Consider the following 57,671-nt stretch of genomic DNA (forward strand, 5'->3'; position numbering starts at 1 on the left):
GTACACCCAGCGGAACAGTTTGGGCTGCTGCATGGCCAAGCCACCGGCGGTTGATTCCTTCAGTTTGCCCTTACTGGTAAAGACCTGCTGATTGAACGCCGCCGAAGCGCTGCGCAGACCGCCCGTAAAGCGATTCAGTTCGTCGCGAGCACCTGCATGAGCCGAGCCTACCGTAAACGACAGAGCCAAGGCCAGCGCGCTTACAGTCGCTACGGTAGCAGGAGGATTCCTTTTCATTGTGCACTCCTAAAGTACGAACAATTCACTGGCATTTAGTGTGCGATAGCGAAACTGAATGAGCGTTGCACCTGCGGGCAATGACTGAAAACCTGTTCAGTCTTTGGGCGGCGGCGGGGCCAGCACCGTGCGATCGCCGTTGTGTTCCGGCGGCGACACGATCCCTGCAGCTTCCATCGCTTCGACGAGATTGGCCGCGCGGTTGTAGCCAATCTTGAGACGACGCTGTACACCCGAGATGGATGCGCGACGCGTTTCAGTCACCACACGCACGGCCTGATCGAACAGCGGATCCTGCTCGGAACCACTGACCGATGGCGCGGCCTCGGGCAAGCCGGTCGCACCAATGGCCGTGCCGTCGCTCAAGGTCTGCATCTCATCGAGCACGCCCTCCACATAGTCCGGCCTACCCTGCGCTTTCAGGAAATCGACGACGCGATGTACTTCCTCGTCGCTGACGAAGGCGCCGTGGACGCGCTCAGGGATCGAGGTGCCGGGCGGTTGATACAGCATATCGCCGTGCCCCAGCAGGTTCTCTGCGCCGGACTGATCCAGAATGGTGCGCGAGTCGATCTTGCTCGAAACCTGAAACGCAATACGCGTCGGGATATTGGCCTTGATCAGACCGGTCACCACATCGACCGAAGGACGTTGTGTTGCCAGGATCAGGTGAATACCCGCCGCACGGGCTTTCTGTGCCAGACGCGCGATGAGTTCTTCGACCTTTTTACCGACAATCATCATCATGTCGGCAAATTCATCGATAAACACGACGATGTACGGCAGCGCTTCGAGTTCGCGCGGTGCCTCGCCCAGTTCGGCATTGGGTTTGAACAACGGATCGAGCAACGGCGTACCGGCATCCGCAGCTTCCTTGACCTTCTTGTTGAAGCCGGCCAGATTGCGGACACCCATCAGTGACATCAGCTTGTAGCGGCGCTCCATTTCAGCTACGCACCAGCGCAGACCGTTGGCCGCCTCCTTCATGTCGGTGACAACCGGTGCCAGCAGATGCGGAATGTCCTGATACACCGACAATTCCAGCATCTTGGGGTCGATCATCAGCATTTTGACGTCTTTAGGCGATGCCTTAAACAGTAAGGACAGCACCATTGCATTGACGGCAACGGATTTACCCGAACCTGTCGTACCGGCCACCAGCAAGTGCGGCATCTTGGCCAGATCGGCCACGGTCGGTCGCCCTGCGATGTCTTTACCCAGCGCCAATGTCAATGGCGATGCGGACTTGTCGTATTCCGAGGAACGCAGCAGCTCCGACAGATAGATCATCTCCCGGGCGGTGTTGGGTGTCTCCAGACCAATCACGGACTTGCCCGGAATCACTTCGACCACGCGTACGGATTTGACGCTGAGTCCGCGCGCAATGTCTTTATCGAGCGAAGAGATTTGCGACGCCCGTATACCCGGAGCCGGCTCAATTTCAAAGCGCGTAATCACCGGCCCCGGAAAGGCGCCAACGACCTGCGCATCAATGCGGAAGTCCTTGAGCTTGAATTCGATCTGGCGCGAGAGTGACTCGAGCGTTGCGGCATCGTAACCGGCAGGTTGCGGCTTGGGATCATCGAGCAAGGCCAATGACGGCAGATCGCCATCACCACCGGCGCGACCGCCCGTGCCACCGACAAACAACGGAATCTGCGTTTCACGCTTAGCACGTTCGCTCTTTTCGACCGGCGCTGCCGGCGGCGGCGCTTCGACCTTGACGGCAGGTCGAGTCACACGACGCTCTTCTTCCTGCTTACGGACCTCAACGCGCTCTTCGCGCAGCGCCTTGGTTTCCTTCCACTCCACGGCCTTGCGGTTACTGCGATCGACAAACTTGCTGAACCACGGCACCAGACTCAGAACCGCACCGCCAATCCTGTCCATGACCTGCGTCCAGGACAGATGGGTCGCTAAGGTCAGCGAGATCATGGCCAAGGCCAACAGGATCAGCGGACCACCGGTTGGCCCGAGGCCGGTCCATGCAGCGCGACCGACAAACTCGCCAATGACACCACCGCTATGGGCCGGAAGATTCGGCGCATCACCAAAACGGACATGCAGCAGACCCGTTGCGGCGATCACGAACGTCACCATACCCAGCAGACGCAAGGCCGGTGCGAAGTCCGCATCGCCATCGCCATCTACATCCCAGGACGACAAAATCACCCAGGTGACTGCCGCCAGCAGGAACGGCAGCACGAACGCCACGTAACCCGACAGCAGCAGCAGGAAATCAGCAACATACGCACCGATCACGCCACAGGCATTGTGAGTTACGCCCTCAACGGCACCGGAGCGCGACCAGCCTACATCCTGCGGCGAATAGGTCAGCAACGACACCAGCAGGAACACAAGAACGGGCACGATGGCCACGATCATCATGTCGCGCGTGAGACGTTGCCGGCGAGGAGAGACGGTGCGTTCGGCTGCGGTGGGCTGCCGACGGTTCTTGTTGATCCGCGCTTGCGCCATATTAAAGCTGCATACCTTGCAGAGCCGGATGGACGAGCTTACCGTCTGCGACGTTGATGCCCTTGACCAGCGCAGCATCCTGACGCCAGTTGCCCGATGCCAACTTGTTTACGTACGGCAAGATGGCCGCACAGATCGCTTGCGACGACGTCTGCGGTACAGCACCCGGCATATTCGTAACGGCGAAGTGCGTCACGCCCTCCTCGACGTAGGTCGGTTCTTTCCACGTCGTGGGACGTGAGGTTTCAAAGCAACCACCTTGGTCGATGGCGATATCAACAACGACAGACCCCGGTTGCATGCCACGCACCATTTCGCGCGTCAGCACGTGCGGCGCCACAGCACCGGTCACCAGTACGGCGCCGATGACCAGGTCGGCCGAAGCGACCTCCTTGGTGACCAGATCGTGATACGGATACAGCGCGGTGACATTGTTACCCAGACGCATCATTTGCGTGGCACGATCCTGACGCATTTCAAACACGACAACGTTGGCGCCACTTGCGGCTGCCAGTTCTGCCGAAGCGCCACCTGCCGCACCGGCACCTAAGATCACGACCTTGCCGCGTTCCGTGCTCGGCAGACCGCCCAGCAGCTTGCCTTTGCCACCCATAGGCTGATGCAGCAAATGAGTGCCAACTTGCACGCCGATCTTGCCGGCAATGACCGACATCGGGGCCAACAGCGGCAGCGAGCCGTCTGCCAGTTCCACGGTTTCAAAGGCCACGGCCGTCAGACCGATATCGAGCAGTCGGCGCGTCAGCTCGGGCAGCGGGGCCAGATGCAGATAGCAGAACAGCAGGTGGTCTTTGCGCAGCAAGGCCAGATCGCCTTCGATCGGTTCCTTGACCTTTACGATCATCTCGCCTTGCTGATACAGCTCGGCAGCATCCTTGGCGATGCGTACACCCAGGCGTTCGTACTCATCGTCGGCAAAACCCGACTTGAGACCTGCACCCGACTGCACCCAGACCTCGTGACCCCGCTTGACCAGATCGCCTGCGGCATCCGGAACCAGGGCAACACGGCCCTCGAGGGTCTTAGTTTCTGAGGGAACGCCGATCCGCATAGGTAGACTCCGTATAAAATAGAGAAATTACTGGGCCGCTCCCGCAATATCGCAGGCGGCCGACCAACTGGAGTCAATTATACCCATGAGCACCGCGCAGCACTCCCGACTCGTTATTCTCGGTTCCGGCCCGGCGGGTTGGACCGCAGCCGTTTATGCCGCACGCGCAAACTTGCGCCCTACCGTGATCACCGGAATGGAAATGGGCGGCCAGCTGATGACCACCACCGATGTGGACAACTGGCCGGGCGATGTCGAGGGCTTGCAAGGCCCTGATCTGATGACGCGCATGCAGGCGCATGCGGAACGCTTCGACACGCAAGTGGTGATCGATCATATCCACGAGGCGGATTTGCGCTCCAAGCCAATCCGTCTCAAGGGCGATGCCGGAGAATACACCTGCGACGCGCTGATTATCGCTACCGGTGCTTCGGCCAAGTACCTGGAACTGCCTTCGGAACAGGCGTTTAAGGGCCGCGGCGTCTCCGCCTGCGCAACTTGCGATGGCTTTTTCTACCGCGGCAAGCCCGTTGCCGTGATCGGTGGCGGCAATACCGCCGTCGAAGAGGCTCTCTACCTGTCCAATATTGCTTCCAAGGTCATCGTCGTGCATCGCCGCGACAAGTTCCGTTCCGAGAAAATCCTGATCGATAAGCTCATGCGCAAAGTCGAGGAAGGCAAGGTCGAAATCATCTGGAATCACGTGGTCGACGAGGTCCTGGGTGACGAGGCCGGCGTCAATCGCCTGCGCCTCAAGGCGTTCGATAGCGATACCACCCGTGAAATCGAGGTCGATGGCATGTTCGTTGCGATCGGTCACTCGCCCAACACGTCCTTGTTCGAAGGCCAGCTGGAAATGAAGAACGGCTATCTCAAGATCCGTTCCGGTCTCGATGGCGGCGCCACGGAAACCTCGATTCCCGGCGTGTTTGCTGCCGGTGACGTGGCCGATCAGGTCTATCGCCAAGCCATTACCTCGGCCGGTTTCGGCTGCATGGCCGCGCTGGACGCCGAAAAGTATCTCGACGCCGAATAAGCCCCGATTCGCTGACGCCACCTCGTGTTGGCCATGCCGTTCCTGATTACAGACATCACGGACACTCCGCCGGTGGGCTCCTTCCCTCCGGCGGACTCGGCGAATGACGAGTTTGGCGGCCTGGTAGCCATTGGCGGCGATTGGCACCCCGAGCGCATTCTCGATGCGTATCGCAGCGGAATTTTTCCCTGGCCGATGCGCGATATGCCGCTTGGCTGGTTCTGCCCGACTGAGCGCATGGTGTTCCGCACCGAGTCGCAGCCCTTAGGAAGGCGCTTTCGCAAATCATTGCAAGCGAGTGACTGGACCGTCACGGCGGACACTCATTTCAGCGAGGTGTTGCGCCATTGCGCGGAGATCGACCGCCCCGGGCAGGACGGCACCTGGATTGAGCCCGAGATGTGTACCTCATATGAAGTGCTGCATACGCAGGGTCACACCCATTCTCTAGAGGTTCACGACGCGCAGGGCCTGCTCATCGGCGGCCTGTTCGGTGTGTTCTCCAATGGTATGTTTTGCGGTGACAGCATGTTCAGCGCGCAGCCGGGGGCCTCCCGTGTGGCCTTCGCCCATTTGCTGCGCTTTTTGCACGAGCAGCAGGTTTCCTGGGTCGATGGCCAGGTTCCCAACGACTATCTGCTCAGTCTTGGCGGCATTCCGATGGCTCGGTCGGATTTCCTGGAGCTGCGCACAGCGGCCGCTACCGAGCATCCTCTGAACGGGCGGAACTGGTCCAAACTCTTTGCTACCCGCACCGCGCAGGCGCTCTGTTCAGCTTAGTGGCGTCCAATAGTGCAGTTTGTGCGATAATATTGGCCGCTCGGACATTTCGTCCGATATCAACGGAATTACATAAGAATATATGGCCAAAGACGACGTGATTGAATTTGAGGGCACCGTGGCGGAAACCCTTCCGAACACGATGTTCCGCGTGACTCTGGAAAACGGTCACGAGATCATCGCGCACATTTCCGGCCGGATGCGTAAGAATTACATCCGCATCCTTACCGGTGACAAGGTGAAAGTCGAAATGACGCCCTACGATCTGTCCAAAGGACGGATTACCTACCGGATGAAATAACTCCGACCGGAGTTACATACCCGAAAAAAAAGGCAGCCGCTTGGCTGCCTTTTTTATGTTTATGCGCCGGACACGGCCTTAGGTTCAGTGCACGGTCTCGGCAACCGAGACCTTTGGCAGCGACTCGCCGGCACTGACGCGCACGTCCAGATTGCCGTCGCGCAGATCCACCTCGACGGAACCGCCCTGCTCCAGTTGTCCGAACAGCAACTCGTCGGCCAGCGGACGCTTGATCTTGTCCTGGATAACGCGCGTCATCGGCCGCGCACCCATCAGCGGATCGAAGCCATTCTGCGCCAACCACTCACGCGCAGCCGGCGTCACCGTCAGCGACACGTGCTTGTCCTGCAGCTGCGCCTCGAGCTCGAACAGGAACTTGTCGACTACTGACAGGATGTGCTGCATGCCCAGCGCCTGGAACTGCACCACGGCATCCAGGCGGTTGCGGAATTCCGGCGAGAAGGACTTGCGCAACACTTCCATCGCATCGGTGCTGTGGTCCTGATGGGTAAAGCCGATCGAACGACGCGCAGCCTGAGCTGCACCGGCGTTGGTGGTCATGACGACGATCACGTTCTTGAAATTGGCTTCGCGCCCGTTGGTGTCCGTCAGGACACCGCGATCCATCACCTGCAGCAGCACGTTGAAGATGTCCGGATGGGCCTTCTCGATCTCATCGAGCAGCAGCACGCAATGCGGCGTCTTGGTGATCTTTTCCGTCAGCAAACCACCCTGATCAAATCCGACATAACCCGGCGGCGCACCGATCAGACGCGATACCGAATGCGGTTCCATGTACTCGGACATATCAAAGCGCACCAGCTCGATACCCAACTGCAGTGCCAGCTGGCGGGTCACCTCGGTCTTGCCGACACCCGTGGGACCCGCAAACAGGAACGATCCGATCGGCTTGTCCGGATTACCAAGACCGCTGCGTGAAAGGCGAATAGCCGAGGTCAGCGAGGAAATCGCCTCGTCCTGACCGAAGATCACCATCTTGAGGTTGCGTTCCAGATTACGCAGCACATCCTTGTCGTTGGTATTGACCTGCTTGGCCGGAATCCGCGCCATCTTGGCAATGATGGTCTCGATTTCCTCAGCGTCAATGATCGGCTTGCGTTGCGACTCCGGCAGGACACGTTGCCGCGCACCGGCCTCATCGAGCACATCAATGGCCTTATCCGGCAGCAGACGATCGGTAATGTGCTTGACGCTCAGATCCACAGCCGAGGTGATGGCCTCATCGGTATACGTGACGCTGTGGTGCGCCTCATACTTGGATTTCAGCCCTTGCAGGATTTCAATGGATTCGGCAATGGTCGGCTCCACTACATCAATCTTCTGGAAGCGTCGTGCCAGCGCCCGATCCTTTTCGAAGATACCGCGATACTCCTGGAACGTGGTCGAACCGATGCAGCGCAGCTCACCCGACGACAACGCGGGCTTGATCAGATTGCCGACATCCATCGTACCGCCTGCGGCCGAACCCGCACCAATGATGGTGTGGATTTCGTCGATGAACAGAATGGCATGCGGAATTTCACGCAATTTGCGCAGCACGGCCTTCAGACGCTTCTCGAAATCACCGCGGAACTTGGTACCGGCAATCAATGCCCCAAGATCCAGCGCATAGATCGTGGCCTCGGACAGGACCTCGGGCACTTCGCCATCGACGATGCGCTTGGCCAGGCCTTCTGCAATGGCCGTCTTACCGACGCCGGCCTCGCCCACCAGCAGCGGGTTGTTCTTGCGTCGGCGGCACAGGATCTGGATGGTGCGTTCAATTTCTTCGGCACGACCGACTAGCGGATCAATCTTGCCTGCAGCCGCTGCCGCATTGAGGTTGTTCGTATACGCCTTGAGCGGATCCTTAGAGTCCGCGTCACCCGAGGTCTGACTCGAGGCCGGATCGTCGCCACTCTCGGACATTTCATCGCCATCGGACTCCGCATCGGACTCGCGACCGATACCATGTGCGATGTAGTTGACCAGCGACAGGCGATCGATCCCCTGCTGCTGCAGATAGTAGACCGCCAAAGAATCTTTCTCGCCGAAAATGGCGACTAACACGTCTGCGCCGTTCGCCTCGGACTTGCCGGAACTTTGCAGATGATAGACCGCACGCTGCAGCACGCGCTGAAAACCCAGAGTCGGTTGTGTTTCGCGGGTACTGTCGTCGGGCAGCAAGCCGACCGCCGTTTCCAGTGCGGAATCCAGGTTTGCGCGCAAGGGGCTCATGTCCGCACCCAGGGCATGCAGCGCAGCGGCCGCCGACGGATTATCGAGCAGCGCGAGCATCAGGTGCTCGATGGTCATGTATTCATGACGCTCGGAAATCGCGCGCTGGTAGGCTTGATTGATGGAGAGTTCGAGATCGCGGTCAAACATGGGGAGTCCCCTTGGCAAAGCATCTGACTACCAATGTGGGGCCAGCCCGCAGGCAATGCAATCCCCGACAGATGCCGTTACACCGACGTTTAGTTCCGCTCCGGCGAACCGGAATGAGTCGAACTCAGGCTTGTTCCATCGTGCACATCAGCGGATGCTGATTGGCGCGGGCGTATTCATTGACCGTGGCCACCTTGGCCTCGGCAATTTCGCGGGTGAACAGGCCACAGACGCCGCGTCCACGGGTATGGACATGCAGCATCACCTGTGTGGCCCGCTCGGCATCCATATTGAAAAACTGGCGCAATACCTCGACCACAAAATCCATTGGCGTGTAGTCATCGTTCAGTAGCAGCACGGTGTAGAGCGGCGGACGCGCCAGGCCCGGCCGGTCAGTAACGACCGCCGTGTCGTGCGAATGATCGGGGCTAGAAGGAATCGGCATCGGCAATAGTATATTCGACCCGCCGCGCCCGACTCGTTAAGGCCCGTTCCTGCGTTTACAATGGAGCTTTCCCGCCTCACCGGAGTGCGCATTGACCTACCGAGATGGCCGATTCTGGCAACCTGACGTGACCGTGGCGACCATTGTCGAGCGCGACGGGCGCTTTCTGCTGGTCGAGGAAACATCGCAAGGCCGTCTGGTGCTCAATCAGCCGGCAGGTCACCTGGAGCCCAATGAATCGCTGCTGCAGGCGGCAGTGCGCGAAACACTCGAGGAAAGCGCCTGGACTGTGGAACTCACCGGCTTCTTAGGCGCATTTCAGTGGCGCGCGCCGGATGCTGCCGAAGGCGGATCCGGTCGCCACTATCTGCGGTTCGCCTTTATCGCAAATGCGCTTCAGCACGAGCCGGAGCGCCCGCTCGATGCCGGCATCGAACGCACCGTGTGGCTCACACGCGAAGAGATCGAAGCATCGCAGGATCGCCTTCGTTCGCCGCTCGTGCTCCATGTACTGCAGCAGTATTGGGATGGCAACCATTTCCCGCTCTCGCTGGTTGGCCAACTCGATCAATGACCATGAGTAACATTGATACCATCGTTGGCTTGTCCGGCGGCGTCGATTCGTCCGTAGCTGCCATCCGCCTGCTTGAACAGGGCGAGCGGATCGCCGGCCTGTTTATGCAGAACTGGGAGGATGACGGCTCCGGCGAGTGTCGCGCCGAGGACGATCGCCGGGACGCGGTGGCCGTCGCTGCCAAGCTCGGAATTCCGATCCACTTTCGCAATTTTGCCGGCGAATACTGGAGCGGCGTATTCGAACATTTTCTTGCCGAATACGCACGCGGTCGTACACCGAATCCCGACATCCTGTGTAACCGCGAGATCAAGTTCAAGCATTTCCTTGATGCGGCGTTAGATCTGGGTGCCTCCCGTATCGCCACCGGTCACTATGCACGCGTCCGTGAGCGCAATGGTCGCTTCGAGCTCCTGCGTGCAGTTGATGACTCGAAAGACCAGAGTTATTTTCTGCATCAGCTCGGTCAGACGGCACTGTCGGCAACGGTGTTTCCGCTCGGTGATCTGCACAAGACGCAAGTGCGTGCAATGGCAACACAGGCCGGACTGGTGACGGCGGATAAAAAAGATTCAACCGGCATCTGCTTTATCGGCGAGCGCGATTTCCGCACCTTTCTCGCGCAATATCTGCCGGTGCGCGAAGGCGAAATGCGTACCCCGGACGGCACTCGCATCGGTACGCATCAAGGCGTGTTTTTCTATACGCTTGGCCAGCGCGAAGGCCTGCATATTGGTGGCGTGCGTGGCTATGCGCAAGCGCCATGGTTTGTGATCGGCAAAGACGTGCCCACGAACACGCTGATAGTGGATCAGTTGCTGACGACGCCCTATCTTGATTCGCATCGCACCCGTACTGAGCTCGCACATTGGATTGCGGGTAAGCCACCGGCGAGCGCATTCCGTTGCCAGGCGCAAACGCGCTACCGCCAACAGCCCGATGCATGCGCCGTCACCGTTCGTGATGACGGCACGCTCGATGTGCGGTTCGATAACCCGCAGCGCGCAGTGACGCCGGGACAGTCTCTGGTCCTTTATGACGGCGAGATTTGCCTAGGTGGCGCCGTGATTGAATCCACCGATGCACAATGGCCGATGCAATGGCCCCATGCACCCCAACCGGAACCCCTGACATGATCTCCCCCGACGACTCCATGCGCGGCCGCGTCATCGCTTTAGCGGCCGTATTTCAAGCCGTCGAACAGGTGCGCCGTCTGGCAGAGAATGGCACCTACGACGAAGCATCCACCCGCCCCATGATTCAATCGGTACTGCGTGTTGATGCGCCCGACGCAATCTCCATTTACGGCAACAGGCACGCCCTGTCCGCGGGTCTTGCGCAGTTGCGCAGCATGCTGACTTCGCGTTGGAGCACAGAAAATCCCATCGGCAAGATGGCCTTCTCCATATTGCAGCTCGAACGCAACCTGGCCAAGAACCCGGCGTTGCTGGACAATCTGCGCAAACGCATCGACTCCGCGCAGATCTTGAGCAATGCACCGATGCACGAGCTGATGGCCGAGCTCGGTAAGGCCTATGCCGACATCATCTCGGGTCAGAAACCCTCAGTCATCGTAACCGGCAATCCGCAGTATCTCGATCGCCGTGAGATCGTGACCGAGATTCGTGCGCTATTGCTGGCGGCGCTGCGCGGTGCCGTGTTGTGGCGCCAAATGGGCGGCAACATGCTCGACTGCCTGATCCGCCGTAAAGCCATGCTGCGGGCGATGGATTCGCTCTGAGATTTTTACGCGTCAGACTTGTCGAAGGCCGCTTTGAGTGCAAGATATGCGGCCGTTTGTGCCTCGGTCACCGGCTGCGGTGCGACCACTTCGAGTTCGACAATCTGATCGCCATCGGCAAACTTGCCGCTGCTCGGTGCCGGCAGACCGCGTCCTTTCAGACGTAGTTTCTTGCCTGCCTCGGAACCCGGCGGCACGGTGATACTGACGGTGCCCCCGAGCGTCGGCACTTGCAGGCGACAACCCAAAGCGGCATCCCATGGTGCAATCTCCTGCACGAACAGCACGTTGCGACCGTCGACCTCGAACTTGGGGTGCGCGGCGTAGTCAATTTCTACCAGCAGGTCGCCCTGCCCTTGGCCCTGACCTTTCAGTCGAATCGACTGACCGACGCCAATGCCCTTAGGAATCCTGAGATCCAGCACTTTTTCGCCAATCTGCACGCGCGTGGTTGCACCTTGGTAGACCTGCTCCAACGTCACCGCCATCTTGACGCGCGAAGGCGGCCTGGGCCCTTGACCGGTACGGGCGCCACTGAAACCACCGCTGCCCGCTCCGCGACGACGACCGAACAGGCCTTCGAACAAATCACTGAAGTCATCACCGCTTCCGGGACCACCGCGGCCGGCAAAGATCTCTTCGAAATCGACGCCACCGAACCCGCCGAAGCCGTCGGCACCACCGGGACCGCCCGGACCGCCAAAGCCGCCGGGATTGACTTCGTCGCCGGGACGATAGCCACGTGATCGTAACTGATCATAGGCGCGCCGCTTGTCGGGATCGCGCAGCGCCTCGTAGGCCTCGTTGATATCCTTGAAGCGCTCCTCGGCATCGGGTTCCTTGCTGACATCCGGATGGTACTTGCGCGCGAGGCGACGGAACGCTGTTTTTAGCTCGGTTTCACCGGCGGTCGGCTCGACACCGAGAATCTGGTAGTAGTCCTTGAATTGCATGGAATTCGATTTGTAATGCGATCAGGGAATAGAATACTCGTTTCCACGTTAAGGAGCGGCAACATGTCCATTCAACCCGGCGATAAGCTTCCCGAGATCGCCCTTCAGGAATTGCAAAATGGCGCTGTGCGTTCCGTTTCCATCGCTGAGGCATTCGGCGGCAAGGATGTGGTGCTGTTCGCGGTACCCGGCGCTTTTACCCCGACTTGTTCCGAGGCGCATCTACCGGGCTTTATTGAGGCCATGCCTGCCTTCCGTGATCTGGGCGTCGAAGTAATCGGCATCTCGGTCAACGACGCCTTTGTTATGGGCGCGTGGGGTCAGCAACAGGGAGCTCCCGAAGACCTGCGCCTGTTGGCTGACGGCAATGGCGAGTTCAGCAAGGCCATCGGCCTGTCACTGGATGCCAGCGCTTACGGCATGGGCCTGCGGAGCAAGCGTTTTGCGTTGTACGCCGAGAACGGTGTGGTCCGCTGGGTCGAAGAAGAAGCACCCGGTGAATTCCGTGTATCCTCGGCCGAACACGTGCTGGAGCGCCTTCGTTCCGAAGGCTAAACCGACAACTTGCGGCGGCTTCGGCTCGCCAAGCGGCAATAAAAAAACCGGCCAACTAAGGCCGGTTTTTTCATGACAACGTTCCGAATTATTCCTCGGCAACCGGTTCGCTTGCCGGCTCGGACTCATCCAGGCTCGCATCGAGTGTTTCGACGGCTTGCAGCGTTTCACCCGGCTGCAGTCGAATCAGCGTGACGCCTTGGGTGTTCCGTCCGACCTGACTGATATCAGCCGCCGGAGTGCGCACCAAGGTGCCGCCATCGGAGATCAGCAGTACATCGTGCTGATCACTCAATTGCACCGCACCCACCAGCGCACCGTTACGGTCCGTGGTCTTTAGGGCGATAACGCCCTGCGTACCGCGCCCCTTGCGTGGGAACTCACTCAGATCGGTGCGCTTACCGAAACCCTTGGCGCTGGCAGTGAGAATGTCGCCCTCGCCCTGTACCACGATCAGACTGCAGACAACCTCACCTGCGGCCAGTTTCATGCCGCGAACGCCACCGGCCGTACGGCCCATCGAGCGCACGGAAGTCTCATCGAAGCGAACCGCCTTGCCGTTGCTGGCAAACAGCATGATGTCGCGTTCGCCATCGGTCAGGGCGACATCGACCAGCGCATCGTCCTCATCCAAGTGGATGGCAATCTTGCCGCGCGAAAGCTGGAAAGCGAAATCTGTTAGTGGTGTCTTCTTGACCGTGCCCTTGCGGGTTGCAAAGAAGACGTAGCGTCCTTCTTCGTATTCGCGAATTGGCACGACGGCCTGGACTTGCTCATCGGCATCGAGCTGAATCCAGTTCACGATCGGACGGCCGAGCGCATTGGGACCGGCCTCGGGCAGTTTATGCACCGGCAGCCAGAACACCTTGCCCTTGCTGGTGAAGGTCATCAGCGTGTCATGGGTATTGACCAGCCACAGCTGCGAAATCGAATCCTCGTCCTTGGTGCTGGCGGCGTTGCGACCGCGACCACCGCGACGCTGCGAGCGATACACGCCCGGCGACTGACGTTTGACGTAACCCGCTTGCGAGAAGGTCACGACCACGTCTTCGGGCGTGATCAGATCCAGAATATCCAGATCTTCCTCGGATTCGCGAATTTCGGAGCGACGGGCATCGCCATATTCGTCACCGACATTAATCAGCTCTTCGCGAATGACGCGCAGCAGCTCGACCGGATCGGTCAGGATCAGAATCAGCTTTTGGATTTCGATCAGGAGCTGACGGTATTCATCGGTCAGCTTGTCCTGTTCCAGACCGGTCAGGCGATGCAGGCGCATCTCCAGAATGGCCTGGGCCTGCTCCGCCGAAAGGCGGTACTGCGAGCCGTCAACCAGACCGAACTCGGCGGCCAAATCATCGGGACGTGATGCCTTGGCATCGTTACCTGCGGCATCGAGCATGGCACTGACCACGCCGGCATCCCAGGTGCGGGCCAACATGCGTTCCTTGGCCTCAGCCGGATTCGCCGACGTCTTGATCAATTCGATCATTTCGTCAATGTTGGCCAGAGCGACCGTCAAGCCTTCGAGAATGTGAGCGCGTTGGCGGGCCTTGCGCAGATCGTGCACGGTGCGACGGGTCACCACCTCACGGCGGTGGCGCAGGAAGATCTGCAGCAACTGCTTGAGGTTGAGCGTCTGCGGGCGTCCATCGACAATGGCAACCATGTTGATGCCGAACGTCGATTCCATTTGCGTCTGCTGATACAGATTGTTCAGCACGACCTCGGCGGATTCGCCTTTCTTGACCTCGATGTAAATGCGCATGCCGTCCTTATCGGACTCATCGCGCAGCTCACTGATGCCCTCGATCTTGCGCTCTTTGACCAGCTCCGCAATGCGCTCAATCAGACGCGCCTTGTTGACCTGATACGGAATCTCGGTAACGGCGATGGCCTCGCGGCCGTTGTCGGCGACCTCAATCTCGGCGCGAGCACGCATGCGTACACGACCGCGACCGGTGCGGTAACCGGCCAGAATGCCTGCCGTACCGTTAATGATGCCGCCGGTTGGGAAATCCGGACCCGGGATGAATTCCATCAGGCTATCAATGGAGAGTTCCGGATCGTCAATCAGCGCCACGCAGGCGTTGATGGTTTCGCGCATATTGTGCGGCGGGATGTTGGTGGCCATACCCACTGCAATGCCGCTGGACCCATTGACCAGCAGGTTCGGGAACCGCGTCGGCATGACCGTGGGTTCCAGTTCCTTTTCATCGTAGTTGGGCTGGAAATCGACAGTTTCCTTGTCGATGTCGGCCATCATCTCGTGCGCGAGGCGCGACATGCGTGCCTCGGTGTAGCGCATGGCGGCCGCGGGGTCGCCGTCGACCGAACCGAAGTTACCTTGACCATCAACCAGCATGTAGCGCAGCGAGAACGGCTGCGCCATCCGGACGACCGTGTCATACACCGCGGTATCACCGTGCGGATGGTATTTACCGATCACGTCACCGACGATACGCGCCGATTTGTAGTACGGCTTATTGGAATGGGCGCCCAGCTCATGCATGGCATACAGGGCGCGGCGGTGCACGGGCTTTAGACCGTCTCGAGCATCCGGGAGCGCGCGTCCGATGATCACGCTCATGGCGTAATCGAGATAGCTGCGACGCATCTCGTCTTCGAGGTTAATGGGGATGATTTCCCGTGCGGTTTCGGTCATTGAAATCCCGTTATTTCCAGGCTCTGTACGAACCTGAAATTATAGCAGACCAAGCCCTTAAACGCCCTCTTTTTATCTGCCCCAACTCGAAGAAAATCCCTTATTTTTTCGGGGAAACGGCGATTTCAGACATCCTGCGGGAACAGTTCGCGCATGGTCGCGACGGAGGGGGCATGAACAACCCCTTTTTCAGTCACAATGGCCGTGATCAGCTCGGCCGGCGTGACATCAAAAACAGGGTTCCAGGCGGCCACGCCCTCAGCCGCTGTGCGTACCGAGCCGACGGACAGCAATTCGGTCGGCAGACGTTCCTCGATCTCGATTGCGTCCCCGTTCGGCGTGTTCATGTCTACCGTAGAGGCCGGTGCCACCACCATGAAGCCGATGCCGTGATGCTTTGCCGCAATGGCCAGGGAATACGTGCCGATCTTGTTGGCGGTATCGCCATTGGCACAGATGCGGTCCGCACCCGCGACCACCCAGTCCACCCCACCCGTCTTCATGAGGTGAGCGGCTGCGGAGTCGGCGATGAGAGTCGGGTTCAGACCATCCTGCGCAAGCTCCCACACGGTAAGACGCGCGCCCTGCAACCAGGGCCGGGTCTCGCCGGCATAGACCTTATCAATGCGGCCCATCGCGCAACCGGCGCGGATTACGCCCAGGGCTGTACCAAAACCGGCTGTCGCCAGAGAGCCCGTATTGCAGTGCGTAAGTACGCGGGTGCCCGGCTGCATCATTTGAGCGCCGAGTACGCCCATGCGGCGATTGGCGAGAAGATCGTCTTTGGCGATCCGATCGGCCATGGCAACAAGCTGTTCACGCCAGTCGGCGCCCGCACCATGCAACGTATCCCCCATGCGGTTCAGTGCCCATGCCAGATTGACCGCGGTGGGGCGCGCATCATGCAGGCGCTGCATGGCCGGCTCCAAGGCCTTTAACGCTGAGTCGCCATTAGCGGCCTCGACAGCATTAGCGGCCAACACCACTCCATAGGCGGCCGAGATCCCGATTGCCGGGGCGCCACGAACTACAAGCTCAGTAATGGCATGTGCGACCGCATCGGAATCGGTGCAGACTACCTGCTCCTCCCGGAACGGCAATACACGCTGATCCAGCAAATGCAACGCCTGGCCATCCCAACGGATGGGGCGGACGCGATCGTAGAGTTCAAAATCAATGGCGGTCTGGTTATCCATGACCACCATTGTATCAAGCCCTCATCGGGGCATTCGAGCGCGTGCTATGACCTAGCGCGAGCGGATTGCGAATTCCGCGCGGCAACCGTTGTTGACCCAGACACCATCGCGTTCAACACCCCAAGTGCGATTCTGGACGCAGGGGCTGCTGGAGACCTGACGCTGCAGCTGCACACCACCACGGGTATCGACCTGGCAGAAACGCTCGCGGCCGTTATCGGACTCACAGCGGAATGTCTGTTGGCCGTAGCCAACATTGCCTTGATCGTTGCGATCACCTCGGCGCCAGCCATTGTTACGACCTGCCTGCACCACGAAATCCGCGCGACAACCGCGATCCACCCAGATCATGCCGTCCCGACTCAGGCCATAGCTATAACCCTCGGTACAACGCGCCTTTGAAAACTGGCGCACCATCTGGATGCGAGTGCCGCGAACATTCGGCCGGCAGATATTCCGGCGACCGTCTTTGGAATCACAGCGCAGGCGCTGCTCATTCTGGCCGTAACCGTAACGCGCATCGTTGCCGTAGTACTGTGCTTGTGCCTGCCCGACCGGAGCCAAGCTGCCCAAGGCCAAGACCGAGCCGAACATAACGACCGAGAGTTTGTTGGTGGAAGTCATCTTGAGTCTCCGGTTGGTTTGCAGATCTAACTTCGCATTCGAATGCACGCCTTGCAAGTGGCATCCGCGTACCCGTTCAACGGCGGTTTGCTATGTACTCAGTTGCCGTTTAACTGTTCGCGAAATCGTAGGCCAGCACATCGGCAATTCGATCAGTTTGCAGCATGACCATCAGCAAGCGGTCGACACCCATTGCCACGCCGCAACAGTCAGGCATTTCCGGCAACGCCGTCAGTAAGCGCGTATCCATTTCGATGGCCACCTGACCGCGCTCGGCACGTCGCTGCAGATCGGCTGTAAAACGACGTCCCTGTTCCAGTGGATCCGTTAGCTCGTGGTAGCCGTTGGCCACTTCGTAACTGCCCCAATACAGTTCAAACCGCTCTGCCCTGCCGTCAGTGACTCGGGCCAATGCGGCTTGCGAGGCGGGGAACCCGTGCACGGCCAACATCCGATCGGCATGCATCGCCGGCTGCAGGCAGTGTGTCATCAGCAAGTCCAGCCAATCGTCCTTGCTCAGTCCCTCTGGGGCAATGTCGATTCCGTTCTGCTGCGCGATGGACTGCAACCGGGCGATACCGATGGTGTCGACATCGATCCCGAAGTGGGACTGATAAAGTTCGTCAAAACTCACAACGTCCAGGGCGATTGCATTGTTGTGCGCGACGGCGCGGATCAGATCGGCACACTCTTCGATCAGTTTGCTTAACGTCCAACCCACGCGGTACCACTCGAGCATCGTGAATTCGGGATTGTGGCGGCCGCCGCTCTCGCCGTCACGAAACACGCGCCCCAGTTCGTACACATCGCCGACACCCTCAGCGAGCAGTCGCTTCAGCGGAAACTCCGGCGACGTGCGCATCCAGCGCCATTTGCTGCCGCCATGAACCGAACCATGAAACGAAGTGACAAACGACTCGATATTGGGCTCGGTGTTACCGGCCTGCGAGAGAATCGGCGTCTCCACTTCGAGTGCGCCATGCGCTGCAAAATACGCACGAATGTCCGCATTCAGCGCGGCTCGGGCACGAAGAGCGTTGAGGCGCTGCGGGCTAACCTTACTACTCATCCAATTCCTTTAGCAGTCGCGCCTCGTCCCAGACTTCGATACCCAGCGCCAACGCCTTGTCGAGTTTGGAGCCGGCCGCTTCGCCGGCGATCACTACATCCGTGCGCGCAGAGACGCTTCCTGCGACCTTGGCGCCCAGCAATTCCAGTGCCTGCTTTGCCGCATCACGGGTCAGGGACTGCAATGTGCCGGTCAGCACCATGGTCTTGCCTGCATATCGCAAGTTGTCAGCACTGTCATTGGCGGGTGCCGCCTGCAGCAGTTCGGCGCGAAATGCGATGACGTGTTGCAGAAGGCTTGAATTTCGCGCATCGGTCATCCAGTCGCGCAAGGACTGCAACGTGTCGGTCGGCAAAGCACTGCCCTCAAATCCGCCGAGCGCTGCCGCCGCAAATGCGTGCGGATCCGGATATTCGTCGGCCAGTTGTTTGGCGCGTAGTGCGGTGAGTTTAGGAATTTCAAGTTGGACCAGCAGATCTGCCCAATTCAAGCGCGCGCGCCATTCGGCGGGCACTTCAGTTCGTTCCAGCGGAGTCACGCCGGCATCGAGCAAGGCCTGCATCTGTTCGCGATTACCTGGCTGCTCCATGAAATGCACGATCGCACGGGCAACCTCGCCGCCAATGTCCGGGATCGCTTTCAGAATCGGCCACGGCGCGCGTTGTACGCGATCCAGGGTGCCGAGCTGGCGAGCGAGCACCTTACCGGTGCTTTCGCCGACATGCCGAATCCCGAGCCCGAACAGCAGACGCTCCAGGGCGGGACTGCGACTTTGATCAATGGCCTGCAGTATGTTTTCAGCCCATTTGCTTGAAGGCTTGCCGCTGCGTGCAGTGAGAGCCGCTGCGGTTTCATCTGTGCGTCCGGCGGCATCTTCGGCCGCTTTCATAGCGAGCAAATCATTCAAGGTCAGACGATACAAATCCGCCACATGCGAGACGATTCCGTGACGCACCAGGGCTTCGACGACGCGGTCACCCAGACCTTCGATATCCATGGCCCGCCGCGATGCAAAGTGAATCAGCGACTCCACGCGCTGTGCCGGACACACCCACTCGCCCGAACAACGCCACGCGGCCTCACCCTCTTCGCGCACGAGCTCCGAGTTACATGCAGGACAGTTCGAAGGCATTTGCCACGGAGCCTGACGTTCACCATCCTCCGGTGCGACGGCTTTGACGATCTCGGGAATCACATCGCCGGCACGGCGCACAATCACCCGATCGCCGACGCGCACATCGAGACGGCGAATCTGATCCTCGTTATGCAAGGTCACGTTGCTGACCGTTACACCGCCGACGAACACCGGGTCCAACCGCGCTACCGGCGTCACGATTCCGGTACGGCCGATCTGCACATCAATGGCAAGCAGCGTCGTGCCGCGCTCCTGCGCCGGGAATTTGTGAGCAATAGCCCAGCGCGGTGCCCGCGCGACAAAACCCATCTCCTGCTGATCGCGCAGCCGATCGAGCTTGTATACCGCGCCGTCAATATCGAACGGCAAACGATCACGCTCCGCACCGAGCTGTCGGAAATACTCGAGAAGTCCGCTGACACCACGCGTGGTGCGGGCCCAGTCCGTTACGCTGAAGCCCCATGCCGCCAACTGCTCGAGCCCGCCGTGATGCGATGTCGGTGGGGCGACATCCTCGCTCCACAACCCGATTCCGTAGGCCATGAACTGCAGCGGCCGCGTGGCCGTAATGCGCGGATCCAACTGACGCAAGGAGCCCGCCGCACCATTGCGAGGATTCACCAGTAGCTTGCCGCCGCTGGCACGCATGCGTTCGTTATAGGCGTGAAAGCCCTGCAGCGGCATCACGACTTCACCGCGCACTTCCAGAACCTGCGGCCACCCTTCGCCCTGCAACCGCAACGGAATGCTGACAATCGTCCGCAAGTTCGCAGTCACGTCCTCACCGGTCGTGCCATCGCCACGCGTTGCACCCACAGTCAGTTCACCGTGATCGTAACGAAGGCTAATCGCGAGCCCGTCGAATTTTGGCTCCACGGCAAACAAGGGATCCGTCTGATCCAGCTTGCCAACGATGCGCGCCACAAAGGCCTCGACCTCGTCGGTCTCAAACGCATTGTTCAGCGACAGCATGGGAATGCCATGCGTGACCGACGTAAAGGCCGCGTCGGAGGCAATGCCCACACGGTGCGACGGTGAGCTTAGCGACTGCAACTCCGGGAACTGCTGTTCCAGTTGCTGCAGCTCACGAAACTTCTGATCGTATTCGGCATCGCTGGCTTCCGGGTCATCCAGTACGTAGTACTGGTAGTTCGCCTTCTCAAGCCAACGGCGCAATTCTTTGACGCGGGCCCGCGCGGAATCCATCGGGATCAATTGCGGCGCGGATCGCGACCGGCCTGCAGGTCCAGTTCGTGCTCGCGATCGTACCGACGCAATTCTTCGCGCAGATGCTGCTGACTCTGACGCGTCATGGCGTTCTGCTGATCATCGAGCAGGATGCCGCCCAGCAGCTCCGCTGCACGTTGCGCCGCGGGCAACATCATGTCCAGCGCATCCAGTGCGCCAATCGGAGCCGGCAGTACCAGGTAGAAGGCAATGGCCGGCGTCTGCAGATTGGCGATGGAATCGACATCCAGACTGCCCTGCTGCTGCACATTGGCTACTGTGAAAATTGGTCCCAACTGCGGCTTGCGTTCCACCAGGCGGTGATACGCGCCACCAAAGCCGTACACGAGCCCGATCTTTTCGGCGGCGACCACAATATCGGAGCCATCAAACTGCGTACCGGTGCGAGCAGCCACAAACAGCTTGACGACCTTGTCGAGGCGTTCAGTGACGCGCTTACCGACTTCGGCATCGGCATTGGCAATCGCCGGAGCATCGCCTGACGTATTGCCATCGGCCGCTGCGGATTCGGCGACGGAAGGGCCTCGGACAGGCGCTGCAGCGACATCTGCGTCATGTTCTGCAGGATTCGGCGACGGGAGTCGCGTTCCCTGTGTCTTTTTAGGTGGGCGACCAAACCAGAAAATGGCCAGGATCAGCAAAGCACCCGCGGCAAGAATGCCCAAGCGAATCAAAGTGGTATCAGTCATTGGGTCAGCCTGTCTTTCGTGCGACGAACCATCTTATGCTACACCAGCCAGACGGGTAGCTTCGGCCAAATCGACCGAGACCAGTCGGCTGACACCCGGTTCGCGCATGGTCACACCTGCGAGTTGTTGCGCGGCTTCCATTGTGGCCTTGTTGTGGGTCACAAACAGGAATTGGACCGCTTCGCTCATTTCCGCCACCATCGCGGCCAGGCGGCCAACGTTGGCTTCGTCCAGTGGCGCGTCCACCTCGTCGAGCAGACAGAACGGCGCCGGATTCAGGCGGAAGATTGCAAACACCAGCGCAACCGCAGTCATTGCTTTTTCGCCGCCGGACAGCAGCGAGATATTGGAGACGCGCTTGCCCGGCGGACGGGCCATGATGGCCACGCCGGTATCCAGCAGGTCTTCTCCGGTCAGCTCAAGGTAGGCATGCCCGCCACCAAACAGACGCGGATACAGCTCCTGTAGTCCGGAGTTGACGCGATCGAACGTGTCCTTGAAACGACCGCGCGTTTCGCGATCGATCTTGCGGATGGCATCTTCGAGCGTTTCAAGCGCAGCCGTCAGGTCATCGTTCTGCGAATCCAGATAAACCTTGCGCTGCTCCGCTTCGGCCAGCTCCTGGATTGCAGCCAGATTGACCGGCTCCAGGCGGCGCAGCTTGGCATCGAGTTCGATGACCGTCTGACCCCAGCGAGTTGCATCCATGTCATCGGTCAGTTGCGCGGCGACGTCGGCAAAGTCGAAACCGGCCTTGGTGATCTCTTCGAGCAGCTGTTCGATCTTCAGAACTGAAGCTTGCTGCTGGAGACGGGCATTGGCGATCTGTTCGCGCTGCTGCAGCGACTGATCGTTGCGCTGCTGCCTAGTCTGTTCGAAGCGGCGCAGATCGTGGTCCAGTCCCTCGAGCTTGGCGCGTGCCTGGGCCAAATTCCGCTCGGCAGCAACTCGCTGATCGAGTAATGCCTGCTTCTGCGCTTCGAGACCGGCCAGCGGCGAATCGCCGGAGGACAACTGACTGGTGAGCTCCGCCAAGCGCGAATCGAGCTGACCCCGTTGTCCGGACATGCGCTCAAGGGTCTGCACCAGGCCTTGCATCTGGGCTCGGCTGCCTTCGACCTTCAGCGCTAAGGCATGCATGCGATCGCGGGATTCGCGAGCGGCGGCACGGGCGGCATCACGACGTTGCAGCAAGTCCTGACGTTGGGATTCCAGCGCCTGACGCTCGTCATTGAGGGTAGCCATCTTCTGGACTGCCACTTCCTGACGTGAGCGTGCTTCGCGCGTCTTGTCCTGCGCGGAACGTTGAATATCCTGCGACTGCTGCAGCTCCTTTTCGATGTTGCTGATGCGATTGGTCGCCGAATCGATGCGTCCCTGCTGACTTTGCAGCTGGCCACCCAGTTCGGACGCCAGTCGATGCGCAGCGTGCAACTGACGTTGAACTTCTTCGCGTTCCTGTTCGGCGCGCAGCAGGTTTTGCTTGCCCTCGTCGATACGGGCTTCGAGCTCACGCTCATCAACCGTGAGCTTTTCAATGTCGGCCCGCAAGGTTTGGATCTCGCGCTCACGAACCAGCGCACCTTGTCGTGCGGCACCGGCCGGCAGGACGCCAACCCAGCCATCCCCCAGACGGACGCCGTCACGCGTGATGACCAGTTCGTCTGCAGCGAGTTGCGTGCGCAACTGTTGCGCATCGGCAATAGTTTCAGCGAAATGTACGCGCGACAGGACTTGGCGAATGGCCCACGGACCCTGCACTCGTGCGGCGAGACTGGTCGCGGGCACTGTGCGATCGTGCTGCGCAGAATCCACCAGTGCCAGGCCGGCATCGGTTAGCTCACCCAGAGCCGACAGCAAGTCCTGCGGCGATTCCAGCAGGACGCCTTCGAGCAACGGACCGAGCGCCAATTCCACCGGACTCTCAAAGCCTTCGTCCACACGAATGCGTTCGCCGACGCGTTTGGCATCATTCAACCCGTGCTTGCGGATCCAGCGCATGGCGGCTTCGGCATCCTGACCCAAAGCAGCTGCCTGCAGTGTCTCTAACGATGCCAGACGACCGCGCGCCGACTGATTGGTCTGACGCGTGTGATGCAGGCGCTCCAGCAGTTCGCGTTGGGCCTCCTGCAAGCCGGCAACGACGCTACGACGGCTTTCCACCTCACCGGCCTGAGATTCGCTCAATGCCAGTTGTGCGGTGTGTTTCTCTTTCAGCTCAGAAAGCGCTGCGGCGAGTGCTTCCAGATCGAACTGAGTCCGTTCTTCCTGCAGACGCTGTTGGCGACGCTCGGCATCCAGAGCCTGACGCTCCAAATGCTCGATGGCGGTACGTTCGACGTCGGCAGCCCGGGTGGCTTCGGCAGCGGCCTTGTTCTGGGCATCCCAAGCGGCCTGCCATTCCTGCACTGCAGTTTCCGAAGCTTTCTGGGCCTCCTGCAGTGGGCCATCGGCCGTGCGCAGCGATTCCAGTTGCGGCTCATCCTCGGCAATCATGCCGGACAGCGCATCCAGACGCGCCTGATCGGAACCGACGTGACTGACCAGTTCTGCCAATTGCGCAGCCGCATCGGCATGAGCTCGATTCAATCGCTCGCCGAGCTCGCGCTGGTGCTCGATCTGCTGTTCAATGCGTGCCAGATTGCCGCTCACTTCGTAGCTGGCTGCCTGACGGGTATTCAGGTCGGCAGTCGCCTCATCGCGCAAGGTGCGGTGCGTTTCGATCTCGCGTTCCGCTTCACGCATCTGCGCAATGGTCTGCTCAAGTCGCGTCTCATCGGCGGCCAGCTTTTCGCGTTGGCTCGCAAGACGCTGATCAACAGCGCGATGTTCCAGTGCCTTGTGCTGTGCATCGGTAACGCGACGCTGCTCCTGCAGGGCCTTGTACTGTTCGGCCTGTCGGGCCTGACGCTTCAGATGCTCGAGTTGCTTGCCGACCTCATCGCGCAAATCGCTCAGGCGCTCGAGATTTTCCTTGGTGTGGCGAATGCGCGTCTCGGTTTCGCGACGGCGCTCCTTGTACTTGGAGATGCCCGCAGCCTCTTCGAGATAGACGCGCAATTCCTCGGGCTTGGCGAGAATGATATTGGAGATCATTCCCTGCTCAATGATGGAATAGCTGCGCGGACCCAGACCGGTTCCGAGGAACAGATCGGTAATGTCGCGGCGACGGCACTTACTGCCGTTGAGGTAGTAGTTGCTGTTGCCGTCGAGGCTCACGGTCCGCTTGACCGAGATTTCATCGAACGCGCCGTACTGGCCGGTAATTGAATGATCCGAGTTGTCGAAGATCAGTTCCACCATGGCCTGATTAACAGGCTTGCGGGCGGTGGAGCCGGCAAAGATCACGTCGGTCAGGGATTCACCGCGAAGGCGACTTGCCGAACTCTCACCCATGACCCAGCGGACGGCGTCAATAATGTTGGACTTGCCACAACCGTTGGGACCGACAACGCCCGTCAGGTTCGAAGGCAGATTAAGAGTCGTCGGGTCGACAAACGATTTGAAACCCGACAATTTGATGGTGGAAAGTCGCATGCAGCAGAAACCGGATCGAGCCACGTGCCGAGATCAGACCCCGACAGGAAGCTATTAAATGAGGGACTGCACCCTTCGGATGCAGGACCAAAAAGTATAGCTCACCAGACTACGGCAGCACTTTGCGGAACGGACGGACCGAGAGTTCGGAATAAACGCCTTGTTCCTGATACGGATCCTGGGCTAGCCACGCTTCGGCCGAGGCCTGGTCGGCAAACTCCGCCACGATGAGCGATCCGAGGAAACCGGCAGGGCCTGGGTCTTCTGCGTCAATTGCGGGGATCGGACCTGCGGCAAGTAGCCTTCCCTCCTCCATTAGTGATTCCAGTCGGGCCAGATGGGCGGGGCGGGCCGCGGCACGCTTGGCATCAATGTCCGAGCCATAGCGGCCCTCGAGGATGTACCACATAGGCAAGTCTCTTGAGTTAACGAAGGGATTACAGTACCATTGACTACGGTTATGCCTGCCGGACCAATGCCAGTCTGGCCGCATCTTCCCCGACTTATGGAGCTTTGCGGCGCCCGCCGATTACCAGGGGCCCTGCCAAAGCGGGCTTATCGAGTGCCTGCCCTTTGAATCAACTTGCTGACGCTGACGATCAGACAGCTGCCGAAACTGTAACGGCCGCTTCCGATCGGACGGACGCTAAACGAACACCCCAGCAGCAGGAAATGCCGTTGGCAATGGTGCTCGGCCAACCGGTCCTGCAAATTCCGCAGGATTTGTACATTCCACCCGATGCGCTGGAGATCATTCTCGATGCGTTTGAGGGCCCACTGGATCTGTTGCTGTATCTGATCCGCCGCCAGAATCTCGATATTCTCGATATTCCGGTGTTTGAAATAACCCAGCAGTACGTGGCCTACATCCGTACCTTGCAGGATTTGCGATTCGAGCTCGCAGCGGATTACCTGCTAATGGCCGCCATGTTGGCCGAGATCAAATCGCGCATGCTGCTACCGCGGGTCGTGACCGAAGATGGCGATGAGGAAGATCCTCGCGCCGAGCTGGTCCGCCGTCTGCAGGAGTATGAGCGTTACAAGACCGCCGCCGAGGATCTCGACAAGATTCCCCGTCTGGATCGTGACAGCGCGGTAGTTCAGGTCGCCATGCCCAAACGGACCACGGTGCAGGAACCGCCCGAGGTCGATCTCAAAGAGCTGCTACTGGCTCTGCAAGATGTCCTCAAGCGTGCCGAGCTGTTCACGGAACATGCCATCAAACGCGAAACCTTGAGCGTTCGTCAGCGCATGACCGATCTGCTCGAGCGCCTGCATGACGGCGCGTTCCATCGCTTTGAGTCCTTGTTTACCGCCGACGAAGGCAAACTCGGCATCGTGGTGACGCTTCTGAGCTTGCTGACATTAGCAAAAGAACAACTGATCGACATCGTCCAGGAAGCACCGCTGGCACCGATTTACGTTAAGTCGTTGTCCCGGATCGATAGCGACACCTTGGAACTCCATAGCGAGTTCGACGATGAACCCGCTGGCGCTTAGGCATCGGCATCACCGATTCACAATACGCATCTGATTTCATGTCCATGACCGAAACTGCCGAACCCCAAACGACCGCCGCCGAGAGCTCGGCCGAGCTGATCGATAACGGTTCGAATGCCCCCACTGTGGTGCCGCAAGGTGACATCAGTGACGAGCTGTTAGTACGCATCGTCGAGGGCGCCCTGATGGCCTCGAACTCTCCGCTGACTGTGGCACATCTTAATAGTCTGTTTCCGCTCGATCAGCAACCGGGCAAAGACCGCTTGCTGGGCGCACTCGATACCTTGCAGGAACAATGCCAGGATCGCGGTATCGAACTGCTCGAGGTCGCAAGCGGCTGGCGTTTTCAGGTCAAACGCGATGTGCATCCGTGGGTCTCGCGCCTTTGGACTGAGCGTCAGACCAAGTACACCCGCGTTACTCTCGAGACGCTGGCTCTAATTGCCTATCGTCAACCGATCACCCGCGGCGAAATTGAACAGATTCGTGGTGTGGCGGTCAATTCGAACATCATCCGGGCACTCGAAGAACGCGATTGGATTCGCGTGATCGGTCACCGTGATGTACCCGGTCGCCCTGCTCTGCTCGGCACCACAAAAACCTTCCTGGATTACTTTGGTCTCAAGCGGCTGGATGAACTGCCGCCATTGAGCGAGATCAAGGACTTTGCCGAGCTGCAGCCGCAGCTCAACATGGACATCGAGCAAGCACTCGATGCCGCTGCCGCTGCACAGGTTCAAGCGGCTGCCGACTCCTCTGAACCCGAACTTGCAGCGAGCGACTCCGAATCGCCCGCAGCCGAACTCACGCAGAGCGACTCTCAATCGCCTGACACCGAAATCGAAATGACTACCCACGACGTCGAGTCGCCGGACACTAAAGAAAATGACTGAACAAACTAAAAAACTCTCGCTCAAGCCCAAGGATCCGTCCGCCAAGCTTGAAGAACGCTTACACAAAGTGCTGGCACAGGCCGGACTGGGTTCCCGTCGCGCGCTGGAACAGCGCATTGCCGATGGCCTGCTCAAGGTCAATGGTGAAACGGCACAGACCGGCATGTCCGTCCAGAGTGGCGACAAGATTGAACTCGACGGCCGTCAGTTCGTCTGCTCGCAACTGATCGAGCCCACTCGCCTGCTGATGTACAACAAGCCCGAAGGCGAAGTCACAACGCGCGAAGATCCCGAAGGTCGCCCCACCATCTTCGAAAATCTGCCGTCACTGAAAGGTGCGCGCTGGATTGCGATCGGCCGTCTGGACATCAACACGACCGGTTTGCTGCTGCTCACCACCGATGGTGAACTGGCCAACGCCCTGATGCATCCTTCGTACGAAGTCGAACGGGAATATGTCTGCCGTGTCCGTGCCCCTGAGGGAATGGATCACGTGGGCGAGAACATTGTTGACCGCCTGCGTCGTGGCGTCTCACTGGATGACGGTCCGGCCAAGTTCGATCGCGTCGAACGCATTGGCGAAGCCGAAACCGAATCGCACGACTGGTTCCAAGTCACCGTGAGCGAAGGTCGCAACCGCGAAGTTCGCCGTCTGTGGGAATCGCAAGGTTGCCAAGTCAGCCGCCTAAAGCGCGTCCGTTACGGAAAGCTGACCCTGCCGCGCGAACTGCGCCGCGGTCACAGCACCGAAGTGGCTCCCGAAATCGTGAAAGACCTGCGTGAATCGCTGGGTCTGGCGGATTCGCTGCCATCGGCTCTGACACTGCAACCGGTGATCGGCCAACGTCGCGCCACCAAGAGCGTGATTCGTCTGGATCCGAGTGAATCGCGTCGCCAGGGCAATGCTGAAGAAGCCAACGAACTGCGTCGTTTTGATTCGTTCCGCGATGATCGTCGCGGCGGACGCGGCGGCAAGCGTGGTGGCCCGGCCGGTGGTGCCGGCGGTCTGACCGTTTCCGGCGAGGCCGCAGCGCGTCAATCCGACCGCCCCTTTAAGCAACGTCGCGAAAAAGGCCCGAATCTGCCCGATGGCAGCCCCGCAGCATTCCGTTCCTGGTATGTGCCGGAAGGTGTCGATACCGGCGCACGTCCGAGCCGCGGTGGCCCGGGTGGCGGTAACGCCGGTCGGGGTGGACCACGTGGTGATGCCGGTCGCGGAGCTCCGCGTGGCGATGCAGGTCGTGGTGGCCCGGGTGCAGGCGCCCGTCGTGGTCCCGGTGCAGGTGCCGGCGGCCCGCGTAGCCGCACCGGCGGTCCGGGCGGCCAAGGTGCCAAGGGCGGTCCGGGCGGCGGTCGTCGCGCTGGCGGTTTCAATCCGCGTGCGGAAGGCGGTCAAGGTGAATCGCGCGGACCTACCCGTGATCGCATGCCTTACGGCCATCCCGGCAACGCACCGACCTTCCCGTCGGATTACGCCAATGGTGGCAACTACAGCGGTTACGGTGATCGCCCGGCTTCGCCGCGCGGCCCCGCTCGTGCCGGCAATCGCGGCCCGGGTGGTCCCGGTGGCAATCGTGGTCCGGGTGGCCCGGGTGGTCCGCGCAAGCCCGGTGGCAATCGCGGCCCCGGCGGCAACAAGGGCGGCCCACGCGGTCCGCGCGGTAGCGGCGGTGGCAGCAGCGGCGGCGGTAGCAGCCCGTGGGGCAATCGCTAAGCGCCCGTTCCATTAGTGCCTTCGCAAAAAAGACGCCCGGCCAAAAGCCGGGCGTTTCTTTATGTGGCGGAAGCGGTGAGATTCGAACTCACGGTAGGGTCTCCCCTACGTCGGTTTTCAAGACCGGTGCCTTAAACCGCTCGGCCACGCTTCCGTGCGGATATTATAGCGTCACTCCCCGCAGTCAACGCGCTGTTGTGCCCATAACAACGGCATTTCGCGTGCAAGGAAATCAATCATGGCACGCACCGCCGGCAACACTCCACGGCGCGAGGGATACACCATGTGGGCAATACCCTGCGGCAGATTCCAGTCAGGTAAAACAATGCGCAACTCTTTATCACGCACATGCTGATGACATACGGTTTCCGGCAACATCGTGACGCCGGCGCCGTTCACCGCGAGCCGCAGCAACATCGAAAAATCAGAACCGGCAATCACCGGCTTTAGCGGAATGCGACGAACCTCCTGCCCGGGACCGTGCAGTTCCCACTGATGCTGGGTCTCATCGGCACTGTTCACTAGTGTGGCGTGCTGCTGCAGATCTTCGGGAGTATTCAGTGCAGGCGCTGTGGCGAGATATTCAGGACTGGCAACCAGCAGCTCACGCGTCGTACCGAACTCACGCACCACAAAATCGGCATCGCCTTCGATGCGGCTACGCACGCGCATAGCAATGTCCAACTGCTCGTTGATGAGATCAACGCGACGATTAGTCACCTGCAGAACGACACGAATATCGGGATACTCCGCACGGAATTTAGGCAGCAGTTCGCTTAGATGCACTTGCGCAATGCTTGAAGGCACCGACATGCGCACGACACCGCGCGGAGCAGAGATCACCTGCTCGACTCGATCACGCAATTCCTGCGCCTGATCCAGAATGCCTCGGGCCTGACGGTAGACATCGTTTCCGACTTCTGTCACCGCAAAGCGACGGGTACTGCGCTGAATCAGACGGACGCCGAGTTGCTCTTCGAGATCGGCAACACGACGGCTCAGGCGCGACTTGGAAATGCCGCTGGCACGTTCTGCCGCCGCATAACCACCGTGCTCAACGACCAGGGCAAAGTACTGCAGATCGTTGAGATCACGCATGTTTATTCGCCTGCACTAAGTATTTCAGTGGTACCGCCCATATACGGCACCAGCACCGCCGGTACCGTCACGCTGCCATCGGCATTCTGATAATTCTCCAGAACTGCAACGAGCGCGCGGCCCACGGCCGTACCCGAACCGTTCAACGTGTGCAGCAGTTCCGGCTTGCCGGACTCGTTGCGGAAACGGGCCTGCAGACGACGCGCCTGGAAATCACGGCAATTCGAGCAGGACGAGATCTCGCGATACATGCCTTGCGAAGGCAGCCACACTTCGAGATCGTAAGTCTTGGCGGCAGCAAAACCCATGTCGCCCGTGCACAGCAGCATGCGACGATACGGCAAACCCAGTTTCTCCAACACGGTTTCGGCCGCGCGGGTCATGCGTTCCAGCTCGTCATCACTTTGCGAAGGCAGTGCAATGGAGACCAGCTCCACCTTCTCGAACTGATGCTGGCGAATCATGCCGCGGACGTCGCGGCCGCCCGATCCGGCTTCGGCCCGGAAGCACATGGAATGCGCGGTCATGCGCAAGGGCAGCTGCGAGGCATCGACAATTTCATCGCGCACGATATTGGTCAGCGGCACCTCGCTGGTGGGGATCAGGTAGCGCTTGTGCTCACCGATTTGAAGTGAGAACAGATCGTCCTCGAACTTCGGCAACTGACCGGTGCCCTGCATGGTTTCCGGATTGACGATCAGCGGAACGTTGACCTCGGTGTAGCCGTGCGTGACCGAATGGATATCGAGCATGAACTGTGCCAGCGCACGATGCAAACGCGCCAGTTCACCGCGCAACACGGTAAAACGGGAGCCGCTCAACTTGGCTGCGGTTTCGGCATCCAGTGCGCGATCGCGCAGACCCAAGTCCACATGATCCTTGATCTCAAAATCAAATCTGCGTGGCTCGCCCCAGCGGTTGATCTCGACGTTGTCGTTTTCATCCTCGCCCAAAGGCACATCGACATCGGGAAGATTCGGGATCTGCAGTGCGGCATCGGATTGTGCAGTGCGAATCACTTCGAGACGTGATTCCATCTCCTTGAGTTCATCGGCAAAGCCGGCCACCTCTGCCATTAACGCGCTGACATCTTCACCCTTGGCTTTGGCCATGCCAATGGCCTTGGAACGCGTATTGCGCAGATTCTGTAACTCCTGCGTACGCACCTGAATGGATTTTCGCTCCGATTCCAGTGATTCCAGCGCGGAGATATCCAATTGCAGCCCGCGTGCCTGCAGTAGACGGGCGGCTGTTTCCGGAAGTTGTTGGCGCAGCAGATTGGGATCAAGCATGGAATAAGGATCGATGAATGCGAACCCTCATTATCGCAATTTCTATCGAAACGGGCCACGGAATCCGCTATTGTGGTCATTCGTATCACTTCTGTACCCGTTGCCATGCCGACCGTTTCCCGTCCTATCAACCGCGATCCGGAACATCAGCCGCAGTTGCCACGTAGGAGTCGCCTGTGGCCTTGGGCGCTGGCCGGGATTGCAGTCGGGATTGCCGTTGCAGCGTTTCTGATCTTTCGCGGCAATGATGCCGATTTTTATCGTGCCAATGGCGTCGCCCCTGCGGCTGACGGTCCCGGCTATGCGCCCCTGCCCGTCCCGGGTGACGAGGCGCCTGAGGTCACTACCGCCGACCCAGCTGAGGGCCTAGGCGGTCTGCTGAGCGGCAACCAGCCGTTCATCATCAATGATCCCAAGCCCACGGCCCCGGCGCCTCGCGCTCCTGAACCGGGCCCGATAGCGTCACCAACCGCTCCCGCCGCACCCAAGCCGGCCGTCGTCAATTCCCAGGCGCAGGTGTTGGCCGATCAGTCGCCTTCACCCGAATATCCGGCCGATGCCTATCGTCGTCAGGAACAAGGTGCAGCCAAGGTGCGCGCAACCGTGGACGCGCAAGGCAATGTCATCGAATCCAAGCTCGAAGTCACCTCACGCTCCCGATCATTAGACCGTGCTGCCGTAGCCGCCGTACGCGACTGGAAGTTCAAGCCGGCCATTCGCGATGGCCAGCCCGTCCAGAGCGACGCCATCGTCTCGGTTGAATTTACGCTCGACTGATCTGCAGCGGCGCCTGCCGTTGCAGTAATTGCTCGGCAAACTCGGGATACGAGGTCCCGACATTCTCGACGTTCAACACCGTACCGGGCAATGCGCGCGCCCAGTTGAGCATCGCCAGCGACATGGCAATCCGATGATCGCCATGGGATGCAATCGCCGCTGCGTGTAAGCTCAAGCCGCCTTCGATTCGTGCACCATCGTTGGTGGTCTGTACCTTGACACCCATTGCGCTTAAGGCATCGGCCATTACCTGCAACCGATCGGACTCTTTGTGGCGCAACTCCGCAGCACCGCGAATCGTAGTGACGCCACTTGCACAGGCCGCTGCAACAAACAGAATCGGAAACTCATCGATCATGTCAGGCACGCAGTCAATCGGCACCTCGATGCCGTGCAGCTTGACGGCGCGCACACGCAAGTCTGCGACGACATCCAGACCCTGATCGCGGGTATTCAGCACCTCGATATCGGCGCCCATCAAACGCAGAACGCGCAACAGACCGGCACGACGTTCACTAATGCCGACCGACTGCAACACGAGATCCGAGCCCGGGATCAGACTGGCGGCCACCAGCCAGAACGCCGCAGATGAAAAATCGGCCGGCACATCCCAGACTTGCGCCGCCAACTGCTGCGGCGGCTGCAGAACGATCAGGTCCGACTCGATACGGACATCGCAGCCCATGCGCAACAACATGCGCTCGGTATAGTCGCGTGTCGGTCGCAGCTCGCGCACCGTTGTCGGTTCGCTCGCATACAGACCCGCAAGCAGAATCGCTGACTTGACCTGCGCACTCGCCTGCTCGGGTTGAATATCAATGCCGCTTAGCACTCGTCCACCGACGATGTGCAAGGGCGCCAGTCCCGACTCGCTCTCAATGCGAGCACCCATCCGCGTCAGAGGATCGATGATTCTCTGCATCGGTCGCACGGACAAAGACTCATCACCAACGAGGCTCGTATCGAATGATTGTCCGGCCAACAATCCTGCCAGCAGACGCATAGCGGTACCGGCGTTGCCGCAATCCAAAGGGCCTGTCGGAGGCTTTAAGCCATGCAGACCAACCCCTTGCACCAGCAACTGATCCGTTTCGCCGCGCACAACATTCACGCCGAGCTGCTCAAAGATCCGTAGCGTAGCCAACGTGTCGGCGGCAGGCAGGAAACCGTGAATTTCAGTGGTGCCCTGAGCGATCGACCCAAGCATGACAGCGCGGTGTGACACGGATTTGTCGCCGGGGATTCGCAGCGACCCTAGCAGGGGCGCCGGCTCAGTGCCCGCGAACGACCAGGATGACTCAGCCATGACGTCGCTTGAAATCTGTCATCAGCTCCGCCAATGCATCCACACCTTCCTGCGGCATCGCATTGTAGATCGAAGCCCGAATGCCACCGATCGCCTTATGCCCCTTCAGGCCGATAAAGCCCAGGCGCTGACTTTCCTGCACGAACAGTGCGTCCAGGTCCGCGCTCGGCAAAAAGAACGGTACATTCATGATCGATCGGGAATCGGGCTGCACGTTATTGCGATAGAAGCCGTCGGAACCGTCAATTACTTCGTAAAGGGTGTGTGCCTTGCGCTCATTGCGTTCACGGAATGCCCGCGTACCGCCCTGCTCCAGCATCCAACGGACAGTCAGACCCAGCAGATACCAGTTAAACGTCGGCGGTGTGTTGAGCATCGAATCGCGTTCTGCCTGCAACGCATAGCGAAAAATATCCGCGCGCGGCTGGCCCTCGCGCTCGAGCAGATCATTGCGCACGATCAGCACGGAGATACCGACCGGGCCGAGATTCTTTTGCGCCCCCGCATAGATGGCACCAAGGCGTTCAATCGCCATCGGCTCCGATGCAATGCTCGAGGACGCATCGGCTATCAGCGGCGGCGCGTCAGCCGGAAGAATCGGCACTTCTCGCTGTGCAATGCCGTGTATCGTCTCGTTGGCGGTGTAATGCACGAAGGCCGAGTCCCGGCTCCAAGTCCATTCGGCCGGATCGGGCGAGCGGTCGAACGGCGCCGGCTGCGCGGCGATCTGCACATTGACATAAGGACGCGCCTGCTTCAGTGCGGTCTGACTCCAATGGCCTGACACCACGTAATCCGCACGCTGATTAGGTGCCGCAAAGTTGAGCGCCAGCAATGCCTGAATGGTGGTCGCGCCACCGGCGGTAAACAGAACCCGATAATTATCGGGAATCGCCAGCAAGGTGCGTAAGTCGGATTCAATGCCGCGCGCCAGCTCCATAAACGGCGCGCCGCGGTGACTGAGCTCCATAACCGATGCACCCTGACCGTTCCAGTCCAGCAGTTCGCGTTGCGCCTGCCGCAGCACCGACGGCGGCAGCATCGATGGACCGGCACTGAAATTCCAGGGCTTTGTTTGCATGTAAATTGGTTTCCTGATCGGTGCTTAGCGCGGAGCGTAAAGAATCAGCGCAGTCACCAGCGCCGAGATCAATGCACAACTGCCGACGAGCCAGGCGAGACGAACCACCAGCTTGCGTTGCCCCTGCTGCCGCTCATATTCCAGAGCATCCAGTCGCTGCAATTCGAGCTCAGCATCCCAATCTTCCGGGCGGTGCAACACGACAAAGTCCGGGGACTCGAGCACAAAGCGATGCTTGCCCGCCAATTGCCACTGATCGCCCGCTTCAAGAATGGCCTCGGGGCGAAGCAGTCCGTTGATGCGACTCTCGACATCGGCTGCTGCACGAATCCGCAGTCCGTTTGCTGTCGGCTCCGCTGTAGCAAATTCTGCTGCCACTCCCGCATGCAGACCCACGCGCACATCGGCCTGTGCATGCGAACCGATTGACATCACCGACGTCACCGGGATGGACTGGCCGTAGTAGTCACCGCTCAATCCGCGTAACGCAAACGAAGGCAAGCCCGTCTCGGATGCACTCTCGCCCTCGGGCTCGCGCCCCCCAACCTCACCGGTCAGATATGCCGATTGGCCATCGACAAACAGTCGATCGCCGGGGCGAACCCAGGCCAGACGCTGCACGGGTCGCCCGTTCAGGTGCACGGCATTACGACCCGCATACACATGCAGCCAGCAACCAAAGGTGTCCGCTGTGAGTTTGATGGTGGCAGTCGCCGACTCCTCATTAATCAGACGAAGGCCTTGGCCGCCCTGATCGGGATCGCCGGAAAGTCGCAACCCGACCTCGGTCACGGCCACCGCCTGATCGGTCAGATTGGAATCACGAAATTGCAGCTGTAAAGTGCTCACTTCCCGCAATTTAACACGCCATCACCGATAATATGAAGCCCGTTTCTCCATTGCTTTGCGCATGAGTCAGATTTCAATCGAACAAACCCATTCTCTGCAACCCGAAGCCGTGCGCGCTGCCGTCGACACACTGACCGAAAAACTCCGATCGCGCTTTGGTGCCAACACACAATGGGCAGACGAAACGCTGCAATTTAAAGACGGCGGTGTTGAAGGCGAGATCCGTCTGCTTCCGGGTCGCGTCCATGTGGTGGCCGAATTGGGCATGATTTACGGCCTGATGAAGGGCCCGATCGAATCCGAGATTCGTCGCGTGCTCCAGGAACAGCTCGGCGCCTAAATACCAAATAGAAACGCCGGCATCGCGCCGGCGTTTCCTTTGTTGGCTGCCGATCGGTTAGTGCTCGCGCACGCCCAGCTCATTAAGCGCGCGAATCATGGCGTCGCGGGCACCATCGGTCAACGCTTCGTGGTCAAGCGCAAACCGGATTGTCGCTTCGATCAGACCCAGATGCGAACCGCAGTCAAAGCGCGTACCCAGAAAGCGATACGCCAGCACCGGATGGTCCACCAGCAAGCGCGCAATCGCATCGGTCAGTTGAATCTCGCCACCGGCGCCCGGCTCCTGCGACTCCAGCAAGTCAAAAATCTTGGGGTCCAGAATGTAGCGGCCAACCACGGCCAGTCGGCTCGGCGCCACCTCCGGCTTGGGCTTTTCGACTATGGCCTGAATCCGTCCGAACCGATCCGCGAACTTCGGCACATCGACAATGCCGTAGCTACCGGTCATTTCCTGCGGTACGTCTTCGACCGCAATCACGGAGCTGCCATCGCGCTCGGCGATATCCGCCATTTGCGCGAGCGCACCGGCACCGCCACGGTTCCAGATCAGGTCATCGGGCAGCATCACCGCAAATGGCTCGTTACCCACAATCGGTTTGGCGCACAGCACAGCATGCCCTAGCCCCAGCGCTTCTGCCTGCGTCACAAACACGGCGCGCACACCGGACGGCAACACCTCACGCACCAGCTCCAGCTGCTTGAGCTTGCCCGAACGTTCCAGCTTTTGCTCCAGTTCGTAGGCTTTATCAAAGTAATCGGCGACCGCATGCTTGTAGCGGTTGGTGACGAAGATCAGCGTGTCGCAACCGGCCTCAATGGCCTCATCGACCGCATACTGAATCAGCGGCTTGTCGACAATCGGCATCATCTCTTTGGGCACGGTCTTGGTGGCCGGCAAAAAGCGGGTGCCCAGTCCGGCGACGGGGAATACGGCCTTGCGGATACGTTGCGTCTTGCTCATATCGCTCCATGCGACGATTCGTTCATCACATTGTACGGGATGGCCTATGACACATCCCTCACGCAACGGGACGAAATTTACTCAACAAAAAAGCCCCCGCCTTACGGCAGGGGCCATGAATCTGGTGCTCGGTGCAAGGATCGAACTTGCGACACCTGCCGTGTGAAGGCAGTGCTCTACCGCTGAGCTAACCGAGCATGTTCCGATTTGGTACCGGCGATAGGACTCGAACCTACACGACATCTCTGCCAGTGGATTTTGAGTCCACCGCGTCTACCATTCCGCCACACCGGCAAATCGGACGAACGATTCTATCAGGACTGACCTGAATACGCAAGTCAGAGGTCGGGCCAGTGTAGCGCCTTCGACCAGGGCCACCAGCCCTGACCGGTAATGGCGTACACATCGGCAGCGCGCTCAAACCGGTTAGTCCAGTGCACACCTCCATGCATAAAGTACAGTGGCAGAAACAGTGGGCCTAACGCCATGTACTGAAAGACATGCGCACGCTCGTGTGCCGAGAGCAGAATCGCGGGCTCCTCGCCTTTGCCCGCACGGTGCGCATAGGTCAGGCACGGCGAATCCAGGTCGGAACCGGTATAGAGGATGACGTTACCTAAGGTAAGCGCCCCACCCGGCCCCCACGGCACGCCATGAAACACCAGCGCCATGTCGGCTCGACGCCAATGCCAGTGCGCGCCTTGAGCCATCGCCGCCGCGCCCGCCATTAGGCCGACCAGCGTGTTGGGCAAGGTCCACAGCACGCCCAGAGCCAACCACAGCCATCGCAGATATAGCATCAGAGCGCGTGAGACCTTAGCGCGCAGCGAGCCACTGATGGATATTCTCCGGCACGTCGCGCTGTGCACGCGATGACACGTAAATGCCGATGTGGCCACCGCGAAACGACATTTCGGAATAATCCTCTGAACCGATCAGACCACCGAGCGCCTTTGACGCCTCGGGCGGAACCAGGTGATCCTGCTCGGCATAGATGTTGTAGACCGGACATTGCACACGCATCAGGTCGATGGACTGACCGCCAACCGTAGCCGTGCCGTTGACTAGACCGTTGCCCTGGAAAAACTCAGTGGTGAATTCGCGGAAGGCTTCGCCGGCCTGATCCGGTGAATCAAAGATCCATTTTTCCATGCGCAGGAAATCTTCCATGGCGCGCGGATTATCGAGAATATCGACCATGCCGACATATTTCTGCACGAACAGACGCCAGGGTTTGAGCGTCAGGTAGGTGAAATTCATCATATCTGCCGAGACATTACCCACGGCGTTGACCAGCAAATCGGCATCGACGCCACGAGTCCAGTTGGACAGCATGTTGTCGCGCGTGTGAAAGTCCACCGGCGTGACCATGGTGATGAGATTGCGGATCTTGTGCGGGAACAGCGAGGTATAGCAGAGACTGAACACACCGCCTTGGCAGATGCCCAGCAGATTGATGCGATCCTGACCACTGCGTTCGCGCAGGGCATCGACCGCACCGCCAAGATACCTGACGATGTAATCCTGCAGTTCCAGATACCGATCGGAACGATCGGCATAACCCCAGTCAATTACATAGATATCTTCGCCGCGTTCAAGCAGGCCGCGCACGATGGACTTATCGCTTTGAAGATCGACCATGTAGGGACGATTGACCAGCGCATAGCTAATCAGCAGCGGCACCTTGGAGCGCGAGGGCTTGTCACCCTTGAACCGATACAGCACCACTTTGCCGTCACGCCAAATCTCTTCGCGTTCGGTCGCGCCGTAATGCACTTCATCCATCTTGGCGAAGGTCTCGGCGGCTGCGCCCAGCTTGGCCCCCACCTGGCGGAACTCATTGGCCAGCGACTCGGGAGTGAAATGAATCGGCGAAGCAGCGGCGTGGTCGTTGGAATCCGTCATGATCTGTTCGCTCCGTGCTTATCGGCGGGTCGTCTTGCGTACAGCGGCCTTCTTACTGACCGTTTTCTTTGCGGCCTTCTTGGCGACCCTTTTAACTACGCTTTTCTTTGCGACTTTCGTTGCGACATTCTTCGCCACCTTCTTTGTCGCCGTCTTTGTCGGCTTCTTTTTCGCCGTCTTTGTCGGCTTCTTTGCGACTTTGCGCGTTGCTTTTTTCACGGCCGTGACCGTCGGTGCCGCGATCGGTTCGCCGGACTGGCGCAAGGCATCTTTCAATTGGCGCACTTCGCGCTCGAGTATCGTCAGTTTGCGGTATGCCGCATCGATCTCAGTGCGACCGGGAATTCCGAACGCGGCCGTTGCACGTTCGATCTCCGACTGCACTGCCAGTCGCACGCGCATTTGCGTATTCACCAGATCCCCGTAGGCGGCCCGGTATTCGTCGCCAAGGGCAGCTTCTTCGAATGCGGCCTCTGCAGCGTCGACCCATACATCGAACAGAGCGCGTGTGGACTCAATCACATTGCCCTGCTCCCGACGGGTCTCCAGTGCCGCTTCAAAGCGATCGAGCGCGTCAGTATTCACGGTTCCAAGCAAGGTACTGAACTGCGCCGCGGCGTCGCGGTATTCCTGCACAAAACGCGCCAGTTGCTGCCAACGCTCCTGGTGCTCCCGCATGAAACCGAAGGCCGGCATATCGCCTGATCCACCCGCTTGCGCACGCATCCAATCGAGCACCGGCTGCACCTGGTTCAACCAGACGGAAAAGTCCTGATGATTGAACTGCTGCATAGCAGAGAACATGCGGTTGAAGCCATCGCCACCGGCCTGCTCCAGCCATTGCTGCCATTGCGCGCGAATGGCCTTTGCATCGGGCGCCTTGTCCAGAAACTCCGAAGCCATTTGCTGCAGGCCGGCCAGCCACTGCGCGCCTTGCCCGCTGAACTGACGCATTGCATCCTGCAAGGGGTCACGCGGTGCGAACGCCGCGCCAAAACCGAACGGCATGCCGGCGCCCGTTCCAAAGCCACCCGGCATCGCGCCGCCAAATGGCGAAGCACCGAAAGGCGAGGCGCCGCCGAATGCCGATGCACCGAACGGCGAGGGGGCGAAACCCGCAAACGGATTACCGGCCGCGGCGGGCGAGCCGGTCATACGGGCCCATTGCGCGTACTGTTCCTGCCATTGCTGCCAGGCATCACCGGCCTGATCCATCCACTGCGCCGGATCGAAATTGCCAAAAGGGTTGGAATTGGACATGGATGAACTCCGGATGCGGAAGCAGAAAATGAAAGGCCGTTAGTGCGGTCTTATGGCTTGGGTATGTGCAGGGTCTTGCTGATCATCAGCGAACCCGACAGGGCGTAGAGCAATACCAACGGATGCAGTTGCCATGGGCCTAACTGCACCATGCCACCCCAAAGTTGCGTGCCGATGTCACCGCGCTGCAGCGCCACGAACAGAATGATCACCAGGACCAGACTTGAAGGAATCGGGGTGCCTTCGAAATATTTCACTTTGCCCTTGTCGCCGGTCAGCTGTTCGGCAGTGACGTTGAAACGGGCCAGTCGGCTTACACCGCAACAGACAAAGTACGACAGCACAGCCCAGTCCCAGCCACCCTGCATACCGCAGGCATAGGCCAAGGCGGCCGGAGCTACACCGAACGAGATGACATCGGCCAGCGAATCGAGCTCGCGCCCCAGAACCGACGCGCTATTGCGCCAGCGCGCCACATAGCCGTCGAACACATCAAAGATGAATGCCAACGGGATCAGCGCCATGCCGATCATCAGATCGGAATGAACACCCTCCTGCAGAAACCGCATGGCCGCAAAAATCGCGCCGGTGCCGCAGAACGCGTTGGCCAGTGTGAACCAGTCGGCGAGATGGAACCCGCGAATCATGCTGAAGTGTTTTTTCATTGCATCAGGATAACAATCATTTCCGACACAAACAAAAACGGACCCCCGAGGGGGTCCGTCGTAACTTTGAATCGAAGTGGAAACCTTAGGCTTCGACTTGCGGTTCCAGGTCCTTCATGGACAGGCGGATACGGCCTTGCTTGTCCACTTCGAGCACCTTGACCTTGACGATATCGCCTTCCTTGAGTTTGTCCGAGACCTTTTCGACGCGTTCGTTGGAGATTTGCGACACGTGCACCAGACCGTCTTTGCCCGGCAGGATGGTCACGAATGCACCGAAGTCCATGATCTTGGCGACCTTGCCTTCGTAGATGCGGCCCGGCTCGACATCGGAGGTGATCTGCTCGATGCGGGTCTTGGCATCTTCGGCAGCCTTGGCGTTAACCGAGGCGATCACGATGGTGCCGTCATCCTGGATATCGATCTGGGTGTTGGTTTCCTTGGTGATAGCCTGGATGGTCGAACCGCCCTTGCCGATCACTTCGCGGATCTTGTCCGGGTGAATCTTGATGGTCAGCAGACGCGGAGCAAACTCGCTCAGCTCACCGCGCGGGGTGGTCAGGGCCGAAGCCATTTCACCGAGGATGTGCAGACGACCGGCCTTGGCCTGTGCCAGCGCAGCCTTCATGATCTCCTCGGTGATGCCCTGGATCTTGATATCCATCTGCAGTGCCGAGATGCCTTCGGTGGTACCGGCAACCTTAAAGTCCATGTCGCCCAGGTGATCTTCGTCACCTAGAATGTCGCTCAGAACGACGAAGTTATCGCCTTCCTTGACCAGACCCATGGCGATACCGGCAACCGGTGCCTTCATCGGTACACCGGCGTCCATCAGTGCCAGCGACGAACCGCAGACCGAAGCCATCGACGAGGAACCGTTGGATTCCGTGATTTCCGACACCACGCGGACGGTATACGGGAATTCTTCCATCGAAGGCATCACAGCCAGCACACCGCGCTTGGCGAGACGGCCGTGGCCGATTTCGCGACGCTTAGGTGCACCGAAGCGACCGGTTTCACCGACCGAGTACGGAGGGAAGTTGTAATGGAACAGGAAGTGTTCCTTGTACTCACCGCTGACTGCATCAATGATCTGACCGTCACGGGCAGTACCCAGTGTGGCCACAACCAGAGCTTGCGTTTCACCGCGGGTAAACAGTGCCGAACCGTGAGTACGCGGCAGCACGCCGACGCGCGAGGTGATCGGACGCACGGTGTCCAGTGCGCGGCCGTCAATACGGATCTTGCTGTCGAGCACGCTGTCACGCATGGTGCGGTATTCGAGCTCGCCCAGTTCCTTGGCGATATCGGCGTCCAGCCAGCCGTTAGCGGCCTTGCTGTCTTCGAGCGCAGCAGCCGCATTTGCCTTGGCCAGTGCCAGGGCGTCACGACGCTGATGCTTGTCAACAATGCGGAAGGCTTCGGACATGGCCGAACCGGCAGCAGTCTTGACGGCATCAATCAGCGAGGTGTTGCGTTCCGGGGCAACCCAGGTCGAAGTCGGAGCACCGGCCTCGGCAACGAGTTCGTTGATGGCCTTGATCGCAGCTTGCATTTCGCGGTGACCGAACATCACGGCACCCAGCATCACGTCTTCGGACAGCAGGTTGGCTTCGGATTCAACCATCAGCACGGCCGATTCGGTACCGGCAACCACCAGTTCCAGATCGCTGCTTTGCAGTTCGGTGATGGTCGGGTTCAGGATGTACGCGCCGTCGCGGTAACCGATCTTGGCAGCACCAATCGGACCTTGGAACGGCGTACCGGCCAGAGCCAGCGCAGCCGAGGCACCAAGCAGTGCCGGAATGTCGCCGTCGACCTCAGGGTTCAGCGAGATCGTCGTAGCGATGATCTGCACTTCATTCTTGTAGTCTTCCGGGAACAGCGGACGGATCGGACGGTCGATCAGACGCGAGATCAGAGTTTCCTTTTCAGTGGCGCGGCCTTCGCGCTTGAAGAAGCCACCCGGGATACGGCCACCGGCGTAGAACTTTTCCTGGTAGTCAACAGTCAGTGGAAAGAAATCCTGACCTTCGCGTGCCGACTTGGCTGCAACGGCGGATACGAGGACGACGGTATCGTCCATGGTGACCATAACGGCGCCACTTGCCTGACGGGCGATTTCACCGGTCTCGATGGTGACCTGATGACGGCCGTACTGGAAGGTCTTGGTAATCTTTGCCACTGTGTTTTCCTTGCTGATTTTTGCTGGATGATCCGGCGGACCCCTGTCCGACCGGTGTGCCGCTTACGCGGCGGGTACTACGTGTAACGGAAAAACCGCGGGCCGTTGCGGGTCCGCGGTTTCTTGTATTGCTTAGCGGCGCAGACCGAGCTTTTCGATCAGAACCTTGTAACGGTCGGCATCCTTGCGCTTGAGATAGTCAAGCAGGCTACGGCGACTGTTAACCATCATCAGCAGGCCACGGCGCGAATGGTGATCGTGCTTGTGTTCCTTGAAGTGACCCGTCAGATGGTTGATGCGGGCGGTCAGCAGAGCGACTTGCACTTCCGGCGAACCGGTGTCGTTTGCGCCGCGCGCGAATTCTTCGATGATTTTTGCGGTGTCGATAGACATATTGGATTCCTTGACGCGGATCCGGCAGACACCCTGACTTTGCGGGGTACCGCCTGAATCGCCTAAAACAAAAAAGGCATCGGGGATTGCCCGAGGCCAGCGATATTGTCGGTTAGTTGCCGACGTGCCGTATTATACGCCCATTCTCGCACTGCAACAAGTCGGTAATAACAATCTGTTACTGATGCAGGTCCGAGCGCGAGACCCAGGAAAACAGTCGCTTAGCAGCTACGGTTCCGTCCTCGCGGACTTCGACCAAGCCGACCGCGGTGCCATCGACTGCAAGCGCCAGGTGCGGCCCTGCGGCCTGCGTAGCACCGAGTTCCGGCGTGATCCGCTTGCCATGACTCAACGCCTCGACCTGCTGCCCGTTCAGCTTCAGCCGGGGCCATTGTTCCGCCGGCAGCGCCTCTTCGATCGGCAGCAGGATCTCCTCCAGACGGTCCGCCTCGGCGAGCTCGCGAATCTCTTCGAGTGTCCACATCCGGCGCTGTTCGAACGGCTCGACGTGCAGGCGGCGTAATTGCGTCACATGAGCGCCACAGCCCAGCTCCTCGCCAAGATCGCGAACGATGGAGCGAATATAAGTACCGGAACCGCAGGAAACGCGCAGTCGAAAGCCCGCGTCCGTCAGTTCCAGGATCTCAATGTCGTGCACTTGAACGGTGCGAACCGGCGCCTCGACCGACTCGCCCCGACGGGCCTTGGCATACAGCGGTTCCCCGCCCTGCTTCAGCGCCGAGTAAATGGGCGCGCGTTGTTCGATCTCACCGGTCAGGTTCAGACACAGACGTTCCAAAGTTGCACGGTCCGAAGGCACGACCGGCCGCTCGCGGATCACTTCGCCTTCGGAATCGTCCGTATCGGTGACCTGCCCGAGTTTGGCGGTCACTTCGTAGGTCTTGTTGTTGCCGAGCAGATAGCCGGCGACTTTACTGGCCTCGCCGAAGCACAACGGCAACATACCGCTGGCCAGAGGATCGAGAGCACCGGTGTGCCCGCCTTTTTCGGCGCGAACTGCAAATCGGACTTGCTGGAGCGCGGTGTTGGAGCTAGGACCCGAGGCCTTGTCCAGCAGCACGATGCCATGCAAAGGCCGCAGCGTGACGCGCGGCCGTTTTTCGTGACCCATTGCCTTTCGATCAGTCAGCGGAGGAGTCGCTGCCCTGACCCTCTTCGCTATCGTCAGCTGCAGCCGACGGCAGTGAACGCAGCAGGCGATCGATATGCTCGCCCTCGTCGAGAGAACGGTCGTAATGGAAATGCAGCTCGGGAACGTGGCGCAGCTTCATGGCGTGGGCCAGTTCGCGGCGGATCTCCTTGGCGTTTTCAGTCAGCGCCTTGAGTGCCTCTGCCGCACGCTCACTTTGCAGCGCGGTAAAGAACACCTTGGCGTGCGCCATGTCGCGCGTCAGTTCGACGTCGGAGACACTGATGCTCGGCCATCCGTTCTCGCGAACGGCCGAATGCACCAGTTGACCCAGCTCCCTGCGGAGCTGGGCGGAAACGCGGTCGGTCCGATGAAACGATTTAGTAGACATGACGGCAATCTCCGGTTACTGGCTTACAGCGTACGCGCAATTTCGATGCGCTCGAAGCACTCGATTTGATCGCCCGGCTGGACGTCGTTGTAGGCCTTAACGCCGATACCGCATTCGGTACCGCTCTTGACCTCATCGACGTTCTCCTTGAAGCGACGCAGCGATTCGAGTTCGCCTTCGAAGACCACGGTGTTGTCGCGCAGCACGCGAATCGGCTTGCTGCTCTTGACCGTACCTTCGACCACCATACAACCGGCGACGGCACCGAACTTGGAGCTGCGGAAGACATCGCGCACTTCGGCGATACCGATGATTTCCTCGCGGATTTCCATGCCCAGCAGACCGCTGGCGACTTGCTTCACCTGATCGATCACGTCATAGATGATCGAGAAGTAACGCAGGTCGACGCCGTTGGTTTCGATGATGCGACGTGCCGATGCATCGGCACGCACGTTAAAGCCGATGATGGTGGCCTTGGAGGTGGATGCCAGCGTTGCATCGGATTCGGTGATACCGCCGACGCCCGAACCGACCACGTTGATGCGGATGGCATCGGTGGACAGTGCGGTCAGGGATTCGCGCAGAGCCTGCACCGAACCTTGAACGTCCGCCTTGACCACCAGATTCAGCGTCTGCTGATCGGCAGAACCCATTTGAGCCAGAATGTCTTCCATGCGGTTAGACGACTTGGCCAGTCGCGATTCACGACGTTTGGCATCACGTTGCTGAGCAACATCCTTGGCCAGACGTTCATCACTTACCACCACGAAGTCATCACCGGCATCGGGAACGCCGGACAAGCCGAGCACCTGGACCGGAATCGACGGCGTCGCTTCCTGCACCTGCTGGCCGTTTTCATCGGTCAGCGCGCGCACGCGGCCATACTGCACACCGCAGACAAGATAGTCACCGCGCTTCAGAGTGCCTTCGTGCACGAGCACGGTAGCCACAGGACCACGGCCCTTATCCAGCGAGGATTCAATCACGACACCCGAGGCACGACCGTCACGGACAGCCTTGAGCTCCAGCACTTCGGCCTGCAGCGAGATCGCATCCAGCAGGGCATCAATGTTGGTGCCTTGCTTGGCGGAGATTTCAACGAATTGCGTATCGCCACCGAACTCCTCAGCCACGACTTCCTCGGCCAGCAGTTCGCTCTTGACGCGCATCGGGTCGGCATCGGCCTTATCCATCTTATTGATGGCAATAATCAGCGGCACCTTAGCGGACTTGGCGTGTTGCACAGCCTCTTTGGTCTGGGGCTTGACGCCGTCATCGGCAGCCACCACCAGCACGACAATGTCGGTCAGCTGTGCGCCACGCGCACGCATTTGCGAGAACGCGGCGTGGCCCGGGGTATCCAGGAAGCTGATCACGCCACTTTCGGTTTCGACGTGGTACGCACCGATATGCTGCGTAATGCCACCGGCTTCGCCGGAGACGACCTTGGTGCGACGAATGTAATCCAGCAACGAGGTCTTACCGTGATCGACGTGACCCATGATGGTCACGACCGGCGGACGCGGTTGCGCCTCGCCCTGATCACCGGCGGCGATGTGCGCCATCAGTGCGTCTTCGACGGTGCTCGCATCGGCGGCTACGGCCTTGTGGCCGAGTTCTTCGGTCACAAGTACCGCAGTGTCGTGATCGATGGTTTGCGTCACAGTCACCATGACGCCCAGCTTCATCAGAGCCTTGACGACTTCGCCACCCTTAAGGGCCAGCTTTTGCGCCAGTTCGGCAACACTGATCGTTTCGCCGATAGCGACTTCGCGAACGATCGGAGCTGTAGGTTGCTGGAAGGCATTACGGGCATCACCGGTACGCGACTGTTCCGGACGACGTCCCTTGGAGCCGCGCGAATCGTTACGACCGCGCGCGGGACCGGCAGAGCGGCGCTGACGCGCATCGCGATCACCGCGCAGGTGCAGACGGTCGTCGGGTCGACGGGCACCGGCAGGACGCGCCGCTTCGGGACGTGCAGCCGCCGGACGCTCTTCGCGGCGTGGCGTATCTGCAGCAGCGGGGGCGGCAGGATGTGCAGGTGCTTCGGCGGAGCGGCGCTCGGTTTCGAGGCGCGCAGCTTCTGCAGCGGCAGCCGCTTCGGCGGCTTCGCGCTGAGCACGTTCGCGCTCTTCCTTGGCCAGACGATCCTTTTCTAGCAGGCTGCGTTGTTCCTCTTCGTTGCGGCGACGCGATTCCTCGAGCTTACGCAAGGCGTCGGCGCGTTCATCCTCAACGCTCATTCGACCACCGGACGAAGCCGGCAGTTCAATCTTGCGCTTGACGCGAACCTGGACCGGGGCACCGCCGGTGCGACCGGCGCCGGTCTTGACCGTACCGGTAGCGCCAACTCCGGATTTCAGAGAAATCGGACGGCGCTCTTTGGCCTCGGACCCGCCATGCGCTGCGCGCAGGTGCGACAGCAGCTTGGCCTTTTCGGCACTGGTAATGGTCTGATCGGCACTGTCAAAGCGCATACCGGCCGCATTGAGCTGCTCAAGCAGCTTTTGCGGCGTCATCCGCATTTGTTCCGCCAGTTTGGCGATGGAGTTGTTTTGTGTCATTTGACGGTGTGAATCCTGTGTCGGTCTTTCTTTTATTCGAACCACGGCTTGCGGGCTTCGAGAATCAGCGTCGCTGCGCGTTCGGCATCCAGCCCCTCAATGCCGTCGAGTTCATCGACGGACATATCGGCCAGGTCTTCTGCTGTGTAAATACCACGCTCACCCAAGGCGATGGCCGTGGCGTCGTCCATGCCTTCCAGGGCCAGCAGGTCCTCGGCGGCAGCTTGTCCTTCGATCTGTTCCTCGGCTGCGAGTTCTGCAGTCAGCAGCGCATCCTGAGCACGGTTGCGAAGCTCCTCGACAACGTCTTCGTCGAACTCGTCCACAGCCAGCAGTTCCGCTTCCGGTACGAAGGCAATTTCCTCGATCGAGGTAAATCCGGCCGCGACCAGAATATCGGCGATCTCTTCGTCGACTTCGAGCTTGTCCTGGAACAGTTGGCTGGCGACCTTGGCTTCGGCTTCGGACTTGGCGGCGACCTGATCGGCCGTCATCACGTTGAGTTGCCAGCCGGTCAGCTTGCTGGCCAGACGCACGTTCTGTCCGCCCTTACCGATGGCCTTGGCCAGCAGATCCTCGGAAACGGCCAGATCCATCGAATGCTTCTCTTCGTCCAGCACGATCGACTGCACTTCGGCCGGAGCCATTGCATTGATTACGAACTGCGCCGGGTTGTCCGACCACAGCACGATGTCTACACGTTCGCCATTGAGCTCGTTAGTCACAGCCTGCACGCGGGCACCACGCATACCGATACAGGCGCCGATCGGATCGGTGCGCGTATCGTGCGCTTCGACCGCGATCTTGGCACGGTCGCCCGGATCACGCGCAGCTGCGCGTATCGAGACTAGACCTTGCGACACTTCCGGCACTTCGAGCTTGAACAGCTCGATCATGAACTCCGGTGCGGCACGGCTGATCTGAATTTGCGGACCACGCGATTCGGACTTGACCTCGGTCAGGTAGCCGCGAATGCGGTCACCGACGCGCACGTTGTCACGCGGAATGCCCTTTTCCTTAGGAATAATGCCTTCGGCATTCAGACCCAGGTCGACCAGGATGTTACCGCGGTCAATGCGCTTAACCGTACCGGTCACCAGTTCACCAACGCGATGCTCCCAGGCATCAACGACCAGTTGACGCTCCGCTTCACGCACCTTGCTGATGATGACTTGCTTAGCAGTTTGCGCCGTAATGCGGCCGAACTCGGGGTTGTCGATCTTTTCCTCGATCAGGTCACCGACTTCAACTTCGCCGACTTCATCGAGTGCGTCCATCAGACGGATCTGACGGTCAGGCGATTCCATGCGGCAGTCGTCAGCCACGACTTCCATTGTGCGGAAGGTTTCGAACGATCCGTCACGCGCATCGATCTTGACGCGGACGGCAACGTCTTCGTCAGTGAACTTTTTCTTGGCAGCAGTCGCCAGCGCCTGTTCCAGCGCTTCGATGATGATCTCGCGCGAGACGCCCTTTTCGTTGGCGACGGCTTCGACGATGTTCAACAGTTCCTTGCTCATGTCCGGTAATTCTCAGTGGTTACTCGATCTCGACATCCGCGCCGGCATCGGCGGTGTCTAAGGATTGAAGGGGGTGGGAAGATTTGGAATTCGATTTACGTGTGCCCTTGCCTGCGGCTTTGCCGCGACTCGGACCCTTACCCGGGCGATTGTCTCGACCCGATGCATCTTTGGCGGGTGCAAGACCCAGTGCAACCCAGTCCGGCGCTATCCGCGCCTTGTCCACGTTGCCGGCATGAACGGCGAAGGACTTGCCGTCAATTTCAAAATTCAGGGTATCGCCATCGACACCGGTGATCACACCGGTAAAACGGCGACGGCCTTCGACCGGCAACCGCAATGTCACCTTGGCCGATTCACCGACAAAACGACCGAACTGCTCGGCATTGAACAGCGGACGATCGATACCCGGGGTCGACACCTCAAGGGTGTAATTTGAGGTGATGGGACCGGCGACGTCCATCTGTGCCGAGATCTCGCGGCTGGCGGTCTCGCATTCGTCAATGCCGACGGGCGGCAGTTCCGGATCGCGATCAGCGGGGAAATCGATATAGACACGCAGCAAGGCACCACCGGGCGAAGTCAGGAGCTCAATGCCCTCGACCACCAGGCCCAGCGACGCCAGTGGAGGCGTAATCAGTTCGGCAATTTGTTGTGTCTTTTCAGTCATGCTCGTTGTCCGGCGAGGGTGATACGCGACCGGAATACACCGGCGTAGGAAACAAAAAAAGGCCCGACGGGCCCCTACTCCTGAACAACGGATTTCGGACTGATTCACCGGTGAATAACACCGACAGGAATCAGCTGGCCCAACGCGCCTTGCGGGATCCGCAAGTGCCTGGTCGCAACCAAGTCAGTCAGGTGACCGACTTGCCTCTGGTGCATATTGTAGTGCGCAACACGCGCAACTTCAAGGCTTAAACGAAAAAACGGCACTTCGTGAAGTGCCGTTTTGTCTGATGTAGTGGTAGCGGGGGCAGGATTTGAACCTGCGACCTTCGGGTTATGAGCCCGACGAGCTGCCAGACTGCTCCACCCCGCATCAGAGTTGGCTATTATGCCAGCCGTTTGACATTCTTGTCAACAGTTTATTTGATTAAAATCCAAATGCCTGGCGACACCAGTTCATCAACGGGTCAAAGAAGATACCAAGCACCAGCAGACCCACTGCATTAGCAGTCAGCAGCCAGCGGCCTGCCACATCGGAACGGAACTGCATCGGTTCGGCTTCCGGAGCCGCTTCGAAATACATCACCTTGATCACGCGCAGGTAGTAGTACGCACCGATCACGGCAAAGATCACGCCGACAATTGCCAGCCACAGCATGCCCTGGTTAATCGCTGCCCACAGCACCGCCCACTTGGACCAGAAGCCCAGGAACGGCGGCACACCGGCCATTGATGCCATCACCAGCAGAATCATCAAGGCCATCCACGGCGAACGTTGCGACAGACCGCGATAGTCTTCGAGACGATCGGCTTCGTAACCGCGATGCGAAAGCAACGTCACTGCGCCAAAGCCTGCGGCTGCCATGAGTGCGTAGCTGATTGCATAGAACATGGCGGCACTGAAGCCCTCTTTACCGCCTGCTGCCAGGCCGATAAACAGAAAGCCCACATGCGACACGGTCGAGAATGCCAGCAGACGCTTCATCTGTGACTGCATTAGTGCCGACAGATTGCCGAACAGCAGCGACAACACGGCCAGACCGGCCAGCAACATCTGCCAATGCGCAGCCAAAGGACCTGCACCCTGCTCCAGGAGACGGTACGTCATGCCGAAAGCAGCGATCTTAGGAGCCGAACCGACAAACAGGGTCATCGGAGCAGCAGCGCCCGTATACACATCGGGCAGCCACATATGGAACGGTGCGGCGCCGAACTTGAAGGCAATACCGGCAACGCAGAAGACCACACCGGTGACCAGCATCGGATCGGAACCGGCTGCCGTCAGCTTGGCGCTAATCGTGGCCAGGTCGAGCGAACCGGTACCACCGTACAGCAAGGACATGCCATACAGGAGCAGACCCGAGGCCAAGGCACCCAGCACGAAATACTTAATACCGGCCTCGGAACCTGCCGGCGAATCGCGATCCGCAACCACCAGCGCATACGAACACAGGGCCAGCATTTCGAGCGAAACGTAGAGCATGGCCAGATTTCCGGCGGAAACCAGCAGCATCATGCCCAGCGTCGCAAACAGCATCAGTACACTGACTTCACCCTGGTACTGATCGCGTTCACGCAGGTAACCCCACATGTAGACCATGCCCATTGCACTGACCAGCAGAATTGCAACCTTTAAGACATCGGCCACGGTGTCGCGGACGAACATGGCGCTCAGCACCGTGCTATGCCCGCCGATACCGGCCAGCAACAGAGCGGCAGCAACGCCCAAGGTCAGCAAGGACAGCACGTGCGTCGCAATGCGCGTACGAGTGCTCAGGAACAGGTCCATCAGCAGGATGGCGAAGGCGCCACCGGCAATCACCAGCTCCGGCAATAGCGGCATGAAATCGGCGGCGGTTCGAATGGGAAAGTTCATAGAATCAATAGCCTTGGGATATCCCGTCTCAGATCTTGCTCTTGGCCAGATCGGAGACAAGCTGCGCGATCGCAGGTTCCATCATGTCGGTAAGTGCTTTCGGGTAAACGCCAAGCCACAGGACGCCGGCAGCGAACACGCCCAGCACCAGAACTTCGCGCCAATTGAGATCCTTCATCTTGGCGACTTCGGGATTGGTCACATCGCCCCATAGCACGCGCTTGGTCAGCCACAGCGAGTAGCCGGCACCAATGATCAACGTCAGTGCAGCCAGGAATGCAAGCCATGGGCGCAACTGGAACGACGCCAGAATTACCATGAACTCACCGACAAAACCGGAGGTCCCGGGCAGACCCGAATTGGCCATCGCGAACAGAACATAGAACCCGGCAAACCAGGGCATCGCGTTCGCCACACCACCGTAATCGGCAATGCGACGCGTATGCAGTCGGTCATACAGCACACCGATGCCGGAGAACATGGCGCCGGAGATGAAACCATGAGAGACCATTTGGACCATGGCGCCTTGCAGGCCCAAACGTGCGGCGTCGGTCGCCTGCAGATCACGCACCAGCAAGGCGGCCATAAAGGTACCCAACGTGACGAAGCCCATGTGCGAGATGGATGAATAGGCCACCAGCTTCTTCATGTCATCCTGCGCCAGAGCAACGAGGCCGACATAGACCACTGCGATCAGGCTCAGTGCCACGACTACCCAGCCGTATGCATAGGTCGCATCCGGAGTAATGGGCAGATTAAAGCGCAGGAAGCCGTAACCGCCGATCTTGAGCATGATGGCTGCCAGGATCACCGAGCCGGCAGTCGGCGCTTCGACGTGGGCATCGGGCAACCAGGTGTGGACCGGGAACATCGGCACCTTGACCGCAAAGGCCACAAGGAAACCGAAGAACAGCCAAGTCTGCTCCTTGAGTGTCAGGCCGGCCGCGTGGAAGTCTGCCAGTTGCCAGCTGCCGGTCTTGATGTACAGGTAGATCAGGCCAACCAGCATGAACACCGAACCGAGGAAGGTGTACAGGAAGAACTTGACGGCTGCATACATGCGGCGCGGGCCACCCCAGACACCGATGATGAGGAACATCGGGATCAGCATGCCTTCGAAGAAGACATAGAACAGCATGGCGTCCATGGCGGCAAAGACACCGACCATCAGGCCTTCGAGGATCAGGAAGGCGGCGTAATACTGGCTGACGCGACGGTCAATCGAAGTCCATGCACCGATCATGACCAGCAACGAGGTCAGCGTGGTCAGTGCGATCAGCGGCACGGCAATGCCATCCGCACCCAGGTGGTAACGGATATTCAGGCTACTGATCCAGCTCAGGTTCTCTTCGAACTGCATACCGGCCGTGGCGTTGCTGAAACCGAGCAGCAGCGGCACAGTCATCAACAGCGTCAGCGCAGCGATGCCGCTGGCAAACCATTTGGAGGAGGTGGATCGGGAATCGCCGAACGCAAGCGTTGCCAGTCCGCCGAAGATCGGCAGCCAGATCAGAATGCTAAGCAAGGGCCACTGAGTCACGGGAAGGTCCTTGTAGTTAGAGCCAGAAACGAATTACGAGACCGAGCAGCAGAATCAGCCCTACGATCATCGCAAACGCGTAGTGGTAAAGGAAACCGGACTGCAAGCGGCGTGCAACACCCGCAGCAGCTCCAATCGAGTTAGCAGAACCGTTGACGGCAACACCGTCAATGGCCTCGGAATCAAATGCGCGAGCCAACTTGGCCAGCATTACGCTGCCACCGGCAAAGCCGTTGATCCAGAGCTTGTCGAAGCCGTACTTGTTTTCCAGCACGCGGATCGGCAGGCGGAAAATAGAGGCAGCCTTAGCAGCCAGTTCCGGTCGCGCCCAGTACATCAGCGTTGCCAGCGCAAAACCGGCCAGCGTCAGCCAGAACGCAGGAGCCATCAGTCCGTGCAGACCGAACTGTACGGCGCCATGGAACTCTTCGGCCAGCTTCGCCATCACCCCACCCTCCGGCAGGTGAATTGCACCGTCAAAGAACGGACGCACGGCATGGTGACCATCGGTGCTCTTGCCGAACAGCAGCGGACCTGCAGTCAGGAAGCCAATGATGATCGAAGGAATGGCCAGCAGCACCAGCGGTACAGTGACAACCCACGGCGACTCATGAGGTTCGTGGCTGCCATGATGATCGTGGCCGTGGTCATCGTGACCGGCGTGGCCGTGATCATCGTGGTGCGCATCACGGAATCGTTCCTTGCCGAAGAAGGTCATGTACAGCAGGCGGAAGCTATAGAACGACGTCACAAACGCACCAAGCAGCACTGCCCAGTAGCCGTACTGAGCAATGAATCCGCCGTGATGCATGGCGTTTTCCTTAGCCGCTTCGATGATCGTGTCCTTGGAGTAGAAGCCGCTCAGGAACGGCGTACCGATCAGGGCCAGCGTACCGATGAGCGAGGTCCAGAACGTAATTGGCATGTACTTACGCAGACCGCCCATACGGCGCATGTCCTGCTCGTGATGCATACCGATGATCACGGAACCCGCTGCAAGGAACAGCAAGGCTTTAAAGAAGGCGTGAGTCATCAGGTGGAAGACTGCCGCGTTGTAGGCAGCCACGCCCAGAGCAACGGTCATGTAACCCAGCTGCGACAGCGTGGAATACGCCACCACGCGCTTGATGTCGTTCTGCACGATACCGATCAGGCCAGTCCAGAATGCGGTCGTTGCACCGATAAACAGAATGAACTGCAGCGCAGTTTCGGACAGGTTAAACAGCGGCGACATACGGGCGACCATAAAGATGCCGGCGGTCACCATGGTGGCGGCGTGGATCAATGCGGAGATGGGAGTTGGGCCTTCCATCGAATCCGGCAGCCATACGTGCAACGGCACTTGCGCCGACTTACCCATCGCACCGATAAACAGGCAGATGCAGATGACGGTCGGCACGGCCCAGAACACGCCCGGCAGGACCTCAAGCGTTTTGCCGACCCAGGTCGGAGCCGATGCAAACACTTCGGTGTAATCGAGCGAGCCGGACATCATCAGCACGCCGGCAATACCCAGCAGGAAGCCGAAGTCGCCGACGCGGTTGACCAGAAACGCTTTGAGATTGGCAAAGACGGCCGAAGGCTTCTTGAACCAGAAACCGATCAGCAGGTAAGACACCAGACCCACTGCTTCCCAGCCGAAAAACAGCTGCATGAAATTGTTGCTCATAACCAGCATCAGCATGCTGAAGGTAAACAGCGAGATATAGCTGAAAAAGCGCTGGTAACCCGGATCGTCTTTGATGTAGCCGATGGTATACAGATGCACCAGGGCAGACACGAAGGTCACCACGACCATCATCATTGCGGTCAGATTGTCGACCATAAAGCCGACATGGGCGCTGTAATTGCCCACCTGGTACCAGGTGTAGATGTTCTCGTTAAAAACCGGCGCACCGGCCAGCAGGTCCATCAGAACCTTTGCCGACAGGGCAAAGCTGATGGCCACACCGGCAATCGTGACGATGTGGGCACCGCGACGGCCAATGAACTTTCCGAACAGGCCGGCCAGGATGGACCCCAGCAGCGGCAGCAGAACGATGGCGAGAAGTATGGACTTGGAAATCATGCCGTCATCAGCCCTTCATCGTATCGAGTTCGTCGACGTTAATCGTCGCGCGGTTACGGAACAGTGTCACCAGAATCGCCAGGCCGATGGCGGCCTCGGCTGCAGCGACGGTCAGAATAAAGAAAACAAACAGCTGCCCTGCCTCATCACCCAACTGGCGCGAGAAACCGACAAAGTTGATGTTCACAGCCAGCAGCATCAGTTCCAGGCACATCAGCAGCAGAATCACGTTCTTGCGGTTGATGAAGATGCCGGCAATGCTGATGCAGAACAGGATGGCGCCAAGCGTCAGGTAGTGGCTGAGGCTCAAGCTCGAAGGAATGGCACTCAAGAAAATCATGCGGGGTCTCCGTTACTGTCCGCGGGTACAGCCACCGGCTCCGGGTCACGGAGCGGACGTGATACTTCCGCATCCATCTTGACCATGGTGAAGCGGTCCTTGGCACGTGCACGTGCCTGCTCCGCCGGGTTCTGATGGCGCGCGCCGACGCGACGACGCAGCGTCAGCATCACGGCAGCAATCACCGCAACGGTAAGGATCACAGCGGCTGTTTCGAACGGCAGCAGGAACTCGGTAAACAGCTTACGCGCCAGCCAGGTGACATTATTGGTGCCTTCGACATCGCTGGCGATGGCCGGCAATGCAGCCGTCTTGGCCTTGACACCGATCAGGATCAGGATCTCAGCCAACATGATGATGGCCACCGTCAGACCGACCGGCAGATAACGGACAAATCCCTCGCGCAGCGGCGCGGTATCCATGTCAAGCATCATGATGACGAACAGGAACAGCACCATGACGGCGCCGACGTACACCAGAATCAGGGCAACGCCCAGGAATTCGGCACCGGCAATCAGCCAGACGCAGGCGACTGAGAAGAACGTAACGATCAGGGACAGTACTGCGTGCACCGGATTACGCAGGCTGATCACTGCAAGTGCCGAGAGCACGGCGACTGCAGCAAACAGATAAAAAGCGATTGATGTGAAATCCATGGTCCCTGCCCTTAGCGATACGCCGCATCAGCGGCACGGCGTTCAGCGATTTCCGGCTCCAGCCGGTCACCGATGGCGAGCAGCGTCGGCTTGGTCAGAATGTTCTGGCCGCGCTTTTCGAAGTGATATTCGTGCACTTGGGTTTCGACGATGGAATCAACCGGGCAGGATTCCTCGCAAAAGCCGCAGAAGATGCACTTGAACAGATCGATTTCATAGCGAGTCGTACGGCGGGTGCCGTCAGCACGCTTTTCGCTGTCAATGGTGATGGCCAGTGCCGGGCAAACGGCCTCGCACAGTTTGCAGGCAATGCAGCGCTCTTCGCCGTTCGGGTAACGACGCAGTGCGTGGATGCCGCGGAACCGTGGCGACTGTGGAATCTTTTCCATCGGGTACATGACCGAATACTTGTCTTTAAACAGGTAACCGGCGGTCAGGCCCAGACCCTGGAACAGCTCCAGCATCAGCAGGCTTTTGAAGTAGGAAATTATCTTGCTCATTTCTGGACCTTAGACTCCCGGCACAAAGACTTTGTAATACGCCATCAGAGCCACAATCACGATCCAGGCAATGGTCAGCGGGATAAAGACCTTCCAGCCCAGTCGCATGATCTGATCGTAACGGTAACGCGGGAAGGTAGCGCGGAGCCAAATGTAAACGCTCATGAAGAACGCAACCTTGATCAGCAGCCACCACCAGCCGTCGACGGACAGGAACGGAATGCCCCAGCCCTGAAACGGACTCAGCCAGCCGCCGATAAAGAAGATCGAGATCAGGAAGCTGATCAGAATCATGTTGGCGTATTCGGACAGGAAGAACAGCGCAAATGCGGAGCCCGAGTACTCGACCATGTGGCCGGCCACGATTTCGGATTCGCCTTCAACCACGTCGAAGGGTGCACGGTTGGTTTCCGCCACGCCGGAAATCATGTAGACGAAGAACAACGGCAGCAGCGGCAACAGAAACCAGTCAAACAGACCGTTGTCGCCTGCTTGTGCCTGCACGATCTCCGACATGTTCAGGCTGCCGGCAGCAACCATCACACCGACCATGGCAAAACCCATGGCAATTTCGTAGGACACAACCTGCGCTGCTGCGCGCATAGCGCCCAGGAATGCGTACTTGGAGTTCGACGCGTAACCGGCAAGGATAATGCCGTACACGCCCATCGACGTCATTGCCAGCAGATACAGTAAGCCGGCATTGGCGTTGGACACCGCAACCTGATACTCGAACGGGATAACTGCCCAAGCTGCGAATGCCGGTGCCAAGGCGATCAGCGGTGCAAGAGTAAACAGTACTTTGTCGGACTCTGCAGGTCGGATGACTTCTTTGAAGAGTAGCTTAAAGACGTCTGCAAAGGCCTGAAAGATGCCCATACCGACATACATCGGACCGTGGCGGATGTGCATCCAGCCGATCAGCTTGCGCTCCCAGACCACATAGAATGCCACGGTCACGATTACGCCCAACGAGAGCACCACGATCCAGAGGAGCGACCACAGCACGATGCCGAGCGGTCCCAAGGTGTTGAGGAAATCGTGCAGCTGTTGAATCAGGTTCATGATCATGCGCCGGCCTCCGCAGTGGGATTGGCGGATGCGGTATTGACATGAGTCGAAGCCGCCAGCGCCGCAGTGGCACCATGACCGAGTTCAACCCAGGCAACACCCTTGGCAACGCGCGCGTTGAGACGAACCGGCAAGCTCGCCTGCCCCACTTCGGCCTGGACGCGAATCACCTGTCCGGCGGCGATGCCGGCTGCAGCCGCATCTTCGGGGTGCATGACGACACCGGCTTCGACATTCAGCGGGTGCTCCTGCAGCGCCTGAGCGCGGCGGACCGTTGCGTCGCTGCGGTAGATCGCCTGCGAGGTGGCCAGCTCAACCGCACCGTCGCTAATGCGCGGCTGCGACGTACTTGAGACGGAAACCGTAGTGGCTTGCATTTGAT

General features: G+C 59.4%; 50 protein-coding genes, 4 tRNA genes and 2 pseudogenes (2 of these 56 cut by a window edge). 13 read left to right on the top strand and 43 right to left on the bottom strand.

Going from position 1 to position 57,671, the window contains the following annotated elements:
• From lolA to ald, 3 genes are all read right to left on the bottom strand, one after another.
• A protein-coding gene (lolA, locus tag V3390_RS07620) for an outer membrane lipoprotein periplasmic chaperone LolA (protein WP_331704002.1) crosses the window boundary here: on the bottom strand, positions 1–237 show its 5' end (the start). It extends 405 nt beyond the left edge of the window; 237 of the gene's 642 nt are visible here — the first part of the coding sequence; its start codon is at positions 235–237; its stop codon lies off the left edge, out of view.
• A gap of 96 nt (positions 238–333) precedes the next feature.
• Positions 334–2,715 (bottom strand): DNA translocase FtsK, encoded by a 2,382-nt coding sequence (locus V3390_RS07625; protein WP_331704003.1) that lies wholly within the window; start codon positions 2,713–2,715, stop codon positions 334–336.
• A gap of 1 nt (position 2,716) precedes the next feature.
• Positions 2,717–3,784 carry an alanine dehydrogenase gene (ald, locus tag V3390_RS07630; protein ID WP_331704004.1) on the bottom strand — a complete coding sequence of 356 codons (1,068 nt, stop codon included), beginning with the start codon at positions 3,782–3,784 and terminating at the stop codon, positions 2,717–2,719.
• 85 nt (positions 3,785–3,869) lie between these two features.
• Between ald and trxB the strand changes: the two genes are divergently transcribed.
• The 3 genes from trxB (at position 3,870) to infA (ending at position 5,901) form a co-directional block, all read left to right on the top strand.
• Positions 3,870–4,820 (top strand): thioredoxin-disulfide reductase, encoded by a 951-nt coding sequence (gene trxB, locus V3390_RS07635; RefSeq protein ID WP_331688718.1) that lies wholly within the window; start codon positions 3,870–3,872, stop codon positions 4,818–4,820.
• Between the two features lie 33 nt (positions 4,821–4,853).
• Complete coding sequence (locus V3390_RS07640; RefSeq protein ID WP_331688719.1) at positions 4,854–5,600, top strand: leucyl/phenylalanyl-tRNA--protein transferase; 747 nt, start codon at positions 4,854–4,856, stop codon at positions 5,598–5,600.
• Between the two features lie 82 nt (positions 5,601–5,682).
• Positions 5,683–5,901: a translation initiation factor IF-1 gene (gene infA, locus V3390_RS07645; protein ID WP_143925189.1), complete on the top strand. Its 219-nt coding sequence runs from the start codon at positions 5,683–5,685 to the stop codon at positions 5,899–5,901.
• A gap of 84 nt (positions 5,902–5,985) precedes the next feature.
• Here infA and clpA read toward each other — a convergent pair whose 3' ends face one another.
• A complete protein-coding gene (gene clpA, locus V3390_RS07650) occupies positions 5,986–8,289 on the bottom strand; it encodes an ATP-dependent Clp protease ATP-binding subunit ClpA (protein WP_331704005.1) in 2,304 nt (767 codons plus the stop codon).
• A gap of 124 nt (positions 8,290–8,413) precedes the next feature.
• Entirely contained in the window at positions 8,414–8,734 is a 321-nt protein-coding gene (gene clpS, locus V3390_RS07655; protein WP_331688721.1) for an ATP-dependent Clp protease adapter ClpS, read from the bottom strand.
• 91 nt (positions 8,735–8,825) lie between these two features.
• On the opposite strand from clpS, the gene V3390_RS07660 reads away from it, so the two are divergent.
• The 3 genes from V3390_RS07660 to V3390_RS07670 are packed head-to-tail and all read left to right on the top strand — an operon-like array spanning position 8,826 to position 11,049.
• Complete coding sequence (locus V3390_RS07660) at positions 8,826–9,308, top strand: NUDIX hydrolase (RefSeq protein WP_331688722.1); 483 nt, start codon at positions 8,826–8,828, stop codon at positions 9,306–9,308.
• 2 nt (positions 9,309–9,310) lie between these two features.
• Positions 9,311–10,444, top strand: a complete 1,134-nt coding sequence (gene mnmA, locus V3390_RS07665; protein ID WP_331704006.1) for a tRNA 2-thiouridine(34) synthase MnmA — start codon at positions 9,311–9,313, stop codon at positions 10,442–10,444.
• Positions 10,441–11,049: a DUF489 family protein gene (locus tag V3390_RS07670; protein WP_331688724.1), complete on the top strand. Its 609-nt coding sequence runs from the start codon at positions 10,441–10,443 to the stop codon at positions 11,047–11,049. The genes mnmA and V3390_RS07670 overlap by 4 nt, the downstream gene beginning before the upstream one ends.
• Positions 11,050–11,054: 5 nt before the next feature.
• Here the strand turns inward: V3390_RS07670 and V3390_RS07675 are convergent, their stop codons facing one another.
• Positions 11,055–12,002, bottom strand: a complete 948-nt coding sequence (locus V3390_RS07675; RefSeq protein ID WP_331688725.1) for a DnaJ C-terminal domain-containing protein — start codon at positions 12,000–12,002, stop codon at positions 11,055–11,057.
• A gap of 63 nt (positions 12,003–12,065) precedes the next feature.
• On the opposite strand from V3390_RS07675, the gene V3390_RS07680 reads away from it, so the two are divergent.
• Positions 12,066–12,557, top strand: a complete 492-nt coding sequence (locus tag V3390_RS07680; protein ID WP_331704007.1) for a peroxiredoxin — start codon at positions 12,066–12,068, stop codon at positions 12,555–12,557.
• An 88-nt stretch (positions 12,558–12,645) separates the two neighbouring features.
• On the opposite strand, the gene gyrA is transcribed toward V3390_RS07680, so the two are convergent.
• From gyrA to V3390_RS07720, 8 genes are all read right to left on the bottom strand, one after another.
• Positions 12,646–15,222, bottom strand: coding sequence for a DNA gyrase subunit A (gyrA, locus tag V3390_RS07685; protein ID WP_331704008.1), 2,577 nt, complete (start codon positions 15,220–15,222; stop codon positions 12,646–12,648).
• Between the two features lie 125 nt (positions 15,223–15,347).
• Positions 15,348–16,418, bottom strand: coding sequence for an S-methyl-5-thioribose-1-phosphate isomerase (gene mtnA / locus V3390_RS07690; RefSeq protein WP_331704009.1), 1,071 nt, complete (start codon positions 16,416–16,418; stop codon positions 15,348–15,350).
• Between the two features lie 51 nt (positions 16,419–16,469).
• Positions 16,470–17,042, bottom strand: coding sequence for a DUF3011 domain-containing protein (locus V3390_RS07695; protein ID WP_331704010.1), 573 nt, complete (start codon positions 17,040–17,042; stop codon positions 16,470–16,472).
• A gap of 109 nt (positions 17,043–17,151) precedes the next feature.
• The gene (gene epmA / locus V3390_RS07700; protein ID WP_331704011.1) at positions 17,152–18,111 is read right to left on the bottom strand and encodes an EF-P lysine aminoacylase EpmA; all 960 of its coding nucleotides are present in this window, start codon (positions 18,109–18,111) and stop codon (positions 17,152–17,154) included.
• A complete protein-coding gene (ligA, locus tag V3390_RS07705; protein WP_331688731.1) occupies positions 18,104–20,452 on the bottom strand; it encodes an NAD-dependent DNA ligase LigA in 2,349 nt (782 codons plus the stop codon). Before ligA ends, epmA begins: the two co-directional genes overlap by 8 nt.
• Before the next feature lie 5 nt (positions 20,453–20,457).
• Positions 20,458–21,183 (bottom strand): cell division protein ZipA, encoded by a 726-nt coding sequence (gene zipA, locus V3390_RS07710; RefSeq protein WP_331688732.1) that lies wholly within the window; start codon positions 21,181–21,183, stop codon positions 20,458–20,460.
• Positions 21,184–21,216: 33 nt separating this feature from the next.
• Complete coding sequence (smc, locus tag V3390_RS07715; protein ID WP_331704012.1) at positions 21,217–24,720, bottom strand: chromosome segregation protein SMC; 3,504 nt, start codon at positions 24,718–24,720, stop codon at positions 21,217–21,219.
• Between the two features lie 109 nt (positions 24,721–24,829).
• Positions 24,830–25,129 carry a YciI family protein gene (locus V3390_RS07720; RefSeq protein WP_331688734.1) on the bottom strand — a complete coding sequence of 100 codons (300 nt, stop codon included), beginning with the start codon at positions 25,127–25,129 and terminating at the stop codon, positions 24,830–24,832.
• Positions 25,130–25,203: 74 nt separating this feature from the next.
• Between V3390_RS07720 and V3390_RS07725 the strand changes: the two genes are divergently transcribed.
• The 3 genes and pseudogenes from V3390_RS07725 (at position 25,204) to V3390_RS07735 (ending at position 28,827) form a co-directional block, all read left to right on the top strand.
• Complete coding sequence (locus tag V3390_RS07725; protein WP_425493047.1) at positions 25,204–26,220, top strand: segregation and condensation protein A; 1,017 nt, start codon at positions 25,204–25,206, stop codon at positions 26,218–26,220.
• 143 nt (positions 26,221–26,363) lie between these two features.
• Positions 26,364–27,065: pseudogene (gene scpB, locus V3390_RS07730) on the top strand (SMC-Scp complex subunit ScpB); the annotation flags it as partial.
• A gap of 40 nt (positions 27,066–27,105) precedes the next feature.
• Positions 27,106–28,827: a pseudouridine synthase gene (locus V3390_RS07735; RefSeq protein WP_331704013.1), complete on the top strand. Its 1,722-nt coding sequence runs from the start codon at positions 27,106–27,108 to the stop codon at positions 28,825–28,827.
• Between the two features lie 64 nt (positions 28,828–28,891).
• On the opposite strand, the gene V3390_RS07740 is transcribed toward V3390_RS07735, so the two are convergent.
• From V3390_RS07740 to serS, 3 genes and pseudogenes are all read right to left on the bottom strand, one after another.
• Positions 28,892–28,981, bottom strand: a tRNA-Ser gene (locus V3390_RS07740).
• A 71-nt stretch (positions 28,982–29,052) separates the two neighbouring features.
• A pseudogene (locus V3390_RS07745) lies at positions 29,053–29,925 on the bottom strand (LysR substrate-binding domain-containing protein); the annotation flags it as partial.
• A 2-nt stretch (positions 29,926–29,927) separates the two neighbouring features.
• Positions 29,928–31,217, bottom strand: a complete 1,290-nt coding sequence (gene serS, locus V3390_RS07750; protein WP_331704014.1) for a serine--tRNA ligase — start codon at positions 31,215–31,217, stop codon at positions 29,928–29,930.
• A gap of 72 nt (positions 31,218–31,289) precedes the next feature.
• On the opposite strand from serS, the gene V3390_RS07755 reads away from it, so the two are divergent.
• Positions 31,290–31,994 carry an energy transducer TonB gene (locus V3390_RS07755; protein ID WP_331704015.1) on the top strand — a complete coding sequence of 235 codons (705 nt, stop codon included), beginning with the start codon at positions 31,290–31,292 and terminating at the stop codon, positions 31,992–31,994.
• Here the strand turns inward: V3390_RS07755 and aroA are convergent.
• The 3 genes from aroA to V3390_RS07770 are packed head-to-tail and all read right to left on the bottom strand — an operon-like array spanning position 31,981 to position 35,230.
• Positions 31,981–33,300 carry a 3-phosphoshikimate 1-carboxyvinyltransferase gene (aroA, locus tag V3390_RS07760; protein WP_331704016.1) on the bottom strand — a complete coding sequence of 440 codons (1,320 nt, stop codon included), beginning with the start codon at positions 33,298–33,300 and terminating at the stop codon, positions 31,981–31,983. The genes V3390_RS07755 and aroA overlap by 14 nt on opposite strands.
• A complete protein-coding gene (gene serC / locus V3390_RS07765; RefSeq protein ID WP_331688741.1) occupies positions 33,293–34,381 on the bottom strand; it encodes a 3-phosphoserine/phosphohydroxythreonine transaminase in 1,089 nt (362 codons plus the stop codon). Before serC ends, aroA begins: the two co-directional genes overlap by 8 nt.
• Before the next feature lie 24 nt (positions 34,382–34,405).
• Entirely contained in the window at positions 34,406–35,230 is an 825-nt protein-coding gene (locus V3390_RS07770; protein ID WP_331704017.1) for a hypothetical protein, read from the bottom strand.
• A gap of 61 nt (positions 35,231–35,291) precedes the next feature.
• Between V3390_RS07770 and V3390_RS07775 the strand changes: the two genes are divergently transcribed.
• Positions 35,292–35,570, top strand: coding sequence for a polyhydroxyalkanoic acid system family protein (locus V3390_RS07775; RefSeq protein ID WP_331704018.1), 279 nt, complete (start codon positions 35,292–35,294; stop codon positions 35,568–35,570).
• Positions 35,571–35,627: 57 nt separating this feature from the next.
• Here V3390_RS07775 and galU read toward each other — a convergent pair whose 3' ends face one another.
• The 14 genes from galU to V3390_RS07845 form a co-directional block, all read right to left on the bottom strand.
• A complete protein-coding gene (gene galU / locus V3390_RS07780) occupies positions 35,628–36,533 on the bottom strand; it encodes a UTP--glucose-1-phosphate uridylyltransferase GalU (RefSeq protein WP_331688744.1) in 906 nt (301 codons plus the stop codon).
• 122 nt (positions 36,534–36,655) lie between these two features.
• Positions 36,656–36,730 (bottom strand) — tRNA-Val (locus tag V3390_RS07785).
• Positions 36,731–36,741: 11 nt separating this feature from the next.
• Positions 36,742–36,827, bottom strand: a tRNA-Leu gene (locus tag V3390_RS07790).
• 44 nt (positions 36,828–36,871) lie between these two features.
• A complete protein-coding gene (locus V3390_RS07795; protein WP_331688745.1) occupies positions 36,872–37,333 on the bottom strand; it encodes a hypothetical protein in 462 nt (153 codons plus the stop codon).
• 16 nt (positions 37,334–37,349) lie between these two features.
• Positions 37,350–38,438, bottom strand: a complete 1,089-nt coding sequence (gene phaC / locus V3390_RS07800) for a class III poly(R)-hydroxyalkanoic acid synthase subunit PhaC (protein WP_331704019.1) — start codon at positions 38,436–38,438, stop codon at positions 37,350–37,352.
• An 18-nt stretch (positions 38,439–38,456) separates the two neighbouring features.
• A complete protein-coding gene (locus tag V3390_RS07805) occupies positions 38,457–39,698 on the bottom strand; it encodes a poly(R)-hydroxyalkanoic acid synthase subunit PhaE (RefSeq protein WP_331704020.1) in 1,242 nt (413 codons plus the stop codon).
• Between the two features lie 50 nt (positions 39,699–39,748).
• Positions 39,749–40,363: a CDP-diacylglycerol--serine O-phosphatidyltransferase gene (gene pssA, locus V3390_RS07810; RefSeq protein ID WP_331704021.1), complete on the bottom strand. Its 615-nt coding sequence runs from the start codon at positions 40,361–40,363 to the stop codon at positions 39,749–39,751.
• Between the two features lie 85 nt (positions 40,364–40,448).
• Complete coding sequence (gene pnp, locus V3390_RS07815; protein WP_331704022.1) at positions 40,449–42,548, bottom strand: polyribonucleotide nucleotidyltransferase; 2,100 nt, start codon at positions 42,546–42,548, stop codon at positions 40,449–40,451.
• Positions 42,549–42,680: 132 nt separating this feature from the next.
• Positions 42,681–42,941 (bottom strand): 30S ribosomal protein S15, encoded by a 261-nt coding sequence (rpsO, locus tag V3390_RS07820; RefSeq protein WP_331688750.1) that lies wholly within the window; start codon positions 42,939–42,941, stop codon positions 42,681–42,683.
• Positions 42,942–43,119: 178 nt separating this feature from the next.
• Complete coding sequence (gene truB / locus V3390_RS07825) at positions 43,120–44,073, bottom strand: tRNA pseudouridine(55) synthase TruB (protein WP_331704023.1); 954 nt, start codon at positions 44,071–44,073, stop codon at positions 43,120–43,122.
• A gap of 10 nt (positions 44,074–44,083) precedes the next feature.
• The gene (gene rbfA / locus V3390_RS07830) at positions 44,084–44,482 is read right to left on the bottom strand and encodes a 30S ribosome-binding factor RbfA (RefSeq protein ID WP_331688752.1); all 399 of its coding nucleotides are present in this window, start codon (positions 44,480–44,482) and stop codon (positions 44,084–44,086) included.
• A 23-nt stretch (positions 44,483–44,505) separates the two neighbouring features.
• Entirely contained in the window at positions 44,506–47,049 is a 2,544-nt protein-coding gene (gene infB, locus V3390_RS07835; protein ID WP_331704024.1) for a translation initiation factor IF-2, read from the bottom strand.
• A 32-nt stretch (positions 47,050–47,081) separates the two neighbouring features.
• A complete protein-coding gene (gene nusA, locus V3390_RS07840; RefSeq protein WP_331688754.1) occupies positions 47,082–48,569 on the bottom strand; it encodes a transcription termination factor NusA in 1,488 nt (495 codons plus the stop codon).
• 19 nt (positions 48,570–48,588) lie between these two features.
• On the bottom strand, positions 48,589–49,239 hold the full coding sequence (locus V3390_RS07845; protein WP_331704025.1) for a ribosome maturation factor RimP: 651 nt from the start codon (positions 49,237–49,239) through the stop codon (positions 48,589–48,591).
• 110 nt (positions 49,240–49,349) lie between these two features.
• Between V3390_RS07845 and V3390_RS07850 the strand changes: the two genes are divergently transcribed.
• Positions 49,350–49,490 (top strand): hypothetical protein, encoded by a 141-nt coding sequence (locus V3390_RS07850; protein WP_331688756.1) that lies wholly within the window; start codon positions 49,350–49,352, stop codon positions 49,488–49,490.
• Between the two features lie 44 nt (positions 49,491–49,534).
• On the opposite strand, the gene V3390_RS07855 is transcribed toward V3390_RS07850, so the two are convergent.
• The 9 genes from V3390_RS07855 to nuoG form a co-directional block, all read right to left on the bottom strand.
• Positions 49,535–49,611 (bottom strand) — tRNA-Met (locus V3390_RS07855).
• Between the two features lie 54 nt (positions 49,612–49,665).
• A complete protein-coding gene (gene nuoN / locus V3390_RS07860; RefSeq protein WP_331704026.1) occupies positions 49,666–51,114 on the bottom strand; it encodes an NADH-quinone oxidoreductase subunit NuoN in 1,449 nt (482 codons plus the stop codon).
• 28 nt (positions 51,115–51,142) lie between these two features.
• The gene (locus V3390_RS07865; protein ID WP_331688758.1) at positions 51,143–52,654 is read right to left on the bottom strand and encodes an NADH-quinone oxidoreductase subunit M; all 1,512 of its coding nucleotides are present in this window, start codon (positions 52,652–52,654) and stop codon (positions 51,143–51,145) included.
• Positions 52,655–52,670: 16 nt separating this feature from the next.
• Positions 52,671–54,722 (bottom strand): NADH-quinone oxidoreductase subunit L, encoded by a 2,052-nt coding sequence (nuoL, locus tag V3390_RS07870; protein ID WP_331704027.1) that lies wholly within the window; start codon positions 54,720–54,722, stop codon positions 52,671–52,673.
• Positions 54,723–54,729: 7 nt separating this feature from the next.
• Complete coding sequence (gene nuoK / locus V3390_RS07875; protein WP_331688760.1) at positions 54,730–55,062, bottom strand: NADH-quinone oxidoreductase subunit NuoK; 333 nt, start codon at positions 55,060–55,062, stop codon at positions 54,730–54,732.
• Positions 55,059–55,718, bottom strand: a complete 660-nt coding sequence (locus V3390_RS07880; protein ID WP_331704028.1) for an NADH-quinone oxidoreductase subunit J — start codon at positions 55,716–55,718, stop codon at positions 55,059–55,061. Before V3390_RS07880 ends, nuoK begins: the two co-directional genes overlap by 4 nt.
• Before the next feature lie 11 nt (positions 55,719–55,729).
• Positions 55,730–56,218 (bottom strand): NADH-quinone oxidoreductase subunit NuoI, encoded by a 489-nt coding sequence (gene nuoI / locus V3390_RS07885; protein WP_331688762.1) that lies wholly within the window; start codon positions 56,216–56,218, stop codon positions 55,730–55,732.
• Positions 56,219–56,227: 9 nt separating this feature from the next.
• The gene (gene nuoH, locus V3390_RS07890) at positions 56,228–57,289 is read right to left on the bottom strand and encodes an NADH-quinone oxidoreductase subunit NuoH (protein ID WP_331688763.1); all 1,062 of its coding nucleotides are present in this window, start codon (positions 57,287–57,289) and stop codon (positions 56,228–56,230) included.
• Positions 57,286–57,671: the 3' portion of an NADH-quinone oxidoreductase subunit NuoG gene (nuoG, locus tag V3390_RS07895; RefSeq protein WP_331704029.1), read on the bottom strand. 1,888 nt of this gene lie beyond the right edge of the window; 386 of the gene's 2,274 nt are visible here — the last part of the coding sequence; the start codon falls outside the window, past its right edge — the gene reads right to left on this strand; its stop codon occupies positions 57,286–57,288. Before nuoG ends, nuoH begins: the two co-directional genes overlap by 4 nt.

The sequence above is a fragment of the Aquilutibacter rugosus genome, assembly GCF_036541335.1.
Taxonomy (GTDB): Bacteria; Pseudomonadota; Gammaproteobacteria; order Xanthomonadales; family Xanthomonadaceae; genus Aquilutibacter; species Aquilutibacter rugosus.

Excerpts from the sequence above, each read along its gene's own strand:
- nuoN (WP_331704026.1), bottom strand. The coding sequence starts at position 51,114 with ATGAACTTTCCCATTCGAACCGCCGCCGATTTCATGCCGCTATTGCCG.
- gyrA (WP_331704008.1), bottom strand. The coding sequence starts at position 15,222 with ATGACCGAAACCGCACGGGAAATCATCCCCATTAACCTCGAAGACGAG.
- pssA (WP_331704021.1), bottom strand. The coding sequence starts at position 40,363 with ATGAAAAAACACTTCAGCATGATTCGCGGGTTCCATCTCGCCGACTGG.
- V3390_RS07625 (WP_331704003.1), bottom strand. The coding sequence starts at position 2,715 with ATGGCGCAAGCGCGGATCAACAAGAACCGTCGGCAGCCCACCGCAGCC.
- V3390_RS07675 (WP_331688725.1), bottom strand. The coding sequence starts at position 12,002 with ATGCAATTCAAGGACTACTACCAGATTCTCGGTGTCGAGCCGACCGCC.
- serS (WP_331704014.1), bottom strand. The coding sequence starts at position 31,217 with ATGCTTGATCCCAATCTGCTGCGCCAACAACTTCCGGAAACAGCCGCC.
- smc (WP_331704012.1), bottom strand. The coding sequence starts at position 24,720 with ATGCGACTTTCCACCATCAAATTGTCGGGTTTCAAATCGTTTGTCGAC.
- V3390_RS07795 (WP_331688745.1), bottom strand. The coding sequence starts at position 37,333 with ATGCTATATCTGCGATGGCTGTGGTTGGCTCTGGGCGTGCTGTGGACC.
- infB (WP_331704024.1), bottom strand. The coding sequence starts at position 47,049 with ATGACACAAAACAACTCCATCGCCAAACTGGCGGAACAAATGCGGATG.
- clpS (WP_331688721.1), bottom strand. The coding sequence starts at position 8,734 with ATGCCGATTCCTTCTAGCCCCGATCATTCGCACGACACGGCGGTCGTT.
- clpA (WP_331704005.1), bottom strand. The coding sequence starts at position 8,289 with ATGTTTGACCGCGATCTCGAACTCTCCATCAATCAAGCCTACCAGCGC.
- ligA (WP_331688731.1), bottom strand. The coding sequence starts at position 20,452 with ATGGATTCCGCGCGGGCCCGCGTCAAAGAATTGCGCCGTTGGCTTGAG.
- V3390_RS07720 (WP_331688734.1), bottom strand. The coding sequence starts at position 25,129 with ATGTGGTACATCCTCGAGGGCCGCTATGGCTCGGACATTGATGCCAAG.
- V3390_RS07680 (WP_331704007.1), top strand. The coding sequence starts at position 12,066 with ATGTCCATTCAACCCGGCGATAAGCTTCCCGAGATCGCCCTTCAGGAA.
- nuoK (WP_331688760.1), bottom strand. The coding sequence starts at position 55,062 with ATGATTTTCTTGAGTGCCATTCCTTCGAGCTTGAGCCTCAGCCACTAC.
- nuoL (WP_331704027.1), bottom strand. The coding sequence starts at position 54,722 with ATGATTTCCAAGTCCATACTTCTCGCCATCGTTCTGCTGCCGCTGCTG.
- aroA (WP_331704016.1), bottom strand. The coding sequence starts at position 33,300 with ATGGCTGAGTCATCCTGGTCGTTCGCGGGCACTGAGCCGGCGCCCCTG.
- phaC (WP_331704019.1), bottom strand. The coding sequence starts at position 38,438 with ATGACGGATTCCAACGACCACGCCGCTGCTTCGCCGATTCATTTCACT.
- V3390_RS07880 (WP_331704028.1), bottom strand. The coding sequence starts at position 55,718 with ATGGATTTCACATCAATCGCTTTTTATCTGTTTGCTGCAGTCGCCGTG.
- serC (WP_331688741.1), bottom strand. The coding sequence starts at position 34,381 with ATGCAAACAAAGCCCTGGAATTTCAGTGCCGGTCCATCGATGCTGCCG.
- V3390_RS07775 (WP_331704018.1), top strand. The coding sequence starts at position 35,292 with ATGAGTCAGATTTCAATCGAACAAACCCATTCTCTGCAACCCGAAGCC.
- nuoI (WP_331688762.1), bottom strand. The coding sequence starts at position 56,218 with ATGAGCAAGATAATTTCCTACTTCAAAAGCCTGCTGATGCTGGAGCTG.
- V3390_RS07845 (WP_331704025.1), bottom strand. The coding sequence starts at position 49,239 with ATGACTGAAAAGACACAACAAATTGCCGAACTGATTACGCCTCCACTG.
- truB (WP_331704023.1), bottom strand. The coding sequence starts at position 44,073 with ATGGGTCACGAAAAACGGCCGCGCGTCACGCTGCGGCCTTTGCATGGC.
- mtnA (WP_331704009.1), bottom strand. The coding sequence starts at position 16,418 with ATGGATAACCAGACCGCCATTGATTTTGAACTCTACGATCGCGTCCGC.
- nusA (WP_331688754.1), bottom strand. The coding sequence starts at position 48,569 with ATGAGCAAGGAACTGTTGAACATCGTCGAAGCCGTCGCCAACGAAAAG.
- rbfA (WP_331688752.1), bottom strand. The coding sequence starts at position 44,482 with ATGTCTACTAAATCGTTTCATCGGACCGACCGCGTTTCCGCCCAGCTC.
- trxB (WP_331688718.1), top strand. The coding sequence starts at position 3,870 with ATGAGCACCGCGCAGCACTCCCGACTCGTTATTCTCGGTTCCGGCCCG.
- V3390_RS07695 (WP_331704010.1), bottom strand. The coding sequence starts at position 17,042 with ATGACTTCCACCAACAAACTCTCGGTCGTTATGTTCGGCTCGGTCTTG.
- nuoH (WP_331688763.1), bottom strand. The coding sequence starts at position 57,289 with ATGATCATGAACCTGATTCAACAGCTGCACGATTTCCTCAACACCTTG.
- V3390_RS07670 (WP_331688724.1), top strand. The coding sequence starts at position 10,441 with ATGATCTCCCCCGACGACTCCATGCGCGGCCGCGTCATCGCTTTAGCG.
- mnmA (WP_331704006.1), top strand. The coding sequence starts at position 9,311 with ATGAGTAACATTGATACCATCGTTGGCTTGTCCGGCGGCGTCGATTCG.
- rpsO (WP_331688750.1), bottom strand. The coding sequence starts at position 42,941 with ATGTCTATCGACACCGCAAAAATCATCGAAGAATTCGCGCGCGGCGCA.
- infA (WP_143925189.1), top strand. The coding sequence starts at position 5,683 with ATGGCCAAAGACGACGTGATTGAATTTGAGGGCACCGTGGCGGAAACC.
- ald (WP_331704004.1), bottom strand. The coding sequence starts at position 3,784 with ATGCGGATCGGCGTTCCCTCAGAAACTAAGACCCTCGAGGGCCGTGTT.
- V3390_RS07805 (WP_331704020.1), bottom strand. The coding sequence starts at position 39,698 with ATGTCCAATTCCAACCCTTTTGGCAATTTCGATCCGGCGCAGTGGATG.
- epmA (WP_331704011.1), bottom strand. The coding sequence starts at position 18,111 with ATGAGTAGTAAGGTTAGCCCGCAGCGCCTCAACGCTCTTCGTGCCCGA.
- V3390_RS07735 (WP_331704013.1), top strand. The coding sequence starts at position 27,106 with ATGACTGAACAAACTAAAAAACTCTCGCTCAAGCCCAAGGATCCGTCC.
- zipA (WP_331688732.1), bottom strand. The coding sequence starts at position 21,183 with ATGACTGATACCACTTTGATTCGCTTGGGCATTCTTGCCGCGGGTGCT.
- V3390_RS07640 (WP_331688719.1), top strand. The coding sequence starts at position 4,854 with ATGCCGTTCCTGATTACAGACATCACGGACACTCCGCCGGTGGGCTCC.
- galU (WP_331688744.1), bottom strand. The coding sequence starts at position 36,533 with ATGAGCAAGACGCAACGTATCCGCAAGGCCGTATTCCCCGTCGCCGGA.